Here is a 57,012-nt window from a genome sequence, read left to right as displayed (position 1 = left end):
GATGTCACCGTGTTTCCGATCGACGAGCAACTCCTGCTCGATCGGGTGCACGAGGAAACGGACCGCATGCAGGTGCTTCGGGGCTCCGGCTCGGGGGTGGACTGGCTCTACGGAAACGATCGGTTCAGGCTCGGGGTCGTTGCCTTCGCGCCCCAGAGCGAGACGCGTCGGTACCGGCGCAATCTGGACGCCGACGAGATCCAGTACCAGATCAGCGGTACCAGGACCCTCGTTTCGCAACGTGGGACGGTCGAGCTGGGACCAGGCGATTTCGTGAGAATTCCGCTCGGAATCGCCTACACCACGGTCAGCGCCGGGACGGGGGAGTACATCTGCCTGCTGTCGAGTACCGAACTGCCTCAGATCGCCCCGACCGACCGAACCGCACAACTCGTCAGCGCCGACCAACGGCCAGTGTGAAGGACCACCGATGACCTCTATGCTCGCTGCCCGCGCTCTCGCTGGTGATCGCGGACTCGCCCTCGAACGGATTCCCGTCCCGCAAGCGGGACCCTCCGACGTCGTTGTCGCTGTCGCCGCAGCCGGACTCGCACCCGGAATGATGCACTTGCTGGCGCGGGGGGCGTTCAAACATCTGCCGACCACCTTGGGGCACGAGGCCGCAGGCACTGTCGCCGCGGTGGGATCCGCTGTCACCGCGGTCGCGGTGGGCGACCGAGTACGGGTACACCCCAATCTCAACTGTCGACACTGCGTGTACTGCCGCACCGATCGCGACATGATGTGCGCGCAGCAGGCCATGATCGGCCATGCCGCGTTCGCCGACGTGCCGATGCCGCTCTACGACGAGTACCACAACGGGGGCCTCGCGGAGTTCGTGCGGGTTCCACACTGGCTCGTCGACCCGCTGCCCGACAACGTGAGCTTCGATGTGGGTGCCAAGGTCCATGACCTGGCCAACGCGCTGCGGGCCCTGAAATGCGCTGACCTGCCGATGGGCGCCACTGTGGTAGTCACGGCGGCGACCGGAACCATGGGCACCGCCACGATCAAACTTGCCGAGCACCTGGGCATTTCGCGACTGATCCTCGTCGGTCGCAGCGCGCAACGGGTCAGCGAGGTGCGCGGGCTCGCCGGCGACGTGCCGACCGAAACGGTCGCGCTGGAGGAACTCGACGCGGATTGGGCCGAGACCGGCCAACTGACCCGTCGGCTACGCGAACTCGCACCCCGCGGAGCCGACGCGGTCATCGACTACATTCCCGCCGGACCCGCGACCGGACAGGCCATGCTCGCCATGGCCACCGGCGCCAGTCTGGTGCATATGGGCGCCAATCCCGCCCCGCTGCCGTTGAGCCCAGCCGCGATGATGATCAACTGCTGGAAATTCGTCGGCACCCGTGCCTGCACCCGCAACGACGCACAGCAGGTGCTGTCACTGCTCGCCGCCGGGCGCCTGGCCGCTGACGAGTTGATCACCGACCGATTCGCCCTGTCGGAAACACTCACCGCGATCGAGGCGATGCAACGCCGCAATCACTCGATGTGGATGACCGTCGTCAATCCATGACCAGCCAGCTTGGAGCTCCTGTGAACATCACCCACTACGGCCACGCCTGCGTCCTGATCGAGATCGGCGAGCGCCGCGTCCTCATCGACCCCGGCACCTATTCGAACGGATTCGAAGAACTGCGCGATCTGGACCTGGTCCTGATCACCCACGCGCACCCCGACCACTTCGACATCGCGCGGACCACAGCCCTGCTGGATCGAAATCCGCAGGCGCGCGTCGTTGTCGGCGCGGACGCTGCCGAGGCGCTCGACGGCTACGCGGCTGTTCGCGTGGTCGCCGAACCCGGACAGACCTTGACTGTCGGCGGTGTCGAACTCCAGGTGACCGGTGGCGAGCACGCCTGCATCCACCCGGACCTACCGACTTCACGCAACAACGGCTATCTCATCGCGGGTTCGGTCTTCCATCCCGGCGATGCGTTCGATCTGCCGCCCGCGGCGGTGGACACGTTGTTCGTGCCCGCCGGTGGCCCGTGGATGAAACTGCAAGAAAGTATCGACTTCCTCCGGGCGGTCGCGCCGCGGGTAGCCGTTCCCATCCACCAAGCGGGACTGGCTCTCGCCCACCAGAACATGCACCACCACCTGCTGGCAACGCTGGCCCCGGTCGATACCGAGGTCGTCGTCCTCGAGCCCGCGGCACCCCGCGCCCTGTAGAAACCGTCAGGAGATTTCGTGACCCACCCTCGAACACACGTCGTGCAGGCGAGTCGTGTTCTCGCCGTTGCCGGTCTCGGCGACATGGTCTGGGGGCACGCGTCGATGCGTGACCCCGACGGTCGCGGTGTGTGGATGAAAGCCTCCGGGTGGGGATTCGAGGAAATCGACGAAGAAAAGGTCGTCCTCGTCTCACCCGAGGGCACCGTTCTCGACGGAACAGGCAGACGCCACCTCGAATACCCCATCCACACCGCGATCATGGCGGCCCGACCCGACGTCGGCAGCGTCGTACACACCCACGCACCGGCACTGTCGGCTTTCGCCTCACTGAACTGCGAAATCCGTCCGATCTCCCACGACGGGGTGCTGTTCGCCTACTCGCGGCTGCCGCGTTTCACCGACACCGGTGCCCTGATCGACACTCCCGCCCTTGGCACCGCGTTGGCCACTGCCCTCGGTGACGCTCATGCGGTCCTCATCCCGAACCACGGCGCGGTCACCGTCGGCCCCGACGCGGCAACCGCCGTCATGTATTCCGTCCTGCTCGAACGGGCGTGCCGCACCCAGCTCATGACCCTGTCAGCGGGCGGGCCGAAGACCTGGTCCAGCGAGTCCGAGACCCAATTCAAGCGCGACCAGGTCTGGAACCCCACACAAATCCAGTCCGGCTACGACTATCTGCTCCGCAGCGCCGAACGTGCCTCCGAGACCGGCGCGAGCCCACGATGACCGCCGGCCACCCAGTGCCGCAGTGGATCCCCACGCCGGAGGACATCGCGCAGACCCAGCTCACCGCGTTCACCGACTTCGCCACGAGCCGTACCGGAATCGCCTTCGCCGATTACGCGGCGTTGTGGCGCTGGTCGATAGACGACGTGCCCGAATTCTGGCGCACCGTGTGGGACTGGTTCGAGCTCGGGGAAGTGTCAGGGGCTGTGCTGACCGAGCACCCCATGCCCGACGCACGCTGGTTCCCCGGAACCAGGCTCAATTATGTCGACCAGGTGGTGCGCCACGCTCGCACGGACCGGGCCGCGATCCTGGTGCCCGCCGAAGACGGCTCCCTTCGTGAGATCAGCTGGGACGAACTGCTCACCCGCACCGCCACACTGGCCCGATCATTACGGTCGATCGGTGTCGGACCCGGTGATCGGGTGGTCGGGTACCTGCCGAACATCCCCGAAGCGGTGATCGCGTTCCTGGCTACCGCGAGTCTCGGCGCGACCTGGAGCGCATGCGGACAGGACTACTCGGCGCACGCGGCACTGGACCGACTCGGTCAACTCGAGCCGCTGGTGCTGATCACCTGCGATGGATACCGCTACGGCGGCAAGATCCACGACAAACGCGGCGACATCGCCACGCTGCGCGACGGAATTCCCAGCTTGCGCGCGACGATCTGCGTAACCCACGCGGGGTCCATCGTTGCGGAGTCGCTGAGCTGGGACGACGTCGCCGAATACGAAACCGGCGCCGCCGGGATCGACACGCTCGCAGTCGCTTTCGACCACCCGCTGTGGGTGCTCTACTCCTCGGGCACCACCGGCACCCCGAAGGGAATCGTGCACGGCCACGGCGGTGTGTTGCTCGAACATCTGAAAGCGCTTGCCCTGCAATCCGATATCGGTGCCGACGATACGTTCTTCTGGTTCACCAGTCCGTCCTGGATGATGTGGAACTATCAGGTGGCCGGTCTGCTCGTCGGAGCGACCATTGTCTGCTACGACGGCAGCCCCGGCTATCCGCTACCAGATGCGCTGTGGGACTTGGCCGCCCGGACCAGAACAACAGTGCTGGGGACCAGCCCCGCCTATCTGCTGGCGTGCGCGAAGGCCGGAGTCGAACCGCGTCGAGACCACGACCTGACACCGCTGCGCACAGTAGGTGTCACCGGCGCCGCGCTACCGGCTTCGACATCGCTGTGGATTCGCGACAACGTCGGTCGACAGGTCGCCGTGTCCTCGATCAGCGGCGGCACCGACGTCGTGACGGCCTTCGCCGGCGGTGTGCGCACCGTGCCCGTATGGCCGGGTGAGCTGTCGGCCCCGTATCTGGGTGTCGCACTCGACTCGTGGGACGAGCAGGGACAACCCGTCCGCGGCGGGGTCGGCGAACTGGTCCTCACCCAGCCGATGCCGTCCATGCCGGTGATGTTCTGGAACGATCCCGGCGGTGATCGCTACCGCGAGGCCTATTTCGACACCTACCCCGGCATGTGGCGCCACGGCGACTGGATCACTCTTACCGAGCACGGCAGCGTGATCGTGCACGGCCGATCCGACTCCACCCTCAACCGGCACGGCATTCGGATGGGCAGTGCCGACATCTATCACGCGGTCGACGCCCTGCCGGAAATCGAGGACACCCTGGTCCTGGGCATCGAGCAACCCGACGGCGGATACTGGATGCCGATGTTCGTCGTCCTCACCGCAGGCACCGAACTGACCGAGTCGCTGCGTCGCCGGATCAACCAGACCATCCGCGACAAACTCTCCCCCCGCCATGTTCCCGACGACATCATCGTCGCGCCGGGGATCCCGCACACCAAGACCGGCAAGAAGCTCGAAGTCCCGCTCAAGAGGATTCTTCAGGGCAGCGATCCCAGCGATGTCGTTTCCCGCACCGCAGTCGACGACCCGCAACTGATCGACTGGTTCGCCACCGCGCGCAGCCCACAACAATGACCTCGACCCGTAGCCTCTAGCGATATGGCGGCGAGAACCGAACACTCCATGGCCTCGGTAGGTACGAGGCAGTTGGTGGCGGCGTGCCGAACCGAGATTCCGGTGCTGACGAAGAAGTTGATCGCCGCGATCTTCACCGATATCCCGGAGTGGACGGACTACTCGCCGGTCAGCCGGGATGACCTGTACGACGCGTGTTGCCGCTATCTGACCAGGGTGCTCGATCTTGTCGCAGGCGCGGTGACCGGACCGGATCGCGACGATGTCGCTGCTGCCATCGGCCGCAATCGCGCGGCGCAGGGTGTGCCACTCGAGGTCATGTTGCGGACGTTCCGGCTCGGCGGTCAGATCGTGTGGGAGGCACTGCTGGACAAGGCGGGTGAGCTCGCGCCCGGCGAGTTCCGCAAGATCGGGGCGGCCACCTGGTCGGCGATCGACGGGATGTCGTCTGCGCTGGTCACCTCCTATCGCGGCACCGAGTTGGAACAGGTCCGTCGCGACGAGCGCCGTCGACACGGCACGATCGAGGATCTGCTGGCGGGCAGTGCTCGCGACACGACGTTCGCCGCGCGGGCGGCACGTGAGCTGAACCTGCCTACGCACGGTGGGTACCTGGTGGTCGCGGTGCGCGGCGACCGCCCACACGTCGAGATCGGTACCGAAGCAGCGCTGGCGGCCCTGGGTATCCGGTCGGTCTGGCACGACCGTGTCGAGACCATCGTGGGGCTGGTCTCGCTCGAGCAGCGGGACGGTACCGCTGTGCTGGAGCGGGTACGTGATCGCATCCGGGGTCGGGCAGCGGCGTCACCCGTCGTCCAGGGCTTGGCGCAGATCGGGACCGGCCATGCGCTGGCGATGCTCGCCCTGGAGACCTTGCCCTCGGCAGCTCCGGGTCTGGTGTTGTTGGAAGAGCGCTACCCCGAAGCCCTGCTACTGCGCTCGCCGGACCTGACCGACCTCATGGTCACCCGCACCCTCGGCCCGGTACTGGAATTGCCGACGAAGGAACACGAGATCCTGCTGCGCACGCTGGCGATCTGGCTGGCGGAGAACTGCTCGGCGGCGAACGCCGCGCCGCGCCTGCACTGCCACCGCAACACCGTGATCAACCGGCTCCAGCGCATCTCCGCCCTGTTGGGCAGGCGTCTGGATGGGCAGCGTGCCCATCTGGAACTGTCCCTCGCTTTGGCCGCCCTCGAGATGGGCGTGAACCGGCCCGGGTGACCCGGTGGCGCGCGGCGCGAGATTGGGCGCTGAGCTCATTTTCGAGGCCCGAACTCTGGGCTGCCGGTTGGTTGTTTGTGCATTTGTGGACAGCCAGACTCGACAGACGACCCGAGCCACGACCGTGGAGGGGTTGATCGTTCGAGCTGAGGAGCACCACGAGTGCTGGAATTCGATCTATTGGTGATCGGTGGTGGACCGGGCGGATATGTCGCGGCCATCCGCGCCGCGCAACACGGTCTGCAGGTCTGCATGGTGGAAAAGGAGCGGCCCGGCGGTGTATGCCTGAACTGGGGTTGTATCCCCACCAAGGCGATGCTCCGTTCGGCCGAGGTATTCGAGACTGTCACCAACGCAGCGGAATTCGGAATTCACGCCGACAATGTGCGCTACGACTTCGCCATGGTGCGCCAACGCAAAGACAGCATTGTCACAGAGCTGACCGACGGTGTCGCGGGCCTGCTGAAGGCCAACGGCGTCACCCTGATCGAGGGTCACGCCCGGTTCGTCGAGCCGAGCGTCGTCGAGGTCCACGAGGTCGGCGCCTCACCGATCTTCGACGGCGGCCCCCGCTACGCCGCGGCCGCGGGAACGGCGATTCGCCGGGTGAGCGCGCGCGATGTGATCGTCGCGACCGGTTCGGTGCCCGCGCGGCTGCCGATCCCGGGCGCGGAACTGCCCGGCGTCGTCACCTCCGACGGCGCGTTCGGGTTGACCGAGGTACCGCGACGGCTGGTGGTCATCGGCGGCAGCGCGGTCGGCGCGGAATGGGCCAGCCTGTTCGCGACGTTCGGCAGCCAGGTCACGGTCGTGGAGATGCAGGACCGCCTGGTTCCGTTGGAGGACAACGAGATCGGTGACGCACTCGGCCGATCGTTCCGCAAGCGTGGCATCACCGTCCTGACCGGTGCCAAGGTCACCGCGATCGCCGAGGGTGACGCGCTGCGGGTGTCGGTCGGCGGCCCGGCGGCACAGGAACTCGACGCCGATGTCGTACTCGTCGGTGTCGGGCGAGGGCCCAACACCGCTGAACTCGGCCTAGATGTGGCCGGAATCGCCACGGACGCAGGCGGTTTCATCGAGGTAGACGATCGACTGCGGACCAGTGTCGACCACGTGTACGCCATCGGCGACGTGACCGGCCGGGCCCTGCTCGCCCACGTCGCCTCCCACCAGGGCGTCACCGCGGCCGAGGTGATCGCCGGCCACGACACCCACATCGACTACACGGTCATCCCCGCCGCGACGTTCACCCACCCGGAGATCGCGAGCGTCGGGCTCACCGAAGCAGCCGCCCGCGCTGCCGGGCACGAGGTGATCACCACGAAGTTCCCGTTCGCGGCACTCGGCAGGGCCAAGACCTTCGGCGATACCGAGGGGTTCATCAAAATTGTGGCGGGGCAAGCACATCAGGAAATTCTCGGCGTGCACATCATCGGCCCGTCCGCGAGTGATCTGATCGCCGAGGGCGCGCTGGCGATCTCGCTGGAGGCCACGCTCGACGAGTTGGCCGACACCATCCACGCCCACCCCACTCTCGGCGAAATCGGTATGGAGGCGGCCATGGCCGGCCTCGGACTGCCGGTACACATCGCGCCACGCAAGCGTTGAGGAGCCCGACCATGACCACGACCACCGCGCGAAGCAAGTCCACCCGCAAGCCGGCGAAGTCCGCGCCCGTACCGACAGCGGAAACCTCCATCGAATCCGCTGTCGCGGTGGAGGATCCGGACAGCCTGCGCGATCTCTACCGCGACATGCTGTTCATCCGGCGCTTCGAAGAGCGCACCGCCCAGAGCTACCAGCAGGCCAAGATCGGCGGCTACTGCCATCTCAACCTCGGCGAGGAAGCCACGGTCGTCGGCCTCGGCGCCGCGATGCGCCCCACCGACTACCTGTTCACCAACTATCGCGAACACGGATACGCACTGGCAAAGGGTATCGAACCGGGTCGAGTGATGGCCGAGCTCTACGGCCGCTCCACCGGCACCTCGAAGGGGTGGGGCGGCTCGATGCACATGTACGACACCGCGACCCGTCTGCTGGGCGGTTACGCCATCGTGGGTGGGCAGGTTCCGCTCGCCATCGGCGCCGCGCTGGCCATCGACTACACCGACGGCGACGACGTCGTGGTGTGCCAGATGGGGGAGGGCACCACCAATATCGGCGCCTTCCACGAGTCGCTCAACATCGCGGCACTGTGGCGGCTGCCGGTGGTGTTCCTGGTGATCAACAACCAGACCGGCATGGGCACGACGGTCGAGAAATCCTCGGCCGAACCGGATCTGTGGAAACGCGCCGCCGCCTATCGCATGCGCGGCGAACGGGTGGACGGCACCGACGTGCTGGCCGTGCGCGACCTGGCGAGCGAGCTCATCGAAGGCGCCCGCCGCGACGGCGAACCCGCACTGCTGGAAGCGGTGAGCTACCGGCTCAAGGGCCACTCGGTGGTCGATCCGGCCAAGTACCGCAGCACCGAAACAGTGGCCACGGTCCGCGAGCACGATCCGATCGTGCTGTGGCAGCAGCGTTTGCTCGCCGCCGGGGTGCTGACCGACCAGGCGCTGGCCGAGCTCGACCGCGAGGTGGCCGACGGCGTCGCCGCCGCTGTGGCGTTCGCCGACGCGAGCCCACATCCGGAGCCGTCGAGCCTGTTCGACTACACCTACGCCACCCCCGTGCCGGGCGATTCCCGCCGTCTGCCCGCCGATCCGCTCTTCACCCACTGAGGACTCCCACTGTGCCTGTCATGACCTACCGCGAAGCGCTGCGCGAAACCCTGCGTGAAGAGATGCGACGCGACGACAATGTCTTTCTGATCGGTGAGGAGATCGGCGTCTTCGAAGGCTCCTACAAGATTACCGCCGGGCTGCTCGAGGAGTTCGGCGAGAAGCGGGTGCGCGACACCCCCATCGCCGAGGAGGGTTTCGTCGGCGCGGCGATCGGTGCTGCGATGCTCGGATTGCGCCCGGTCGTGGAGATCATGACGATCAACTTCTCGCTGCTGGCACTGGACCAGATCGTCAACCACGCCGCGAAGATCTACGGCATGTTCGGCGGCCAGACCAGCGTGCCCATGGTGATCCGGACTCCCGGTGGCGGCGGCCAGCAACTCGGGGCGACGCATTCGCAGAACATCGAGTTGTACTACGCCTTCGTGCCCGGTCTGAAGGTCGTGGCACCGAGCACTCCCGCCGATGCGCGGGCCTTGCTCAGGGCGGCGATCGAGGACGACGACCCGGTGTTGTTCTTGGAGAATCTCTCGCTCTACAACACCAAAGGTGAAGTGCCCAAGGATCTTCCGCCCATCCAGATCGGCAAAGCCGCGGTCACCCGCGCGGGTACCGACATCACGCTGATCGGCTACTCCCGCATGGCCACTGTCGCCAGCGAGGTGGCTGAACGCTTTGCAGGCGAAGGTGTTTCGGTCGAGGTGATCGACTTGCGTAGCCTGCGCCCCTTGGATCGCGACACCATCGTGGCCTCCGTCCGCAAGACCGGGTGCGCGGTCATCGGCGAGGACGACTGGCTCACCTACGGCATCGGGGCGGAAATCGCGGCATCGATCTCCGATGGCGCCTTCGACTATCTCGACGCCCCCGTTCGCCGCGTCGCGATGGCGGAGGTTCCGCTGCCGTATGCCAAGCCGCTGGAGAAGCTGGCGTTGCCGTCGGCGGAATCGCTCTACACCGCGGTGAAGGAAACTCTCGCCGCCGTCGGTAAGGAAATCAGCAATGCCTGACATCGTCATGCCCCGGCTCTCCGACACCATGGAAGACGGCGTCGTCTCCGTCTGGCTCAAGAAGGTCGGTGACCAGATCACCCGCGGCGAGATCGTCGCCGAAATCGAGACCGACAAAGCACTGATGGAGCTCGAAGCGTACGAGGACGGGATCCTCGAGTCGATCCTCGCCGAGCCGGGGGTTCGCGTCGCGATCGGTGAACCGATCGCGACGGTTGGTGATGGCACCGGATCGGTTGCGGCACCGGCGGATTCGACGAGTGCTGCGCCGACGCCCACGGTTGTCGCGTCGGCAGTCGTCGTCGCGACTGCCCCGGCCGCTGCGCCACTGCCCGGTTCGCGCACCGGCTTGCGCCGGACCGGGGTGGTCAAGTCCTCGCCACTGGCCCGCAAGATCGCACGCGAATTGCAGGTCGATATCGGCGCTGTCGTCGGTACCGGTCCCGATGGACGGATCACCAAACGCGATGTGGAGGCGGCTCACAGCGCCGAGCCTGCTGTATCCGCCGACATCGCGACGCCGTCACGTGACACGAGTGTGCCTGCTGTGCGCCAGGTCTCGTCATCCGGAGAATACGAGGAAGTCGCGCTGACGAACATCCAGCGCCTCTCGGCAACTCGACTCACCGAGAGCATGCAGCAGGCACCCCACTTCTATGTCACCAGCGCGATCGACGTAACCGATTTGTTCGCCTTCCGGGCACAGATCAACGCGACGCTGGACCTCGGCAAGGTCAGTGTGAACGACCTGCTCGTCAAGGCGGTCGCCGTCGCCTTGCGCAAGGACGGTTCGATCAACGTCAGCTTCGCGGGCGACAAACTGTTGCGGCACAAGCAGACGCGGGCAGCGCGATCGAGTACGGCTTCGTCCGCACCTTCGACTGACCGAGAGGATCAGGAAGCGACCTCATGACACAAGGCACCCAGATCGACCTCGTCGTCTCCGCCCGCGACATCGTGGCGGACGAGGTGGTCGTCTTGTCCCTGACCGACCCGACCGGCCGGCTTCCGGCGTGGGAACCCGGGGCGCATATCAGCCTGTCGCTGTCCAATGGCCTGGTCCGCCAGTATTCCTTGTGCGGCGACCCCGGCGATACGACGACCTGGAAGATCGGCGTACTGCGCCAACCCGACGGACGCGGCGGATCACAGTACGTCCACGAGGCGCTCGTGCCGGGCACACGAGTCACCGCCCACGGACCCAGCAACCACTTCGCCCTCGTCGAAGCGCAGGACTACCTGTTCATCGCGGGTGGCATCGGGATCACTCCGCTGCTGCCGATGATCGCTGCCGCGCACCGCGCGGGCGCGAACTGGCAACTGCACTACGGTGGCCGCAACCGCTCATCCATGGCGTTCGCCGACCAGCTCACCCAGCAGCACGGATCGAACGTACAGCTATATCCGCAAGACGAGCTGGGCCTTCTCGACATCCCCCAACTGCTCGGCACAGCACAGCGCAACACCCAAATCTATTGCTGCGGACCAGAAGCCATGCTTGACGCCATCGCAGAGCACCACGCTCGGCTGGGCGTGGGCACCGTCCACCTCGAACGCTTCACCCCCCTTGCCGGACAGGCAGGTGACGCCGACGGCACCGCCTTCGACGTCATCTGCGCCGCCAGCAACCAGACCCTGCGAATCCCGCCCGATCAATCGATCCTGCAGGTCGCACAAGCCGCCGGCATCGACGTGTTCTACTCGTGCGAAGAGGGCATCTGCGGCACCTGCGAAACAAAGATCCTGGCCGGGCAGGCCGACCACCGCGACGCGATACTCTCCGTGGCCGAACAAGAGCGCAACGAGACGATGATGATCTGCGTCTCGCGCAGTCGCGATCGCTGCACGCTGAGACTGGATTTGTAAGGCTGTCCCAGAGTCGGTCCGATCGCCCGAGTCGGAAAGTCTGGCTGGTCGAACGGTGCCGACGTCTCGGTTATCGCTTTCTGCTCCCACTGCCCGGGCCGAATTCGTCGTCGGTGTGACTCAGCCGCACGGTGGCGGCGTCGCGTCGGCGAATCGGTCGCCGAGGAAGTCGAATGCCGGGGGGAGGTGGGCCAGGTCCGGTAGCCCATGACCCGGGATGGTCAAACGGGCGTAGGTCACCTGGCCGCCTGCCTGGCACCAGGAATGCACGAGGCGGTCGGTGGACTCGATCGGCAGGATGTCGTCGAGGGCCGACTGCCAGTAGTAGGTCGGCGTCCGCGGCGGCATGGACGGTTGCTGGCCGAGGTCTTGCGTTACTGCCTGAACCCTGGGGCTGTGGAAGATATTCGGTACCGCGGTGTAGTCGTTGATATTCGCGAAGGGGTACTTGATCATGAAATCGGTCAAGCAGTAGTTGGCTGTTTCGGCGAGCATGTGTTTGCCGCGATCGTTGAGTAGGGCGGGGATGTCGGCCTCGGGGGCGATGCGATGGATCGCGGCGATTCCGAGTAGGCCGATTCCGGCGTAGACCGTGCCGCTCACGTGATCGAACTCGTCGTTGAGTTGTACCGGCATACCGCCGACCGCGATGCCGGCCAGCTCCAATTCCGGCGCGTAGCGGGGGAGTTCCTGCTCTGCCCACAGCGACACCATGGCGCCACCGGAGTATCCGAGCAAGGCGACCGGTGAATCCGACAGCCCTGCTGGTGCGAACGTCTTGGCGGCGCGTACGCCGTCGAGAATGGCGTGGGCCGCCTGGGTCTTGTCTAGGAACCGTGCCTGCGGACCTTGAACGTCGGGGTAAGCCACAGCCCAGTTGCGTTGCAGCGCCATCACTGCCAGCGCCGACTCGATGGTGCTCGGGTTGAATCCACTGACCAGGTCGCGCTCGAGAGTGTAGGACGGGGCGCAGTGGCTGCCGAGGCTGTCTTCGGCCACTTGCCAACTGACCAAGGGGCGTGCGCCGGGGCCAGTCCACGGGGTGTCGGGTTCGATGATCGTCGTCTTACCGGTGGTTGGCCGATTGTTCCCGTCCTGCGAGGTGAATGACAGCTGCCAGGCCTTGGCGGGCACAGGCAAGCCGAACGGGGTGATCTGGTGCGCGGCGATGATCGTGCCGTCGGCCGGGTTCGGTTGTGCGGCAGTCGATCCCGACGCCGCAGCGGTGAGGGTGAGTGCGGCCAGCGCAACGGCCGATAGTCGGGTACGCCACGTGCGGACGGCAGATGAGGGCAAGGAGAGGGGGTTCTGAGACATGTGACGATCCTCGAGATGGGAGGTTTCGACGGATTCGGTACTCGGTGAAATTATGACCCAACTGGTTCACTTCGAGCCGGTTCGTTCGGGGATTTGTGTCGGCTACCTGACTGATGGCGATTCGGTCGTACCCGATCCCCAGCGTGTCGATGTCAGCCGAAAGTACGTGTGAGCCATGGGCATCCAACGCGCGCAGCCGTGGTTTGCCGCGATCAGCGGGAGCCGGCACCGAACGTTCAGAGCAGCCCGAACCTCCTAAGCTGGGCGCATGGCACGTATCTCCACTTCCGAATCAGCGCGTGCGACTGCCCCTGACTCGGTGGGGGTCGCCGGAATCCAGCGGCCGACAAGGTCGCGGCGTGGCGAAGCTCGACGTCGGGACCTGCTCGAGCGGGTGACCGACGACTTGGTCGCCAACGGTCTGGTGGACTTCTCGCTGCGCCGCGCCGCGCGCGCGGCGGATACCACCCACAAGGTATTGCTCTATCACTTCACCACCGTCGAGAACCTGTTGGAGCAGGCCATGGTTCAGGTGCGGGCCAGGCGAATCGAGATGAGTCTGGCGGCATCGGCTGATGTGAGCGCTACGTTCGCAGATCGAATCATGGCGCTGTGGCCGTCGCTCTGGAGCGCCGAGGCACGAGTACTGCACCAGGCGACCGGCCTGGCCATCTACGACCCGGGCCGCTATGCCCGCTTGACCCGCGACGGCACCCGCGAATATCTGGTCGCCCTGCGCTCACTGTGTCCCGATCACTGGTCCGAGCAGCAACAATCGGATGTCTCGCACATGGTGTTGGCCGCCGTGCGCGGGCTGATCGTGGAGCAGCTGACCAGCAACGGCGACCTGACCGGGGTCGAGGCCGGACTCCGCGGGTTGCGGCGAGCGCTCGAGCGTGAGGAAAGCGATGGCCCTGCCCGTGTGTGTGCGTCGAAAGCGCCGGTCACAGCCACCCGTTGCCCTGAGGCGGAGGGGTAAAACCGCTACTTCAGCGGTGGTTGTAGCGAGTACGGTGTGGCAGCGGGCCGGTGATCGCGTGCCGCGGCGGCAAGCGGACACCGACGCGCGGATACGAAGGAGCCAATAGTGCCAGGTGCTGAACTGCGAGGGGTGACGCTGGACTGTGCCGACCCGCAGGCGCTGGCGGGCTTCTACGGTGCATTGACCGGGATGCGCGAGCTCTTCAGTACGGGCGAGTTCGTCGCTCTGACGGACGGCTCCGGCTGTGATCTGGGATTCCAGCGGGTTGACGGATACCGGGCTCCGCAGTGGCCGGGTCAGGACGTGCCACAACAGTTCCACCTGGATTTTCGCGCTGACGACCTCGATGCGGTGGAACAGTTGGCGCTGGAACTCGGCGCGGCCAAGCCGGACCATCAGCCCGGTGACGGACGCTGGCGGGTACTCCTGGATCCCGCTGGCCACCCCTTCTGCCTGATGTCTTCCTGACATCGCCGGCCGTTGTTTTCTGCCACTGTCACCGCAGGTCGGTGAACTCCTGGGTGCCGACCACGGTGAGCAGGTCCAGTTTGTTCGCGCTGTCGGTGCCGATGGCGGGGGTGAACCAGAGCAGTCGTTGTCGGCCGTCTTCGCTGAACAGGTTGAGGCAGTTGACTTCGATCAGGCCGAGAGTCGGGTGGTTGATCCGTTTGCGGTCGTCTCGGCGGAAGGCCACATCGTGGGCGGCCCAGATCGCCGCGAATTCGGCCGAGCTGCTCAGGAGCTGGGAGATGAGCGATGCTGCGTCGGTATCCGCTGTGGAGCGGCGGCCCGCGGCGGCCCGCAGATCGGCGACGAACGCCCGGGACTGGGTTTCGTGGTCGGCCTCGGGGTAGAGCCGCCGGGCTCGCGGGTCGGTGAACCACCGGTACAGAAAGCTCGCCTCCATGCCCTGCCGACCGGAATGATCGCCGAGCAGCGCGACGGCCAGCGCATTCTGGACCAGTGTGACGTGCAGGTCGGTGATCACCAGTGCGGGCGTCGCGACCAGCCGGGTGAGCAGGTCGAGCATCCCTGGATGGACGTGCGAACTCGCGGTTCCGTCGCGCGGCACCGGGCGATCGGCGAGGTGATAGATGTGGTCACGCTCGTCGGCGGTCAGCCGCAACGCGCGCGCCAGTGCCGCCAGCATCTGCTCCGACGGCTGCGACCCGGCACCGCGCTCGAGCTCGTTGTAGTAGTCGACCGATGCCCCGGCGAGTTGGGCCACCTCGTCGCGCCGGAGTCCGCGCACGCGCCGTCGGGGCCCGGACACGAATCCGACCTCTTCGGGCCGGATACGCTCGCGCCGTGACCGCAGGAATGTGCCCAGTTCGGCGTACTTCGCGACGCTCATGACATCCAGTCTGCCGGACGTCGGTCCCGCGACACAGGGGATGACATCCCCTCGTCCCCGCAGCCCGCGCCGCCGATAGTGGAGTACATGACATCCACCGACACCACATCAGGAAAGTCCGGACGGGTTGCCGTCGTCACGGGAGGTTCACGGGGCATCGGGCGGGCGATCTCGCTCGAGCTCGCAGCCCGTGGAAACACCGTTGTCGTCAACTACACCGACAACGCCGCCGCCGCCGAGGAAACGGTGGCCACCATCGCCGCGGCGGGTGGCACCGCCACCGCGGTCAAGGCCGACGTCGCCGACGAGGACGCCGTTTCCGCGCTGTTCGACCGTGCCGCAGCCGAGTTCGGCGGTGTCGACGTCGTCGTCAACTCCGCGGGCCGCCTCGCCCTGTCCACCATCGCCGACCTCGATCTGACGGTTCTCGACGCGCTCCACCGCGTCAACATCCGCGGCACCTTCGTCGTTGCCAAGCAGGCCGCACGACGGCTGCGTGGCGGTGGCTCGTTCGTGAGCATGTCGACGTCGGTGGTCGGCACCCAGCTCCCTACCTACGGTGCCTATGCCGCCAGCAAAGGTGCCGTGGAGGCGATCACGCTGATCCTGGCCAGGGAACTGCGTGGCCGCGATATCACCGTCAACGCCGTGGCTCCCGGCCCGACCGCCACCGCACTGTTCCTGGACGGCAAGAGCGAGGATCAGATCGCGACGCTGGCCAAGAATCCGCCGCTCGAGCGCCTCGGGACTCCTGAGGACATCGCCCGCGTGGTCGCTTTCCTCACCGGTCCCGAGGGGCACTGGATCAACGGCCAGATCCTGCGCGCGAACGGCGGCATGATCTGACGTCCACCCGACCCTGGCCGCCCAGGCCAGCAGCCCATCGGCACTTCTCGTGGGCTGAGCGGCTGTGACCTGTGGGATTTCAGCTACGGCAGGATCGCGTCGATATATCCGCCGTCGACCCGCAGCGCGCCGCCGGTGGTCGCCGAGGCCTGCGTCGAGCTCAGGTACACCACCATGTTGGCGATCTCCGACGGTTCGATCATGCGCTGGATCAGTGATTGTGGGCGGTGCTCGCGCATGAACTCGCGCTGCGCCTGATCCCATGGCAACGACTTGTCGACCAGTTCGTAGACGAACTCCTCCACCCCGGCCGTGTGGGTCGGACCGGCGATGACCGAATTGACCGTGACGCCCGTTCCGGCGGCGTCCTTGGCGAATCCGCGGGTCACGGCCAGCAGCGCGGTCTTGGACACCCCGTAGTGGATCATTTCCACCGGCGTGACCACGGCGGAGTCGCTGGCGATCTGAATCGCGCGACCCCAGCCCTGATCGATCATGCCGGGCAGGAATGTCCGGATGAGGCGGACCGCCGAGAGCACGTTGACGTCGAAATAGGTGCGCCATTGCGCGTCGGTGATCTCGCGCGCCGATACCGATTCGAAAATGCCCAGATTGTTGACCAGGATGTCCACGGCGGGCAATTCCCGCAGCAGGTGCTCGACGCCCTCTTCGGTGGTGACATCGGTGGCAATGCCGATGACATCACCACCCGCACTGCGCAATTCAGCAACAGCGGCATCCACGCGTTCGACGTTGCGGCCATTGACCACCACCCGCGCCCCACTACCGGCAAGGCCCTGCGCGATCGCCAAACCGATTCCTTGCGTTGAGCCGGTCACCAGCGCTGTTTTTCCGGTCAGATCGATAATCACCAGTCCACTCCTCCATTGCGACATTGCGGCAAATAAGAACGCCTGACCTGCGCCACCTTAGTCGGGAGCGGCTGTCGGCGACCCGACCTGCGGGAGTGAGGAGGGTTGACCCGTAGACCCTATGGACCAGGTTGTCCGGGGTCTGCGGCATTGCGTCTAAATCGCCCACCCTGCGGTTGAATCCGGGCGTTTAAGGCCGGGGCAGTGGGTATGACAGGCTGATACGGCGGCAAGAGCCAACCGGGGAATTCGCGGCATCACCGCCAGGAGAGCTGGGTCGTGCCACGGTTTTCTGTCTTGGGATGAGACTGGCGTCGTATCGCGTCGTTGCGGTGGTATCGATCCAGCCTGGGGAAACAGTATTGGTACACGGGGCTGGCGGGGGTGTCGCGTCAGCGGCGTTCGTGTTGTCCCGGTGGTCGACTGGTCACTGTCGGTATCGCCGCCGGGCAGCCCCCACAGCCTCCGTTGATCTGGCGAGGGTTTTCACGCGGTGTCGTCCTCCGATGCGACGCCGGACAAGCTTGACTATTGACCGGAGCGCGGACGGTCACGCGCGCCCCGATCCGGTAGCGGTGCCAGCCAGAGTTTACAGCGCGATTGCCTGGAGGCTCGGGCTTCGAGGTCGGGCGCCTCAGATCTATCGCTGTGCGTTGCGAGCCCGGTCTTTCGGAATTGTGGCCTCGGACCCGACCGTGTCACGACTGATCTCGACACTGGCCACTGTCGCGCCAAAAGCGTTGAAAGCCATTGCTTCTGCTCGCGTTGATGCTCGTGCGGCTGTAGCTGGTTGATTGCCCACAACGCTGACCCTTGCGGATGGCTGGATCATTCGGTGAAGGTATTTGCCTATAGCATGTAGGTAATTGCATAATGTTAGTAGCTAGATTGGAGAATGCTGATGGTTCGAGTGGGGTTGACCCCTGACCGGCTGACCCTCGCGGGCGCCGAGCTCGCCGACCAGGTGGGTTTCGAGCAGGTGACCGTGTCGGCGCTCGCGCGGCACTTCGGCGTGAAGCCCGCGAGTCTGTACTCGCACGTGAAGAGCACCGAGGACCTGAAGACGCGGGTCGCGTTGTTCGCGCTCACGGAACTCGCCGACCGTGCGGCCAACGCGGTGGCCGGCCGGTCCGGCAAGGACGCGCTCGCCGCGTTCGCCGATGCCTACCGCTACTACGCGCGTGAGCATCCCGGCCGTTTCGACGCCGCCCGATTCCGACTGGATCCCGAGACGGCGGCGGCGAGCGCGGGAGTGCGGCACGCGCAGATGATGCGCGCGATCCTGCGTGGCTACGACCTGACCGAACCAGATCAGACCCACGCGGTTCGCCTGCTGGGCAGCGTCTTCCACGGCTACGTCACCCTCGAGCTGGCCGGTGGGTTCAGTCACACCGACGTCGACTCGCAGCAGTCCTGGGAGTGGGTCGTCGACTCGCTCGACATCCTGCTGCGCACCCGAGCAATCCCTGCCACCGAGAAGTAGGAATGATGAAGACCGACACCATGTGGGTGACCACACCCATCACCCCTGATCTGCTGCGCGGATTCCTGGACCTGGAACCGACCCGACACGGGGTGCTGCCGCATCGTTTGCCTGCGGCGGCGCGCAGGCAGATCCCCGACAGCCAGCTCGCCATGGCCGAGGCACAGCCGTCCGGAGTGCGGCTCGTGTTCCGGACCCGCGCCACCACCGTCGAACTGGACACCCTGCCCACGAAGCGGGCCTACCGCGGTATGCCCGCGGTGCCAGACGGGGTCTACGACCTGCTGGCCGACGGCGAACTCGCCGCGCAGGCGACGGTCGACGGCGGCAACGTCCGCACGATCACCGACCTGCGCACCGGGGCCGCCGAACTGACCGATGGGCCGACGGGCACCGCGCGGTTCACCGATCTGCCCGCCGGTGACAAGCGGATCGAGATCTGGATGCCGCACGCGGAGATCACCGAGCTGATCGGCCTGCGCACAGACGCCCCGATCGAACCGATCACCACCGACGGCCAGCGGGTGTGGCTCCACCACGGCAGTTCCATCAGCCAGGGGTCCAACGCCGCGCACCCGAGCGGCATCTGGCCTGCGCTCGCCGCGCGGCACGCCGGCGGGGTCGAACTGATCAACCTCGGCTTCGGTGGTAGCGCGCTGCTCGACCCGTTCACCGCCCGCGCCATGCGCGACACTCCCGCGGACCTGATCAGCGTCAAGGTCGGCATCAACATCGTCAACACCGACACTATGCGGTTGCGCGCGTTCGGTCCGGCGGTGCACGGATTCCTGGACACCATCCGCGACGGGCATCCGCACACTCCGCTGCTGGTTGTTTCGCCGATCCTGTGCCCGATCCAGGAGGACACCCCCGGCCCGCTGATGCCCGACTTCTCGACCGGCACCATGCGGTTCAAGGCCACCGGCGACCCCGCTGACGTTGCGGCGGGTCGCCTGACGCTCACGGTGATTCGCGACGTGCTGGCCCGGATCGTCGAACAGCGGGCCGTCGACGATCCGAATCTGCACTATCTCGACGGCCGGGACCTGTACGGGGACAACGACTTCGCCGAGTTCCCGTTGCCCGATGCACTGCACCCCGACCCGGACGGCCATCGCCGAATCGGAGAGAACTTCGTACGGCACGTCTTCGGGGCGGGACGCCCGTTTGCGGGCTGAGGTAACCTCGGCGCCGAGGCCGTTCGGGATCAGGATCAGCTCGACGGTGTCGGCGACGATCCGGCTGGTGGTGGCTCGACCCGATCGTCGGCCTCGACCTTGTTGTGCTCGCTCTCCACACCGGCAGCATCGCACGGACGGTCGTTCCCCACCGGTCACACTCGGCCCGACCACTGTCGCCTTCACCGCGGCGTGAGCTGACGTTTCCTTCCGATGGCGTCCTGACACCAGATCGGTTGCACGCCAGGATTAATTGCCCCACGGCCCCCGCCGAGTCGCCGTCACCGACCACATGCGAGACGAACCCGAACCGCGTAACTCGCCCATTCCGTCGCCTGCGCGTCTCACCGTGGTAGCCGGGTCCTATCCGGCCAGACCCCGGAGCAGACCCTCCAGATCGCGCTCGCCCGCGCGAGTCTGGGCACCGTTGGCCATTCCGCCGCGGATCAATCGCTCGGCCGCGGGACGAGCGAACGTGCCCGCCCAGGCGAGGTGCTCGCGCCGCAGGCCCTCGCCGAGGTCCTCGGGGGCGACGGCGCGCTTGGCTGCCGCGATCACCCCGTCGGGTAGGGCCGCGATGTTGCGGGCGAGGCGGTCGACCAGGTCGTCGAGCTCGTCGGCGGGAACTGCCCGGTTGACCCAGCCGTAGGTCTGCGCGGTCTCGGCGTCGAACAGTTCGGCGCCGAGCACCGCCTCCAGCGCGCGGTGCCGCCCGACTCGGGCGGCCAGGTACTGTGTGCCGCCACCACCGGGGACGATGCCCATGAGCGCTTCGACCTGACCGATCCCCGCGCGACCGATCGCCGCGAAGGACATGTCCGCGGCCGCAACGAATTCCGCTCCGCCGCCGCGCGCCATCCCGGCGAGTTTGACGATGGTCACCTGGGGGTGGTGCCGGAGCAATTCACCGAGAGCTTGGAAGACGTTGACGCCGTCCGGCAGGTCGGTCGCGAGTCCTGCGAAAGCGTCGGGTGTGTCGACCAGCGACATGTCGACGTGCGCGATGAAGAACTCCGGGTCGGCGCTGTCGAACACGATCACCCGAATCGAATCGTCGTCGCGGACTGCGGCCAGCAGGTTCCGCAGGTCGCTCATCATGGCGACATTCAGCACGTTGACCGGCGGGTTGTCGAGCGTGACGTAGGCGATGCCTGCGGCACGGCGCACTCGCAGGGTCGTGTAGGCGTCCTGGTTCATGGAGATCTCCCGATTCGTACCCGATAGGCATCTAGGTTCCTGATGCATACTTACCCTGCGGCGACGGGAGACCGGCGTCAATAACGCACTTTCAGCATCGTAAGGATTGCGGAGGATACCGATATGACCAGCTCCGACCCCGGCATCGTCTTCCGATCCGACTGCCCGAGCCGCCCGATCCTCGATCAGATCGCCGACAAGTGGTCGATGATGGTGATGGCGATCCTCGACGAGCCCCGCCGGTTCAACGAGATCAAGCGCCGCCTCGACGGTGTGACCCAGCGGGTCCTGACCCAGACCCTGCGGCGGCTGGAACGTAACGGGATGATCGTTCGCCGCGTGCTGGCGACGTCTCCGGTCGGGGTCGAGTACTCGCGCACCCCGCTCGGCGAATCCCTGCGGGAGCCGTTCGATCGGCTGTACGCCTGGACGGTCGCCAACGCCGATGAAATCCAAGCGCGCCAAATGGATTACGACCGAAGGCAACCCGCGCCGGACCAGTGACAGGAAGTCATCCGAACTCCGAAAGGGTTGGCGCGCGTTACGTTTTGGTCACCGCGACAGCACCGATCTGGTCGAACATACCGCGCGCCCTGCGGCACGAGTGCGGCGCGCACAGGGGCAGGTGCGGGCGCTCAGCGTGTGCTGATCCGGCTCCGGTAAGCCGCGACGCTGGCCCGGTGTGCGCATGTTCGGGTGCAGTACTGCTTCGAGCCGTTGCGCGAGAGATCCACGAAAGTGGCCCGGCAGGACGGCCCGGCACAGACGCCGAGGCGAGCGGGACCGAGCGTGGCGATCACGGAGGCGAGTGCGCTGAGCGTAGTCGTGGCAAGATGCGCCGAGCGGCGGTCGGTGTCGGAGGTCACCTCGGTCCACCAGCGGCCGTCCTCGTGGCGCAGTACCGGGGTCGCGCGGCTGCGGCGCAGGCCGTCGTTGATCAAATCCGCAGCTTCGTCCGCGTCCGTGTTCGCCCGTTCGAGCACCGCGCGCACCGTCTCGCGCAACGCGCGGGCTTCCGTCAGGTCGGCGTGGGTGAGATGCCGCGGACCGGTCCCGTGGTTCGCGGGCGAACTCGGAGGCTCAGCCGTGGGATGGTCGTCGAGGAAGTCCCGGAGCTGCTCGACGGTCTCGAGCGCGTCCTCTCCCTTGATCGGTCTCAAGGTGTTGGCCAGGTCGACGGCCGTCTGGACCGCCGAAGTGGTGTAACACGCATCAAGCATTTGACGTGTCTCCTCATCGCTCCGTAGTGTGACATCCATAGTAGCGTTCACGTGTCACGCAATGTGCCAGGGGAGGAGGCGACGATGTCGCAGACGCTGCCTGCCGTAGGAGCCGCCAGCGGGGGATCGGACCACGCCCCGGACGGGCGTCGGCTGGGGCTGACATTGGGGATGCTGGTGCTGCCGATGTATGTGGCACTGGGAGCGCCGTCGGTGGCACTGCCTGCCATCGGCCGCGCACTCGCGGTGCCGTTCGGGGCCACCGCATGGATTCTCGCCGCGTGGTCGCTGACCTCCGCGCTCGCGATGCCGGTCGCGGGTCGGCTGCTTGTCCGCTGGAGCCCCTTCCGGGTCCTCGTCGCCGGGGTCATCACGCTCGCCGCGGGCTCCGCGCTCGCTGGAGTCGGGCCGACACTGTCGGCGGTGATCGTCGGCCGACTGATCGGCGGTGCCGGGGCGGGCGCGACCGTGATCGCCGTCTTCGCCGCGGCCACTGCACTTCGCGGGCGGCAACGTATCCGCGCCCTGGGAATCATCGCGGCCGCCAGCGCTACGGCGTCGGGGTGCGGGACGCTGTTGGGAGGGGCGGTGACCGAGTGGCTCGGGTGGCGTGCGGTGCTCGCGATCCCGGTCCTCGCGCTACCCCTGCTGCTGGTCGCATTGCCGAGTAGGCGCGCGCTGACGCGTAGCGGTGGCGGCGAGCGAAACGGCTCGACCGGGCGACTCGATATCGTTGGCGCGGCCGTGCTGTCGGTACTCGCCGGCTCGGTGATCACGTTGCTGCAGGCACACTCGGTCGGCCTGACCGCTCCGGTCACGCTCGTCGTGGCAGCCGCCGCAGCGCTCGCCGCCGTGGGACTGTGGTGGCGCGTGCGAAGCACGCCCGACGGGTTCGTGCCTAGACGGGTGATCGCATCCCGCGGCTTCCTGGCGGCCGGTCTCATCGGCGCGACAGTCTTCGCCGGCTACTACGGGGTTCTGTTCCGCGCGCCGTCCCTGATCGAGCAGGCCACAGGCGGTGGCCCTCTGGAAGCCGGCCTGTTCCTGGTCCCGGCCGCCGCCTGCTCGGTGCTGGCCGGGCGACTGGTCGGCACCTTGACCGACCGGTTCACCGGCTGGCAGGTGTCGGCCGGGCTTGCGGCACTCACCGTGGTCGGCGTGCTCGTGGTCGCGATCTTGACCGGGCCGATCCCGATTGTCGTCGGCACTGCGTTGACCGTGTGCGGATTCGCCGGCGCCCAAGCCGTACTGGTGAGCCTCGCGCCGGACCTGGTCGCCGTGGACGACAGCGACACCGCACAGGGCCTGCTCAACTTCATGAACGCCCTGGGTGGCGGGATCGGTCCCGCCGCTGTCGCGGGTCTGTCGGGCATCGTGGCGGTGCCGGTGGCCCTCGCCGTGCTTGCGGCACTCCCCATGATCGGTCTCATCGTCAGCCTGACTCAGCGCCCTACCGCCGACCGCCGCTCGAGCCCCACGCCGACGCATGGGGAGCCCGCGACGACGGGCCCACCTGCATCCGATCCGCCGACCCCGTGACCAGTAAGGAGCCTTCCCATGTCCGCTGAGCCATTCGAGGTCAGCATCACCGAAGCCGAGATCGCGGACCTGCGTGAACGACTGCGACGGACTCGGTGGCCCGAGCGCGAGCCGGTCGACGACTGGTCACAGGGTCTGCCGCTGGCGTACGCGCAGGAGCTGTGCCGCAGCTGGGCCGAGGACTACGACTTCGGGTTCGCCGAGCGGCTGAACGTGTTCCCGCAGTACCGCGACACGGTCGACGGGCTGGGCATCCACTTCCTGCACATCCGCTCGCCGGAGCCGGACGCCTTCCCGCTGGTGCTCACGCATGGGTGGCCGGGTTCGGTGCTCGAGTTCCTGGAGGTACTCGGCCCGCTGACCGACCCGTGCGCGCACGGCGGTGACCCGGCGGACGCGTTCCACGTGGTCGCGCCGTCGTTGCCCGGGTACGGCTGGAGCGACAAGCCGTCGACGACCGGGTGGGGCATCACTCGCACCGCGCGCGCCTGGGACACATTGATGGTCTCGCTGGGTTATCAACGGTACGGCGCGCAGGGCGGTGACTGGGGATCGGCGGTGTCCGGCGCACTGGGCGAGGTGGCGCCCGAGCGGGTCGCCGCCGTGCACCTGAACCTGGGATCGGTGGCGGCGGGCACGTTCGACAACCCGACGCCCGCGGAGCTGGCGAACTTCGAGGCCGAGAAACAGTTCCAGCGCACCGGGCGGGGGTACTCGGCGATCCAGGCGACCCGGCCGCAGACGCTCGGGTACGGCCTCACCGATTCCCCGGCGGGCCAGGCCGCCTGGATCGCCGAGAAATTCTGGGCGTGGACCGACAACGACGGTCATCCCGAGGACGCGGTGTCGCGGCAGCAGATCCTCGATGAGATCTCGGTCTATTGGTTCACCGCGTCGGCCACGTCGTCGGCGCGCCTGTACTGGGAGAGCTTCGCCGACTTCCGAGGCAAGGTCACCGCACCATCCGGGCTGTCGGTCTACCCGCGCGACATCACCCGCCCGTCGCGGCGGGAGGCCGAGCTGCGGTTCACCGACCTGCGCTGGTTCGAGGAGCTGCCGCATGGTGGCCACTTCGCCGCGCTGGAGCAGCCGAAGTCACTGGTCGAGCAGGTGCGCGGGTTCTTCCGGCTGTTCCGCTGACTGTCCGTGCCAATACTGGGTAGCCCGCGCCTCGATCTCCTCGGTCGAGGTGGTGGAACCCAGTTCTGCTGACCCACATAACGCGTCGGGACGTCAGTTTCGCTGGTGGTAGGCGCGTGCGCAGCGATCGATCAGGCGTCCACCGAAAGTGGCCGACAACGGAGCGAGAAGCCAGGCGTACCAGACGTAGGGAGTGAGCCAGGCGAGTGCGGCCGTCGCGAAGAAGACGGCGGCGACGGCGTACGAGGCGTTGGCGCTGGTACGAAGATCGGCGGCAGCGATGTGTTCGGCCAGTGTCGATCCTCGTGCGGCCAGATCCCGCACCACGCCTTCGCAGGCGAACAGCAGCGCCGACGTCACAGCGAAGAGGCAGACGGCGAGCTTGTTGTCTGGAGCGTGCCCGAACACCGCTGTCGAATAGGGCAGGATCGCGACCAAAAGTAGTAGCGGCGCATGCCATGCGAGGGTGCGCCGGTCCAGCAGCGCCACCTCCTCGATCAACATGTGATGGCGGCGCCACACCGCCCACAGCAGGAAGAACGCGAGCAGGAACGCCACAAAAGAAGCCCGTTCGTGCCAGAGGAACGCGGCCAGGGCGCCGGCATCGACCAGATCCTCGTCCTGCGGCCTCTTGATCTCGACGACCAGCAGGGTTGTCGCAATGGCGAGTACAGCGTCGGTGAACGCGCCGATTCGGTGTGGTGACCAGCGTGCACTCTGGCCGGTCGGGTCATGGTGAAGCCGCATGGGAGCCTCCGGGTGTTATGTCGTTCGGGTGGCTGCTCGAGCGGCGGGCGCGAGGGTAGGCCGCCCAGAGTTGGTGAGCTGTTGCGACCGGAGTGCGAGGACGATCATGACCGCGGGGAAGAGCAGGTCGCAGACCAGCACTCCACCGGTGTTGCCAGGAGCGTGGTCGCCGTGGGCGAACCATTGGTAGACGTGGCCGATCGCCGCACCCCACAGGAACATACCGGCGCCGAGGCCGATGGTGATGCGCTCGCGAGCGGTGGCCGAGGCGGCGCGGAATCCCATGACGGCGAGCCCGAGGTTGGCGAAGGCGATCTCGAACTGGAACGGGGTCCGGTCGAAGCCGATCGCGGTGGCCATCACATCCGGGATGGTCAGGAAGGCGATCGTCATCCACAGGCTGCCGCAGCCGAGTGCGGCGACCGCCCACCACCGCTGCCAGGTTTCGAGGGCTGCTGCACGGGAGGGGCTGTGCCGAGTGCGGATCAGTGCGCCGACAACCGCGATCACTATCCAAACCAGGGGGAAAGCCGATTGGGCGAAGTAGGACATCTCGTTCATGACCTTAAGTCTTGCATGGTTAATATTAACCACGCAAGACTCGAGATTCTCGAGAGGGAGGACTCCGAAGCGCCGGATCGAGCTATCGGCGTGGCTCGAGGAGCTTGGCCAGCGCGGCAGTGTCGTGTAGGTAGCGTTCGTACGGGAAGCCCGCTTTCAGCAGCGCGTCGCGCAGTTCGTTCTGGAGCGGTCTGTCGCTGCTGTGGAAGGCGTGGCGGCCGGCTTCGGTGGTGCTGACCAGTCGTCGTCGTCCGTGCTCGGGGTCGGGCTCGACCGCGACGAATCCGGCTGTTTCCAGCGGGCGTAAGGCCCGGCTGACCGCCGGGTCCGATACTGCCAGTGCCTGCGCCAGCTGATGCTGGGTCACCGGCTCGATTTCTTCCAACGTCCCTAGCAGGCGTATCTGGCTGTACGTCAGCGCCGCAGAGTCGTCCGCGCGTCGGCGCGCGGCCTCTCCGAGTAGGTGCACCACGCGATGCAGCAAGTCCCCGAGTCCGTCGTCCACTAGCCGAACGTATCAGAATCTTGCCTTGTTAACATTCATCCTTACGCCGGTCAGGCCGGTCGCGATTGAGCGTAGCCGTCCGGCCCGACTGGGAACATGGGCCCACGACCGGCGCTGAGTCCGCGACGTTGGTGACACCGACGCGGAGGGCATCAACCCCGAGCGGGTGCCCGCCCATGACCGAGTAGCCCGCGTCTTCTTCGGACCTGCGATTGTCGGCGACCTGACACGCCCCGACAGGTCGTCGAACTCGTTGGCTTGGCGACATTCGCGGCCGCGGTCATCAGTAGCCACTGACCTTCGCCCAAGCGCGCGCACACTCGTCGGCTGTCACGAAGTCGACCCCCTGGCCTCGGCCGCGGTGTGCGCCTGGGCGGGAGGGCCGCCGACCGATGAATGTTGATCGACCGGCGGCCCTGTGGATGGATGCGTTATGACTGGCAGCGGTAGCTCGCCTGATCATCAGGGTTCGGCCCGACATAATCGATGCGGCTCGGATACGGGCACAACGGAATGACACGCCCGGCTGCGGGTGCTCCCTCGGGCATGGTTGCACGCAAGGTATCGGGTGCCACGCCGTTCTCAACCCAGGCGACGAGTGCGTTCAGCGGGTCGGTCGGGATGGGACCCTGTCCGCCGCGGCAGTGACCGACTCCCGGCGCGATGAACAACCGTGCGAACTCGTCAACCGTCGACCGCCCGCCCATAGTCGAGTGCACACGATCGAAGTATTGCTCCGTACCGGGCGAGAAGATCTGGTTATCCCCGGTGCCGTGCCACGCGATGAGCTTGCCGCCCGAGTTCTCAAAGGCGGACAGATCCGGGTTGTCGGTATCCATGATGGCCCCGAATTGTGCGATCGAGTAGTGGAAAAGCTGCGTATACTGCTCCGGCGTAAGCGTTTTCCAGTCCCAATTCCTGTCTCTGACAAGGGAATTCGCGAACCATGCTTCGGTGATCGGAAACGGAACACCAACGAGTTGATCATTCTGTTGTTCGGTGTAGCTCACTCCGCTGGGTCCGAAGCCGGGGGAGATCTCGCCGGCGACATCTGTTCCGCGCGGCGGGCCGAACCACAGTTGTCGTCCGTCTTCGCCGCGGGGGCCATCCCAGATGCTCGACATGACATCGGCGTCAGCCTGCGTGATCACGCCGCACTCCGTGGCGGTTCCTACGATTCGACGAGGGTCCCACGTACAGGTTCCCATGATGACTCCGTCGGTGACACCGTCCTCCGGGTCACAGGCGGCCACGGCGGCGACACTGAACGCGTCCTGCTTGCACAGCGGTAGCGGATTGTTCGCCATTTTCATGGCCAGTTGTGCCCACATCTCCGAGGGAACGAACTTGGTCCAGTTCAGGGCGGGCGACTCCGCCAGAATGCCGTCGTAATCGTCGGGGAAGCGTTGTGCTTCACTCATGGCCTGTCGTCCACCTGTGGAGCAGCCGTTGAAGTAGGTATAGCTCGGAGCCTGTTGGTAGTACTTCGCAGTAATTTCTTTACCGTCTCGGGTCATCCAGTGGATCGCGTCGTATGCCCAGTTTCGCATGAGCGTGGTGTTCACGGAGCCGTCGTCGTTCAGGAGGAACGCTGCGTCGCCCGACCCTCCGGCGTTGCCGCAGTTGGTAGTTACGGCGGCGTAGCCCGCCTTCACCGCGGCTTCGAGAGCCGTGTACTTCGGTCCGCAGCTGTAACCACCACCACCCACGCCCTGAAACCGCCCGTTCCATGTCGTGGTCGGTAGCCACAGTGTCTCGGTTACTTTATTGGCGTCGGCATCGGTTCGTACGGCGACAACCTCGCACAGTTCCGGCAATTCGGTCTGGATCGGAATTCCGTTTTCGGATGTCATGGTCCGTGGTCCGGTCGGCACGACCGTCGCGGTCACGACATCGAATTCCGCGAATTCGATGGATTCCAGTGTGCTGCAGTCACTAGCCGTGGGTGCGGCGGACGGGCGCGCCGACGTTGTCGAGTTCGAGGTTTCGCCGTCGGAACACCCGACAGTTGTCGCGCAGACGACCGCGACTAGACCTGCAGCGAGCTGCGTTCTCAGCCGGAAGGGGCGATTGTTGACCATAGGGGATCCACTTTCTGGTTAGTTTCCCGCGGGTCGTCGCAATTCCTGTGACGTTCGACCCATATACCGGTTCGGTTGTGTGACCGGCTACCACGCGTGGCTGGCGCCGCGGTCCTCAGCTGTTTGGCGGATGGCACGTACAACATGGCGGTCGCCTGGTTCGCGTCGACGACCTGCTCGATACTGTTGACGCCGATTCAAAGGTGAAGGGCTGCGACCCACGAACTGCGGCAGACCGTCCCCGCTCGCGGCAACCGAATCCGTCGCGCATCAGAACAACCAGGGCAGTTCGTCGTGGCCGAAGTCGCGGAAGTCACCGAAGCGGCCGGAGTAGAAAACCAGCCCTGCGCCGTCGCGCCAACGCATATCGGTGACCTCGCCGTAGACGACACGATGGTCGCCGATGTCGTGTGCGGCGTGCATCCGACATTCCAACTGCGCGAGCGATTCCTGGATCAACGGCAGGCCGCTGGCACTGGCGTCGTAGGGAACGCCCTCGAATCGGGCGCCGCCGCGGGTGGCGAAGCGACGGGCGAGCGCTTCCTGACGAGCGCCCAGAACCGACACCGCAAATCGGCCACTCGTTTCGACAGCCTCGGTGGTCCGGCTGCCATGGGTCAGCGAGACGAGCAGGATCGGCGGTTCGAGGCTGATCGAGGTCAGCGAACTGATCGTCATCGCACACGCCGCGCCGTCAGCATGTTCGGCACTGACCACGGCGACGCCGGTGGTGAATCGGCCCATGACGCGCCGCATATCGGCGGGCGTCGGACCGTGGAACGCTGGGAGTGTCACGGTGATCCCTACCTGCTGTGGTATCGGACTTCGAAGGTCACCACGCCCTCGTCGGTACGCCACGGCCCGTGCGGCATCCCGGGCGGGCGGCAGGCGTACATGCCCTCGGTGAAGGTTTCACCGAGGGTGATATCGGTGAACGAGCCCTCCAGGATGTACACCTCCTCCCAGAAGTCGTGTTTCTGCACACCCATCGGGGAGGAATCAGCTCCGGGTTCATAGCGCAGGATGCGGGTGGCCACGTTGGCCTCGGGGTCGCGGGCCAGAATGCGTTCGGTGACCGCCGGATTGTCGCCGGGACAGATGGTGAAGTCGATGTCGGTGACGGGAAAGAATTCGAATTCGGGCTTAGCCATGGTTGATCGATCCCTTTCAGGCGATGTCGAGTTTGTAGGAGGCGAGGAACTGTTCGACCTTCGCCAGGGCCTGCTCATAGCCGTAGTTGCGGTAGGTATAGGCGCCCTTCACCACGAACGGCGCTCCGGCGTAGAACAATTCGTACTGCTGGTGCCGACCGGCGAATTCGGAGCCGATGATGTCCCAGGCCAGTTTGAACAGCTTGATGCGTTCCTCCGACGGCACGCCGGGAGACTGCACATAGTGGGCAAGGTCCCCGGAAGTCAGTGGGCTGGTGAGGTCTTCGATGCTGGACGGCAGTTGCAGTACGCCACCGCCGACGAGATCACGCAGGATCGCCAGCACCCTCGGATAGATTTCCGACTGCAGGCCCATCGACCCGTACAGGGCACGCTTACCCGGTATCCATTGACCAGCGGAGTCCGGCTCGGCGGTGTATTCCGCTGCCAGCACCGCTGACTCGACGCTGGAGACCAACGCGGCGAGTTCGCCGAGCTTCTCCTGCACACTGGGGATCTTGTCGACACCGTTGACCTGTGTGACGCGGCGGGCGACGCCGGCGATGAACTCCAGTTTGGTAGCGAACCTGATCTGGGCCTGCCAGTTGCCCAGCGCGTGTGCCCCGGTATCGAAGAACTGGCGGCGCACCCCGGCGGTGTCGCGGTCGACGAACACCCGATCCCAGGGGATCAGCACATCGTCGAAGACGACCAAAGCATCGGGCTCGTCGTATCGGGTTGTCAGCGGATAATCGAACGCACTGGTCGCAGCCGGAGCATATGGGCGGCGGCAATAAAGCTTGAGGCCGTCGGCAGCGGTCGGGACAACGAACGACACCGCGAAGTCCTGGTCATCCGGGCCGAGCGGTTTGATGCAGGACACGAAGATCTCGTCGGCGATGGCCGCGCCGGTCGCCAACATCTGCGAGCCGCGAACAATGATGCCCTCGTCGGTCTCCCGCACGACCCCGACCTGCAGATACTCCCCTTCCCACCCGGAAGCGGTGGTGGCGCGCGAGACCTGGGGCGGGATGATCGCGTAGGAGAGGTAGAGGTTCTCGTTCAGGACCCGCTGGTGGAAGGCCTTCACATTGGCCGAGAAATCGCGCTGACCGTCGGCGAACACTTCGGGGTGCGCCGCGAAGGACGCCAGAAAGGTTCCGACGTGATCTGGGCTTCGCCCGATCCATCCATGGGTGTGATCGGCCCAGGTCTGGATGGCCTCGCGGCGCAGTCGCAGTTCCTCGGCGCTGCGGGGAATGCCGAATACCCGGTTGGCGATCGCACCGGTCTCCGGTGCGAGGTATTGCATGTTGCCACTGGGATCGGCGGCGAGGTCGAACAATTCGGCGATGGTGTGAGCGACCGGCGCGAACGCCGGATGAGTCGAGACGTCCTCGATCTTCGCGCCATCGACCAGGACCACACGGCCATCGTTCAACGACGCCAAGTACTCGGTGCCGGTTCGCATGTCAAACTCCTTCGCAGGTGGTGTCATAGGTATGTGTCAGGCTTCGGCCGTCGGGCAGACCGAGCTCGATTTCCCATCGGGCGCCGGGGGTGAACTCGCCATCGATCAAGGGCAGCGTCCCGGCGAAGCAGATGAGGTCTTGACCCTCGTCGCCCAGCCGATCGGTGATGATGCCCAGGAGGTCGACCGGCGTCCGCAAAGCGGCCAATGTGCCGTCCTGATAAGGCTTTCCATCGACCCAGCTGCGCGCATGGCAGGCGTCCCAATCGAAGCTGTTCCAGTCATCGATCTCGACAACGGTGCTCCCGACAGGCTTGGGGCAGGCACGTTTGGAATCACCGATGTCGACAGTTTCGAGCCTGCGGTCGGTGTGATCGGAACCGACGCCGAGGTAATAGCGCCCCCGGTGACGAAGCAGCACCGGCTCGACTTCACCGGAGGTGTGGCGGCTGCGGATCGGCGTGCTCGCCGCGGTCGTGATGGTCGCGCGATCGACGCGGTAGAGCATCGGTACCTGCGATGGCGGGGCAACGCCGATCGCGGCGAGTTCGTCGATGTGGTGGCGGACCGCTGCTTCGTCGCGGCCGGTGTAACCGGCGACCAACGTTCGGGCGGTACCGAGTCGGACCGTGTCGCCGGTGCCGAGGACGTCGAATTCGATCAGGTCAGAGATAGTTTCGGTCATGATAGGACCTCTCGGCGGTTGAGGAAGCTGTAGTCATCGAGGCGATCTGCCAGCACCGGGAATTCGGCCCTGGTACGCCCGACAACCGAAGGGTCGATCTCGGCGATGGTGATCGATTCGCTGTCATCGGCTTCGGCGATCACTTCCCCCCATGGGTCGACGATGCGACTGTGCCCGGCCAGTTCGACCCCGTTGTGGGTGCCGGTGGCGTTGCAGGCGATGACGAAGACCTGGTTGTCGACCGCGCGGGCCGAGGTCAGCAGCCGCCAGTGAGCCAGCCGCTTGGCCGGCCAGGCCGCCGGCACGATGACCAGTTCCGCGTCGGCGTCGACCAATTCGGTCCACAGACCGGGGAACCGCAAGTCATAGCAGGTGGTCGCGGCGACGGTGCCGAACGGCGTCGGCGCGGTCCGGATCCGGTCGCCAGGCTGGAGCAGTTCCACCTCGCGCGAGGCGTAACCGAAAACATGAATCTTGCTGTAATGATGGATGATCCGGCCATTCGGGCCGATCAGCACCGCGGTGTTGCGCAACTTGTCGCCATCGGCGCGTTCGACGATGCTGCCGAGGTGGACATGGCAGTTGCGTTCGCGGGCGATCGCGGCCATGACCTGCACGGTAGGTCCATCCAGAGTTTCCGCGCCACCGCGGTAGTCGTCGAAGTGGTTGTATCCCACTCGCCAGAGTTCGGGCGCGACGATCAGGTCGACGTCAGTGCTCAGCTCCCGCAACAGCTGGCGCACGCGTTCTAGGCGGTGCGGCGCGGTTTCGTCATCGGGGCTAGCGAGTTGGGCCAGCGCGACTTTCATGAGTTTCCTTTGTTCAGAGGTTTGGCCGCTTCATCGAACGCAGCGTCGTATCGAGGTGTTCGCGCACCGCCCGCACCGCGGCCTCGGTATCCGAAGCCGCGATAGCGTCGACGATCGCGCGGTGTTCGATGAGGACTTGCTCCTTGCGGTGGTCATCGGCCATGACGATGCGCACGCCCATCCGCATCTGCCGATCGCGCAGCGAACGGTAGAACTCGTGCATCAAGTGATTGCCTGCCGCGCGAATGATGGTGGTGTGGAACTCCAGGTCATGGCCGATGAACTCGACCGGATCGGTATCGGATTCCTGGCAGTCGACCAGGGTTCGCAACCGGTTGGGGATCGAGCCAGGATCGGGTGCGACCTCGGCGACCGACCATTCCTCGACGACCCGCCGCGCCTGCATCACGTCCTCGATGTCGCTGTCCGACAGCGCCGGAATGAAGGCGCCCTTGTGCGGCACGCGCCGAACGAAACCTTCGGCTTCCAATCGCAGCAGCGCCTCACGGACCGGGGTCCGGGAGGTTCCCGATGCCGCCGCGACCTGCGCTTCGGACAGAAACATTTCTTTGTCACGGGGCAAAGTCACGATGGTGTTCTTCAACCACTCATAGGCCAGCTCGGGTGCCGAGCCTGCGGTGGTTTTGGGTGTGGTCATGAATCTGCCCCTTCGAGTCGGTTAGCTGGTGACAACAGCCGGAGTATCGGCTGCGCGTATCGGTGTGTCCTGGGTGGGAACCTCGGCGAGGTCCACCGCGCGAGTCTCATCGGCAATCAGGGCCGCGACCAGCGAGATCGCGCCCATGGCCGCCAGATAGACCGCGATCGCGTATCCGGTGCCGAACCGGTTGTACAGAGCGATGGCGATGATCGGCGCCACCGACCCGGCCAGCACCGAGGCGAGGTTATAGGCCAGCGAGACCGCCGAGTAGCGCACCTCGGTCGGGAACAGCTCGGAGAAGAATGCTCCGATTACCGAGCTGTACGCGGCGAAGATCAGCAAACCGACCGCGACGGCGAGGATGATGGCACCGGTTCGCTCGGTATCGAGCAGAGCAAAGAAGGCGAACGACCACACGATCGTCGCGCCGGACGCCGCGATGTAGATGGGACGGCGCCCGATCCGGTCGGCCAGGACCGCGAACGCCGGGATCGCCACCAGCGCGACCACCATGCCGACCATTACCGCCGTCAGCCCGATACCGCGCCGCAGTTCCAGGATCTGGGTGATGTAGGTGATGACGAACAGCGAGAAGATGTAGAAACCCGCGTTCTCGCCGAACCGAGTGAACGCCGCGAGCAAGATCTGCCGCCAGTGGCCCCGAACTGCCTCGCCCAGTGGCGCTTTCGGCGGATGAAGGCTCGATGCCTGCTTGGCCTGTTCGAACAACGGGGTCTCGGTGACATACAACCGCAGCACCAACCCGATCACCACCAGCAGCGCCGACAAACCGAAGGCGATACGCCAACCCCAGGACAGGAACGCATCCTCGGACAGCACCGCACCCAGCAACGCCAACACTCCAGCGGCCATCAGATTCCCCAGCGGCGGACCAAGATTCGGCCACGCAGACCAGAAGGCGCGACGTTTCGAATCACCGTGCTCGGAGACGAGCAACACCGCGCCGCCCCACTCGCCACCGAGCGCGAATCCCTGCACCAATCGCAGCAACACCAGCAAAATCGGCGCGGCGATGCCGATAGCGCCATACGTGGGTAGGAACGCGATCAGGAAGGTCGAGACACCCATCAGCAGCAGGCTGGCGATCAGCGTCGCGCGCCGACCTCTGCGGTCTCCGAAGTGTCCGAAGACCGCCGCCCCCACCGGCCTGGCCACGAATCCGACCGCGTAGGTCGCGAAAGCGAGCATGGTGCCCACCAGCGGGTCGTGGGAGGGAAAGAAGAGCTTGTTGAACACCAGCGCGGCGGCGGTTCCGTAGAGGAAGAAGTCGTACCACTCCACGGCGGTACCGGCCAAGCTCGAGCCCGCGATGACGGGCAGGCTGGTGTGTGATCTGCGGTTGATAGATTTACTGGTGGCGGTTGCCATGTCGACTCCTAGGTCGCATCGTCGATGCCTGACGATCCGCTGCCCCACGTCTACCTCGACGTAGACGCTCTCCAGGGCGCGGTGGTGCTGCCGGGCTCGGTGGTTGTTGACGCAACCACCGAGCCGTCGACTTTCCTGCTCGTTCTCGGCCGTAAAGCCGATCGCGCCAAGTCCGTAGGCCAGTTGTATACCACCGGCCGACAATCCCGCCATAGATTCGACTACTTGTTACATTTCAACCCGTAGCCGACATAGGCTGACACCGAACAGTTCGGAGGCGAACCGTCTATGACCTCCACTCCCTTCACCGACCCCGACACCGTCGCGGGTCTCTACGCCGACGCCGGACGCACCAAGCAACGCGCCAGCGCGCTGCTCACCGCCAAAATCCGCGGCGACAACGCGACCACCACGATCGTCGCCCTCGCTGCACGTCACGCACTTAAACATCCGGCAGTGTGCGAAATCGGCTGTGGCCGAGGAACAGTCACCCTCGTTCTCGCCGAGGCGCTGACACCCTCCCGTCACACCGTCGTCGACATCGCCACGGCATTCCTGGCTACCGTGGCCAACCGCGCCGCCCGACAACGGATTCGCCGTGAACACCGTGCGCGGCGACTTCCACCACCCACCACTGCCGGATGCCAGTTTCAACGTCCTCGTCGCCGCGTTCTGCCTCTACCACTCCACACGGCCCGCCGATGTCGTCGCCGAGATCGCCCACTGCCTCGCACCAGGCGGACGTGCGATTCTGGTCACCAAATCGGTCGACAGCTACCAGGAGGCCACCAATCCACGGCACCTCGCTGCCGAGCTTCGGCGTCGAACTCGTGATCGGCCACTCACGGCCACCTATATATCCGCGAGCGGCCAACCATGAGCGCGACCACCTTCGTCAAGCACTGTGCATCACCGACTCTCGCCGAATCTGCTCGCGCACATCATGATTGGCTGCGCCGACTCGATGCCCCAGTACACGTTCCGCAACTGTACGAGGTCACAGGCACGCGAATGGTTCTCGAACATCTGGAGGGCCGCCAGCCCGGCCCCGAGGATCTGCCGGTGGTCGCCGCCGCCCTTGGAAGTCTCCACACCGCCGCCTATGTCCGACATCTGCACACAGGGCGACTCGACATGCCATTCGCGGCGACTACAGCTCTGACACTCGTCGACTTCGTCTCGCCCCGCGCAATTGCGCTGCCCGCAAGACTTCGCTATCACGGAGCTACCGTGCGCCCTCTACAAAGACAGCAACATCCGCAACTTCGTTCTCATTGACGACGACGTCGCCATCGTCGACTGCCCGTAAGTGCGAATCCTGATACCACTTATCGGTGAATTTCGACGTCACTCGGGGCCGATCCGGGGTGGGTGTATCGGTGAATTTTCACGTCACCCCGGTTGGCATGTCCGGTCGCTGGGCGTGTCAGGAAGGCTCGGTTCTGAACGTTCTGGCTCCCCTTCAAGCATTTGCCATGTTGGCAAGTTCTCTTGCCGAGTGTGCCGGAGGGTGGGCAGTCTGGCGGCATGAATGCATTCGACGTTGTCATTATCGGTGGGGGTGCTGCGGGACTGGCGGCAGCCGTGACGCTGGGCCGTGCCCGGCGGAAGGTGCTGGTCGTCGACGCGGGCTCGCCCCGCAACGCGGCTGCCGGACAGGTTCACAGCTACCTCGGGCGTGAGGGTGTCGACCCACGCGAACTGCTGGCCATTGGACGTTCGGAGGTCGAGCAGTACGGCGGCATCGTCGCCAGCGGAACCGCGGTGGGTGTGGAACGGGTCAGTGAATTCACCCTGCAAGTCACCCTTGCAGACGACACGGCCCTCGACGCCAGGAGAGTACTCGTCGCCACCGGCGTCGTCGACGAACTGCCCGACATCCCACACTTGACCGAACGCTGGGGCCGGGACGTTCTGCACTGCGCGTACTGCCACGGATGGGAGGTGCGGGATAAGACCATCGGCCTCATCGCCGGCGGCGCCGCCTCACTCCACCAGGCGCAGTTGTGGCGCCAGTGGAGCGACAAAATCATCTTGTTCACCAACGAGGCCGTGGAGCTGACCGCGCTCCAGCGTGCCGAACTCGCGGCGCGCCAGATCACCGTGGTGCCCGGTCACGTCACCGGCATCGAGGTCACCAATGACGAGCTCAGCGGCATCCGGGTCGGTGACAGGGTCACCGCCGTGCAGGCTGCGGTGGTCTTCCCGGTGTCCGTGGCGAAGGTGGACGATCTACTCGCCGAGCTGGGACTTCGGGCCGAGGAGAAGGAGATGGACGGTCAGGTCATCGGTGCGACCTTGAACGCCGACCCACAGGTGGGCGCGACCGCCGTTCCTGGAGTGTGGGCGGCAGGGAACGTGCGAGGCCACCGCGCACAGGTGATCGACGCGGCCGCGCAGGGCGGGTTGACGGGGGCGATGATGAACATCGACCTGGTCAACGAAGACGTACGCCGCGCCGTCGCGGCCACGTCCTTCTTCTCCGCGGAAATGGAGCGCGAGGTGGCCGTAAGTGCGAATACGACTTATCGGTGAATTTCGACGTCACCCGGTCGGCATGTCCGGTCCCTGAGGTCCTGAATACACGTCGGCTGCTGAGCGTGCTGGCCGCGGCGATTGTCGCGGCCGAGCTGCGTGGCCGCGGCTATCCTGTTGTCGCGGTGAATAATCCGCTGCGTGGGCCGCGCAACGACGCGGCCGCCCTGCAGCGGGTTCTCGACGGCATCGACGAGCCGGTCGTGCTCGTCGGGCACTCCTCCGGTGGGGCCGTCATCACCAACACCCACAACCCCAAGGTCGTAGCCAACGTCTACATCGCGGCGTTCGCGCCGGCACAGGGCGAATTCGTGCAAGGACTGCTCGGGTGAGGATCGCGTCATTCCCGCTGCCGCCCAACGATTCATGGCCAGTCGTGCCGCCGCGGGCACGACCAGGGAGATCAGTTCGTCGCATGCCTTTCCGGTGTCCCAGCCGGTCAGCGTCGCCGAGACCATCGTCGAGGCGGCGACCTCCGTTCGATAGCGCTTGGCACGATCGCGGGCGCGTTCACACCACCCGCCGTAGCAGCAGTCCCGATGAGGTCCGCACCTGCGCTGCCTTGTGCAAGGCTGCGGACTTCAGGACGGGGCACATTGCGATGGACAGTGCACATTGCGATGGACAGTATCGATGGCTTCTACTGAACCCGATAGCCGTCGGCGGCCGGTGATGGTTGTTGCGTGGCGGCGGTCAGGCCGAGAGACGAGTACCGCGGCGCCAGACGGAACGGGTGTTGAGGGTGTCGGAGATGGACGTGGTCGGGTCGCCGTCGACGAGGAGGAGATCGGCGCGTAGGCCTTCGGCGATCTGTCCGCGGTCGTCGAGTCCGAAGCGGCGTGCGGTGGTGGTGGTCGCGGCGCGTAGTGCCTGGGTGGGGGTGAGACCGGCCTGCACCAGATACTGGAGTTCGTGGTGGATGCTGGCACCGTGGGCGAGTCCGCCCAGAAAGGGCAGCGGCAGTGAGACATCGGTGCCCGCGAGCAGGTCTACGCCGATGTCGCTGAGAATTTTGACGGTGGCCAGGACGTCTTCGATCCGCCCTTGCGGGTAGTGGCCGAAGCTCGAGCGCAGTGCGGTGTCCCAGTCGGAATCCAGGCGTGCGGCGACGCGTGGATCGCCGGCGAGGTCGCTGCCGGTGATGCCCATCATGGACGCATTGAGCACGATGCACGGGGTAACGAACACCCCAGCACTTTTGATCAGATCGATGATCTCGTCGGTGTGCGGTCGGTCCATGAACAGGTGGGCCAAGCCGTCGATTCCTGCTTCGATGGCCATGCGGGTCGCATCGAGCGTCAGTGTGTGGGCGATGGTGAGTTTGCCCCGTCGCTTTGCCTCGGCTACCCCGGCGTTCAAGGTTGGCTGGTCGAGCATGGGCAGGCCGGGGTGTCCTTCGACGCTGCCGTCGTCGATCATGAACTTGATGTAGTCCGAGCCGTGTTCGATGAGTTGGGGGATGAACGCGACAGCTTCGGCTGGGGTGGTGGAGAACGGCATGAGCGGGGGCGTGCCGCCAGGCTTGGCTCCCGGGGGTGGGCCGGGGCGGAAGCCTTCGGGAAACAGTTCGCTGGGGTGCCCGCCCGGCGGGGTGATGCCGAAGCCGGAGGAGCGTACGTCGGCGACTGTGTCGTCGTCGGTGATGGCGGCGCGGTTGTGGCGAGTGTTGGTTCCTTGCATCTCCAGTTCGGTGGTCACCCCGAACCTCAGGGCCAATGCCAACGCGTCTCGGCTCGTGTGCACGTGGGCGTCGATCAGGCCTGGCAGCAGTGTCGCTCCGCTGCCATCGATGACCTCTGCCCCGTCGGGGACATCGCCACCGATGCGGAGAATCTTGCCGGACTCGACGAGGACGGTGACGATGCCCAGTGCCTTCTCGCCGTCGAAGACCTGTGCGTTGGTGATGGCTGTCGTAGACATAGCGTGCCTCGATCCCTGGTGGGTCCTTCGATCAATGTATACTACAAGCTATGGAAATTCTTCTAGGTATGTATATCGATCATCGCGGATTCATGGCATGAGCGGTTCGGCGCCGGAACCAGGGGATGGGAGCACCTTCCTCGACCAGGTCGGGCCGTCGTTGTCGCGACTGCGACGGCGAACCTCGGGTGGTCGTGGTGATCTCACCCGCAACCTCGTGTTGAACATGATCGGAGACGCTGCTGGGGAGGTGACGGTCGGGGGCATCGCGATCGAGATGGGTGTGACCCAGCCTGTCGCGAGCCGTACAATCGCCGGCTGTATCGCTGACGGGCTGATCCGGCGGGCCGCCTCCCAAGTCGATGGTCGTCGCACCGTGGTGGAACTGACCGACGCGGGAGAGGCTGAGCGCAGCCGCTTCGCCGCCGAGCAGCGAGAGGTCTTCGAAAGTATCACCGCGTCCTGGGATCTCGCGGATCGCATCCGGTTTGCCGAGTATCTGATCCGCTACAGCCATGACGCGAGTGCCTGGTCCTCCTTGCGCAAAAGCGGCGGCGGCAGCTCCCACGCGCACGCAGGCGATTAGCCCTTGCTGAATGCGGTCGGTCCGTGACCAGATGTGGGCAGCGTGGGTGATGCCTGGCATTGCGCAGGCTCAGGGGCAGTCTCGTGGGCACGGCACTCCAGCCGTACTGCGGTGGTATTGCCAGCGGGAAGGAGAAGTGATTCGTGCGATACATCATTATCGGAGCGGGCGCTGTCGGCGGCTCCATCGGCGGGCGGCTCGTCGAGGGTGGCCATCAGGTGGTTCTCGTCGCCAGGGGCGCACATTACTCAGCACTACGCGATCAAGGACTGCGCCTGAGTACTCCTGACGGAACCCGCACGGTGGCCGTCGCGGTGGCCTCGGGCCCGCACGAGGTCGAGTCGCGCCCAGACGATGTCCTTGTCATGGCGGTGAAGACCCAACATGCCGTCGCCGCGCTCGACGAGTGGTCGACCGAACACGGCGACAGCCCGGTGCTGTGCGCACAGAACGGCGTGGTCGGCGAGGTGATGGCGGCTCGCCGGTTTCGTGAGGTGTACGGGATGTGTGTCTGGCTGCCGTCGACGCACCTTCGACCGGGCCACGTGGTCGCGAACTGCGCACCGCTGACCGGCATCTTGCACCTGGGCCGCTACCCTCGCGGCACCGGAGAACTCGCGCACCGCATCGCCGCGGACCTCGAGAAGTCGTACTTCGCCGCGCCCGTGGTCGAGGACGTGATGCGCTGGAAGTACGCCAAACTCCTGAGCAATCTCGGCAACGCCGTCGACGCTGTCCTCGGACCAGACGCGCCCGACTCCGCTGACCTGCTACGACAGGTGCGCGCCGAAGGTCGAGTTGTCCTCGATGCCGCCGGGATCGACTATGTGAGCGAGGCGGAACAGGCGGCGGTTCGCGGTGATCGAATGCGCGCGCGGTCTGTCGACGGCATTGTCCACAGTGGATCGTCCTCATGGCAGAGCCTCATGCGCGGTACCGGCTCGATCGAGGCGGACTACCTGAACGGTGAAATCGTCTTGCTCGCCCGCAAGTACGGGATCCCCGCACCGCTCAACGAATTGCTACAGCGCACCGCCAATACCTTCGCGCGCGAGAGCCGCGCCCCCGGCTCGATCAGCGCGCAACAGCTACTCGCTCGGCTCGACTAGCTATTGCCTCATCGTGCCGTCGGGTGTCGGTCCGGCCATTGATCAGGCCCGCGCGACGGTTTCGGTGGTGATACGGCATCGTTCGCTGGGCTACAGCCCTGCCGCGGCGAGCATGAATACGCGCCGTGCCCGGACGGCATCGCCGCCAGCGGCAAAGGAAACAGCGTTGGTGAGAGTGAGTAGGTCGTCGAGGTCGACCGCGTTGCGTAACGTGCCTGCTGCGGTGGCGGCGTCGAGCAGGCGGTCGGCGACGTCGCGGATGAGTCCGTGACAGCCGCCGAGTGGCGGTTCCTCGGTCGTGCGGTTGGCCGCGAGAGCTTCGGCAACGCCACGGGTTTCGGCGGCGTAGGCGGCCAGATCCGCCAACCAGTCGACCAACGCCGCACGGCTGTCGAGACCGGTGGTGGCGTGTTCGGCGCGAGTGCACAATTCGGCGATCCCGTTGTGAAAGACCTCGTCCAACAGGGCATATCGGGAGGGGAAGTGACGATGCAGCGTCGCCGAACCGATACCGGCCCGGCGGGCGATCTCTTCCAGTGATGCTTCGGCGCCGTCGCGCAGGACTATCTCGCGGGCCGCCCTCAGCAACAATTCGTGGTTGCGTTTCCAGTCCGCGCGGGGGGCCCGAGGAGGGCTTGCTGTCACTTGCCTGCTCCGATCTCGACAAATGGGGTGAGGCCCCATATTATCGCGGCAATAAGTGGGGTGTCGCCCCAGTTTTTGCCCGGGAGGTCGAGACAGTGATCGAAACGAGAGAATCCGTCCTGGTCACAGGCGCGACCGGCCGTCAAGGAGGGGCCGTCGTGACCGCGTTGCTGGCAGCGCATCGTCCGGTCAGGGCGCTGGTACGCGACCCCGAATCCGAGCGGGCGCGGAGGCTGGCCGAGTGAGGCGCGCTTGTTGTCCAAGGCGATCTGAACGAGCCGGACTCGCTACGAGCGGCGATGAACGGAGTCGGTGCCGTGTTCTCGATTCAGACCCCTGACCTCACAGATCCCCTGGGCGATTCGGAGGACATGCATAATCGCGCGCTGGTCGAGGCAGCCCGTGCCACGGGGGTGGGACAATTCGTGCACACCTCGGTATCGGGCACGGGTCAGCCGCAGCGCGACGACGTGGATGCACAGCGGTGGGGCGATCACATGCGTCATTACTGGCGGAGCAAGATCGCAGGGGAGCGGCGTGTCCGAGAGGCCGGCTTCGCCCACTGGACGATTCTGCGTCCGGCGATCTTCATGGAGAACTTCGCGCGCCCGTCGTTCTACTTCGCCGACGGGGTGTCGAATCGGCTGCTGGTCGCGTTCGATCTGGATGTGCGGCTTGCTTTTGTCGCGTTGGCCGACATCGGCGCCGCTGCCGCCCGTGCGTTCGAGAACCCGGCGCGGTTCCTTGGTGTGGAGCTGGACCTCGCGGGGGATTTTCTGAACTTCCGGGAGGCCGCGCGGATTCTCGCGCAGGTGACCGGCACGGAGATCGAACTGCCCGTCAGTCCCGAAGCTGCCATCGAGGAGGGGCTGATGCCGGTGTTCGCGCTGTCGCAACGATTCACCAGTGCCCACCCCGCCCCTGCCAGACCCGCGTCGGCGCACGAACTCGGGCTGCCCACAACATCACGTCACGACGTGGGCACGAGAGACGCTGGGCCGATGACGCCTTCGACGTCGTGTTGATCCGGTCGACAACGTAGCCGGCTGGATCAACAGGTTCACTCAGTCGAAGACGTGCAGGGTGTCGGTTCTGCGGGCGTGACGGTAGGGCAGTTGGTCGGCGGTGGTTTCGGCGTCCGCGAGGCCAAGTCAGCGCGGTCGCAGCTGCGCCCATGGGTTGGGTCGATCCAGCCCTGGGGTGGGTTTCGGGCTTTCGGCTGGCCCGGGATCGTTGGCGGTACACCGGAAATGGTGTCGGAGAGGGTCGATCGAGGGTGTCGATCCCACAGCTCGAGATCAGGGGCAACACGATGTTCGTAAAGCGAATTGCATTGCGTGTCAACGCGGTAGCGGTTTGTCTGGCTCTCACGGTTCTCGGTGCCGCAGTCGCAGGCTGTGACCCGGCAACCGAGCCACGCGGCGCCGACGTCACCACGACCCGCGCCGCCGAAGCCGATATCAGCGCGGACGATGCGTCCTTCCTCGAGGAGATCAGGATCAACGATGCGGTCCTGCCGGGGAAGTCGGCGAAGGAGATGGTCGCCGCGGGCCGGGCGACCTGTGAACACTTGCGGGGCGGCGTGTCCGTACTGGACGAGACTTCCGCAGTTGAGCAGACCTATCAGTTCGATCAGGGGCCGCTGTTCGTCAGCGCCGCGACCACGAATCTGTGCCCGGACTTCGTTTCATGACCGGCGACACCGACGCGCGGTAGTGCGATTTCGCGCCCATGATGTCAAGCACCGCCTTCCCGTGCAGCCATCGATCGAGCAGGGCCATGGCCGCCTCGTCGTAGCGGGCCAACGGGCCATGCCAGCCGATTCCGGGATCTGAGGTGGGTTGGCCAGCCGATTCGACTGCACTGGACCTGGTTCGCACCTTCGTCGACATAGAAGTTCGCGCCGACCACGTAGCTGCTCTGTTCCGAGGCCAGGAAGGCTACGGCGATGCGCGATTCTGCTATGGCCGGGGCCCGCACAGGTACGATGCTCTATCGGCGGGCATCGATTAAGCGGTGATCGGCTACTGGGCGAAGCTGCCTGTGCCACTGGAGATTGCATGGCGCGGCTTCGATGTTCGAGTCGCTGAAGGGCCTCGGGTGTGAATCTTGCGCCGCTACGTGGGGGTGCTGGGGAACCGCCTCTACCGTCAGCCACCGATCTGTCGCTGGTTCGAAACCAGCTGGTGCAATTGAAAAGCTGCTGGTCAGGCATGGTTTTAAAATCCTCCAGTCCTGTCGTGCGGAATGCGTGCAGAAGCGTCATATGTATATTTATTTGATGGCGCGGCTGAGTCGAGATAGAAAGTGGATCAATGCTAGTAGTGTCAGCGCCCATCCCGGTTCGGGACTTGAATCCTCATATTCTAAAGCGGCTCTAACCATCGCTATGATGGGTCAGGGGCGTCCTTAGCAATTTTCGAGATGTTCGCCGCTACGGTCCGCGCTCGTCCCGTGGCGATCTTCTGGTATCGCATGGCGGCCTGGGGAGTCTTGTGGCGGAGTCTGTCCATGATCTCGGGCAGGGTGCCGCCGGCTTGTGCTGCTAGCGTGCCGCCGGTATGTCGCTGTTCGCCGGGCCGAAAGTCGAGGCGGCCGATCTTGACGCACGCTTGGGTGAACTTTCGGCGGTAGATCCACTCGCGCATGGTCTCACCGGTTTCAGGGTCAGGAAACAGCAATGAATCCGGCTCCTGGCCGACGTGCATGTCGAGGTGTTGGCGGACGGTAGAGCGGATGTGATCGGGAAGCCAGACGTCTCCTGTCGATCCATCTTTTGGACGATCGATCACGACCTTGCCTTTGCGATAGGTCGCTGCGAAGGCCACGGTCAGGATGGAGCAGTCGGCATTGAGATTTCGGCGGCGTAGCTCGAACACCTCGGAGGGGCGAAGCGCACACCAAGCGGCGAGCAGCACGGACGCGGAGAGCTCTGCAGGCATCGCAGCTGCGAGCGCACCGATCTCCCTGGGGAGCAGAATCGTGGTGTCGTGCGCAGGTTGGACAGCGGTGGCGCCTGCGATTCGGCGTGGATTCTGGTCGATGTGGCCGTCATCGATCGCGACGTTGAGCACCATCCGAAGCACTTCATAGGCGCGTGCGCGTGTAGTGGGCACGGCGTCGTCGTCGGCGGCGTCGGCGGACTTTGCTCCTCGGGCACGAATGCGCGTGATATTGCTGTACCAGGCGCGAACCATCTCGGGTGTGATTCGTGTGACCGGCGTTTCCTCGAACGTCGGGTTTATGTGTTCGCGCAGCAAGTAGTTGTAGGAGTCGACGGTTCGTCTCGCGAGTGGTCTTCCCCGTCGGGAAACACGCGTCGCGATGACTCGCTCGGCGTACTGCCCGAACAGGACGGCTGGTTCGGGTCCGGTGACGTCGCGAGTGGCCGGGGGAGTCCATACATTGAGATCGATGAGCTCGAGCTCCGATGAGATCCAGCCCTCCGCTCGCCCCTTGGTGTCGAACGTTGCGGGGGCTTTGTGGACGGCCTGGTCCGGGCCGGTGTAGTTGGCCTGCCAGCGCCCTGACGGAAGTTTGCGGATTCCGCCGAACGCGCGACGGGTGCGTGAGCGGTTTTGCCTCTGTGTAGACATAGTTCTCCAATCGGATATGGGAGTTCTATTGGCGTGCAAGGGGATTGAGAGTTGCGTCCGACGCGGCGAGATCGCTGGGGTGCGCCACGGCTTGGCCGGCAGGTACGGACGTCGTGTGGGTGTACCACCCGCACACTGCGAGCAGTGTGGGCAGCATCGGCGCCCGAGTCACATGCTGCAGGAGGCGCAAGCGAGCGGCGTCGTTGGAGGTTGTGGCCTCATCTGGGCGCTGCGTCGGTCGGTCCGACGGGCTGGGATGGGCGTAAGGAGGCACGATATTCACCTGGGCTTTCGCGTGCCCTGGTCAGTGGCTCCGTGCTCAAGTGTAGCCGAGGCGCGGCGTGTGGGTGTAACGGTCGAAATGCGGATCGTCTCAGCGGATCACCGGCTGCTCAGCGTGCGCACGGGCGCGGGGGTTCGGCGCGACCGTGCGCACGCAGGTCAAGCAGCGCGGGTGGGTTGGATCATGCGAATTACCTGGCGCTCGAGCGGAAGTTCAGGTTTCATGGAGGCGGAGGAGTCACTGACAGGCGTTAGGAGCCTGTCGTGTCGTATTCCGGTCAATCCGCTTCGCCGAATCCGGCTGACCGCCCGGACGAGGGCGAGGATGGTGCCGACTCTGACGCGGTGCGCGTCGTCGGCCCTCTAGACCCACCCGTTCTCAATGCCGCTGCAGCGGCTGCACTTTTGCGTCTCCTGCAGAGAATCCCGCGCCCAGCGCCAGACAACGACAGTTCGGAGGGGTCATGACCCAGATCAGGTTCGCGTTCGCCGGACGCGTCTCGACCGAGGATCAACAAGATCCAGAAGCGTCCCGCAACTGGCAACTGGGGCGTGCCAACGCGTTGATCGAACGCCACGGCCAGGTCGTTGCCGAGTTCTTCGATGTCGGCCAGTCTCGCTCCATCCCGTGGAAGCGGCGGCCAGAGGCCAACAGGCTTCTCGAGCTCCTCAGAGACCCCGACCGCGGCTTCGACGCGGTCGTGATCGGAGAACCTCAACGCGCGTTCTACGGCAACCAGTTCGGCCTGACCTTTCCCGTCTTCGTCCACTACGGTGTCCAGCTCTGGGTACCAGAAGTCGGCGGACAGATCGACCCGGACTCCGAAGCGCACGACATGATCATGTCGGTCTTCGGTGGAATGTCGAAGGGCGAACGTAATCGGATCAAGATCCGCGTTCGCGCCGCCATGTCAGCACAGGCCCAGGTCGAAGGCCGCTACCTCGGCGGTCGACCGCCATACGGCTGCCAACTCGCCGACGCGGGCGCACACCCGCATCCCGGCAAGGCGGCCGACGGCAAGCGGTTGCATCGACTCGAACCCGATCCCATTGCCGCACCCGTGGTGCAACGAATCTTCCGCGAATATCTATCCGGCGTAGGAGTATTCGCGCTCGCTCAGCTGCTCACCGCGGCTGGAATCGCCTGTCCCTCAGCGCACGACCGTGCTCGCAACAGTCACCGGGAAGGAGCCGCGTGGTCGAAAAGCGCTATCCGCGCGATTCTCACCAACCCGCGCTACACGGGGTACGCCGTCTGGAACCGGCAACGCAAGCAGGAGTCGCTCATCGACGTCGAGGACGTCGCTCTGGGCCACGAGACGCGGCTTGCATGGAATCCTAAGTCGCAGTGGGTATTTTCCGATCAGCTCGCGCATGAACCGCTGGTCGATCGGTCCGTGTTCGACCAAGTGCAGCTCCGGTTGGCCTCACGCGGACCGCAATCCACGGGTCGAGCGACACAGCGTCGCAAGCACCTTTACGCCTACAAGGGCCTGATGTCGCATGAAACCTGTGGTCGCTTGATGCAGGGCACGTGGAACCACGACAAGGCGCACTATCGTTGCCGGTACCCGTCCGAGTACGCCATCGCCAACCAGATCGACCACCAACCATCGGTCTACCTCCGCGAGGACCAGTTGACCGAACAGCTCGACCACTGGCTGGCTCAGATCTTCGGGCCAGCGCAGATCGAGGAGTCGCTGGCAGCTCTCGAGAGCGCCCAGCCTGACCGGCTGCCCGAACTCGAGACGACGCGACGGTTGGTCAGCGACTTCGATCGCAAGCTGGCCCGATACCGGGACGCACTCGACGCGGGCGCCGATCCTGTCACTGTCGCCGGCTGGACCAGACAGACGCAGGCCGAGCGTCAAGTCGCTGCGAGCCGACTCGCGACCTTGGAACAATCGGTCGGCCAGAAATTGCGGCTGACCCGCCAAGATGTTCGGGACCTGGTTGAAACCCTCGGCGACCTGGTCATAGCCCTCGGTCGCGCTGATCCGGAGGACAAGAATGCTGTCTACCGCAAGATCGGGCTCAAACTCACCTATAGAGACAAAACACGGGTGGTGATCGCCGAAGCGACCCCACCCGTGGGCGTACTGGTTGTGTCCGGAGGGGGACTTGAACCCCCACGCCCTAATACGGGCACTAGCACCTCAAGCTAGCGCGTCTGCCATTCCGCCACCCGGACTTGCTGGTGTGCCAAAAGATTATCCGACGCGCTGTCGGAAACCAAATCGCCTAGCTGACCTGCGGTTTATGAGGGTTCGTGGCTTGCCGGTCGACGGCGCCGATCTCCGGCGATCCGTCGGGGTTTGGTTGGGTGTCCATGGTGTCGAGGTCTGCGCGTCGGCGAGCTTCGTTCAGAAGTAGGCGGAGCAGTGCTCTTGCGGCAGCAGGTGTCAGAATGGGCGGTTCTGCGGGGACCTGAACCACGAGCGATTTTGGTTTGGCCCTGGAGGATCCGGGCTCCGCCGTGGGGTCTGACGGACTGGGTGTGTCGGCACAGGACATGACATGGACCTCCGGTCCCGGTCGGTGGCTGTTCCAAACATCAATGAAACCGGAATTTTCGCCGCGGCGCGACATCGAGAGGGAGGCGCGCAGCCCTGGCAGCCTCGGTACTTGGCGAGTCCGGTGTTCCAGGACTGGCCTTCAAACGGCCGCACCTGACAACCCAGGGGCGGTGTGTGAGGATGCTGCCGTGCCGGACTGGACTTATCACCCGCTGCGGCCGGTGGCGAACGCCCTGGCCGGGGAGCGGCGTGCCCAGCGCTGGGCGCTGCGACTCCTTGGCACGCTGTCGGCGCTACCGGGTGGGGCCGCGACCATCCGGACAGTTTTCGATCATCCGAAGCCGCCCGCGGACTGGGCGGATCGGTTCGGAGCCACCGTGCCGGTGTCGACCGCCAGGGACGCGATCCGGGCCCTACCGCCGCAGGGCGCCGGATTCGTGGAAATCGGCCCAGTCGATGCCACGACAGTGGCGACGGTGCGGGAGGCCGCGCGCGGTCGCCGCTGCCGGGTCCTCGCCCGAGTCACGGACGAGAGCGTGGCGGCCGACCTGGCCGACGCCGTGGACGAGGTGCTCATCGGCGAAACAGCAAGCGACAGAAGATATCTCACCGATCCCGACATCGCCGAAGCGGTACGAGCACTGGCAGACCCGGGGACCACTGTGGTCGCGACGCCCGCCGTGCTGATAGCGGCCGGTCCCGGCTGGTTCCAACGGGTGATCGAGGCAGCTGCCCCGCCGACCGCGCCCGCACCGACCCTGCGCGAGGTCCCGCTCGACCCACGCCGGTGGCCCAGCTGGTTCTGGAGCCTGCTGGTCGGCGTCGGCATGATCGTGGCCGGCCTCGGCGCGGCCGCTGTCACGCTCGGCCCGGTGCTGCTGTGGTACGACCGCGACTATCTCGGTACCGACGTCGAGGGCCTGCACCGGATCAATCACCACCTGGTGCATTTCCTGCAGCACGATCGAATCACCATGGCGGGCAACATGATCGCGATCGGCTCGCTCTACATCGGGCTCGCTTGGGGTGGTATCCGCCGCGGGTGGGCGTGGGCCCGCACGGCACTGCTGCTGTCGGGGCTGGTGGGGTTTCCGACACTGTTCTACTTCCTGTTCATCGGGTTCGTCGAACCGCTGCACGTCGCGGTGACGGTGGTGCTGTTCCCGATGTTCCTGCTCGGCGTCCGACACACACCCGGACCTGTGTGCCGCCGGTTACCTCCCCCGTGCCCGGAGCGGGTGCGCCGACGCGCGCTGACCGGGCAGTTGCTGATGGTCGGAACCGGCATAGGCGTCGTCATCGGCGGCATCGTCATCTCGACGGTCGGGCTGAGTGTCGTGTTCGTGCCGACCGATCTGGACTTCCTGCACACCGACGCGGACACGCTACGGGCCGCCAACGCGAATCTGCTGCCGTTCATCGCCCACGACCGGGCAGGGTTCGGCGGGGCACTGGTGGCAACCGGTGTGGGCATCGCGCTGATCGGGATGTGGGGCTGGCGGCAAGGAGAGGCCTGGGTTTGGTGGTCGCTGCTCGGGGCGGCGACCGCGGGCTCGGTCAGCGCGCTGGCCGTGCATTTCCTGATCCACTACACCGCGTTCATCCATTTGCTGCCGGTCTATATCGGCACCACCCTGCTCATTGTTGCGCTCGCACGCTCCCGGGCCTTTCTGGTGGAGCCGCGACCGGAATCGATCGAATTCCGGTCCGGTTTTTGACGGTGGTCTCAATGGATAACGCGACACTAGAAGGTTTAGTCGCGGCGGCAATTCCTCGAGGAGTCACGAGCTCGGATCTACTTGTTAGAGTGCGTGAGGCATCTGCAATCAGTGCACGCCCTGTGGCGAGGCTGGGTCTGCTCAGCGTATATAAAAGGAGGCTGAGGCACACCGGCGGGGATGTCACGCTCTCGAGGCTGACCGAGGAGCTTGTAGATTTCCTCGCGGAGTATGGGCACGATGAATTGGTCATGATCGGAGTCTCTGGCCCTGACCGTTATTGCACATTCCTTCTTGCCGATCGTGGATCGTCTGAAATTCTTCACTGGATGCGAATGTTCGGTGCTCGGAAAGCGGCAACGGAAAAAGAATAGCCACGCCGGCGGACCCCGTCCGCTGACGACGGAGCCCGCTCCACGATTCTTTGGCACAGGTGTCGTAGACGAAGAAGGGATCGAGGTCTCCAGCTTGATCTGCCTCAGTCCGCGACCACGCGGGCCGCGAGCGTGGGTGAGATTCGTTGCATACCAAGCAATATGCCGACTTTCCCTACTCGGATCCGGCGCACGTGCGGCTTGTTCAGGCCGGCCAGGACGGCGGCTGCTGCCGCGTCCGGGCTGATCTTGCCTCGTCCACGTCCGGCGGTCATCGCAGTGTCGACCAGCGGCAGCATCGCGTCGACGATGCGGACAGTTGGTGCGTCTGTGGCGAGTTGGTATCGCAGTGAGGTGGTCGCGGCGATCAGGCCTGCCTTGGCCGCGCAGTACACCGGCGCTGATCGCTTGGGCACCAGCCCGAGTGCCGAGGTGATGTTGACGATGGTCGCGGACGGGGCCAGCGCGAGTGTGGGAACCAGGCGGGCGGTCAGGCGCAGGGGTGCGATCAGGTTTGTCGCCAGTTCCTCGGTCAGATCGTCGAGCAGTTCGTCGGCATCCGATGTCGCCCATTGCCGGTCGAATTGGACTCCGGCGTTGTTGATGACCAGGTCCAGTCCGGGCAAGGCGGCCGCGGTCGAGGCAACGCGATCGACGTCGGCGGGAACTGCGAGATCGGCACGCATGGTCTGCAGGCCGGGGATGCGGGCGGCCGCGTTCGCCAGGCGGTCGGGGTCGCGGCCACAGATCAGCACGTGACGGCCGGTGGCGGCGAGCTGCTGGGCCAATGCGAAGCCGACTCCGCTGCCACCTCCGGTGACCAGCGCCGCGCGGGGCCCGATCTGCTCGTTCATTCGGCGGCCCTGTGCCCGTCTTCCACGGACAGAATCAGGTCATCGAGTCGAAAGTAGGGCGTGGTGAACAGCGTCGAGTCACGTAGTTGCTCGACCGCCAGGTAGTACTCGCCGAGGTCGGTGGTGGCGAAAACGGCGATGTCGCTGCACCGGGCGGTGAAGGCCTCGGCGTCGTAGAACCGCATCGTGGTTTTCGTCCGGGCCGCGAGGGCGGTGCCAAGGGCGGCGTCGGCGATGTTTCGACGTTCCGGTCGGCTCAGCGCCAGCCATGCGGGTAGCGCGGTCAGCATCATGAAGGCCGTGTATTCGGTGGGCTCGACACCCGGCGATGAAGCATTTGTTACATCCATGTCGGAGACCCTAGATGTAACAACTGTTACAGTCAAGGGGTGGCTGACCGAACACCTCCGAATCCCACCCGACGCGAAGAATTGCTCCACTCCGCGCTCGACGACTTCGCACGTCACGGTCTCGTCGACTTCACCTTGCGTGGCCTGGCGGATCGCATCGGGACCAGTGCGCGCATGCTCGTGCACTACTTCGGCAGCCGCGAGCAACTGCTCGCCGCGGCGTTCGCCGAACATCGACAGCAGACGCAGCGCCAACTCGCCGGTGCCGCCGAGCAGTGTCCCGCCGACGCGGCGGCAGCGGCGTGGGCGGCGATGACCGCCGACCAACAGCGCACGCACTTCACGGTCATGTACCACTTGCTCGCCGCCGGGCTCACCGCTGACGCCGCCGAGCGCCCCGCCGCACGTGACGCGATAGTGGCGTGGGTGGATTACGCGGCCGAGTTGCTCACTCGCGCAGGACGCGATTCCGCGCGCGCCCGTGTCGATGCCACGGTGCTGGCCTCGGGTCTCAAGGGAATCCTGCTCGACCGACTCGTCACCGGCGACACGCAACGCTGCGATGCCGCTGCGCACCGCCTCATCGATGCTCTGCTCGCCTGAGGGCGGTCCGCGGATCTGAGATTCTGCAAGTCGGACAGGCCCGCCCGCAGGGGTGGAAGGGCGATCCGTTCTGCGGGCGAGTCTGTTCGCGGTGTTGGAACCGGCTGCCTCGATAGGCCGCACCTATGACGATAGGAAGGGCGGTGTGTCGCCAGGGCGGCCTGGTCCATATGTTGCGAGGGTTCACAGGAAGTCACGCTGGGCTTTGTCGCTGAATCGAATCCGGTCCCGAACATGATCCGCTGTGATCTGACCCCGATGGATCCGCCGTCGTACCGCCCGCGCTCGGTAGTGCGTATCGCACATATACGTAGTTCTGCCGATGCCGCCTGACCAGCGCTTCCAGCAGGCTGGACGCAGAGGGGGTGTGAGGAGTGACAATGATTCGGCAAGAATTCGACCGACCCGTCCCTGCCCGGCCGAACCTGGCTCCTGCACGACAGTTGGGCGCCGACATCGCCCGCGACGCGCATCTCGACAAACGGATCGTTCTGGTTCGAGCCGAACAACTCGCCATTTCCTACGCACATGCGAACGTGCCGATCGAAGCGGTCCTCGACGCTGTGCGCAGGGGGTTCGCGCAGGGTGCGGACACACCGGCCGTGGCCGTGGCGGCGAGGGCCACCGAGCGCCGCGACAGCACCGTTCGTGCGATCTCGTGCCGCTACGTCGCTGCCTTGCAGAGCCGGGAAGCGCAGGTGTCGCCCGATCTGATGGCTGAACTGCTCGGTGGCGAAGGCGTCATACGGGCAGCCCGGCAGACTGGATTACCCGTCGCGCACGGTTATACCGTGCTGACACTGGCTTTCGGGCCCGGCGGCAGCGGGGATCCGGCCTCGCCCGAAAGCAGGATCGCCGCTTGGAATGCCAGACGCAGCGCCCTCGGCGAGCTCGGTCGGCCGTGCTGGGATGGGGTGATTCATCGACTCGGCCGTGACGGTGGCCTCGTTCTGATTCCCGAAGACCACGGTATCGATGATCCTGTCGGACTCGTCGACGCGCTCGCTCGAGCGACCTCGGTGCCTGTGACAGCGGTCCGGGTGGACACCACCACCGCCGAGATCGTCGCCGCCGTCGAGCGTGCACACGAGTTGCTGGGTCTCATGTTTCGGCTGGGCTGTCGACCGGGCCTGTATCGGTTCCGGGAGCACGCAATGGAGTACCAGCTGTCGCGGCCTGCGAGGGCGGTGCGATCGAGATCCGGCGAGGCGGTCAGCACCGAGTCGGCTCACCCGCCCGAGCATCGGACATCGGGTCGGCGGCAGCCGAGTGTGCGATGTCGACCAAGCGACGAAGACTCAGATCCAGCGCGAACTGGATCGCGCTGTGCAGGACGATGAAATCGGCGCCGAGTAGTGAAGGCCCGGAGAGGCTGTTGTGGAGCGTGGTCTTCGAATAATCCCGCACCTGTTCGAGTCTCACCGAAAAGCTGGCGACGATGCCGGACCCGGCGTCGCATGTCATAGTCCACGAGCGGGTGGGGCGATATTCGGTGACGAGCAGTTCGACCTCGTGGAGCATGTTGAACAACTGCAGTTGCGCGGTCAATGCGCGGCCGACATTCAACTGATCCGACGTCTGGCTCGTGCAGGTGTGGAGTTCGGTCATCCAGGAGACCATCGCGGCGGGGCGTGACAGGATTTCCCACATCGATTCCGGTGCGGTGATCAGTGAGACTGTGCCGCTCGCCCGCACCTGGTTCGGGTAGTGAGTGGCAGTGCGTTGGGTCATCGTTCCCCACTTCATCGAGGCACGGCACTCAGCGACGTTGGTAGATACCGAATGGACTGCGCAACGGTGGGTGCGGGGGTCGTCGGCCGGTGCCACGCTGCAAAAGCCGGTTCTCCCGGCCAGCCGCTCCTGCGTCCCTTCGCGTTCTCCGTGAGGGAAAGGCTAGCCGACGGGCTCGAAATGTCTATTGCGCCAGCATATCTCGCAACAAGCACCAGGCAGGCCGCGCGTCTTTCATGCGTGATCACAACGTGAGGCGCGTGGACGCCGATGGGGGAGTGGGGCTTCCGGGGGCGGCGGCCCGGAAGCCCCCGATCCTCAAAGGCGATCTACCGCGAACTGCGCGGCGCGCCCGGCATCCTGCCCATAGTTGGTGTGCTGGTTGACATTGTTGCCGTTGGGATCACACACCGGGTCGCCGTCGTGGCAGATGTCGAGGGTGCGGGCGGCGTAGGTGCCGGTGACCCTGCCGCCGTTGGCGCCGATCGGATTGCCGAACAGCAACACCGCCTTGATCTTCGGTTCGACCCAGCCGGGAATGATCTTGGAACCCCAGCTCGTGTAGGTCGGGACGCCTAGTGAATTCTCCACTACGAAGGCGCCCTGCGAATAGCCGACCAGAACGAAACTCTGGTTGGGGCAGGACGTTGCCTGCTCGATGATGTGATTGACCAGGTCGGTATTACCGAGTGAAATGGAATTGAGCTGTGTGGCACTGGCCGGGTAGTCCACCCGGTAGGGGGAGGAACTTGCGGTGAGCTTCTTGTTGATCGCGTTGTACACCGGATTGCCGACGACAGTCCCCAACTGCGGGGCGAAGCCGAGCGGTTCACCGGTCCCGCGCGCGGAAATTACCTGTACAGCGGTGCATCCGTCTGCCTGGGCCTGGCCCGTGCCGATCGTTGTCGCCAGACCGGCTAATGCGGTGATGCTGAGGGCCGCCGAAAGCGCTGCCCGAATATTCTTGCCGTTCACGCGCTGTTTCCCTTTCCTTGGATTTTACTGCGACTGTGCGGCGCAGACACGCTGAACGTTAGCGATGGAAAATATACTCACCGAGTGCGGAAAACCTTTTTTGGTAAAGCTCATATCAGTTTTTGTACACCGTCACAGCTCGTCCAGGTCAGGGCTGCGCCGTGGTCGAGCAAGAACGTTCCCGAACCGGCCCGATCACCCGAGTCGGCAAGTCCGACTGGGCGATCGGGCGGTTGGTCAGCTCTGCGTGGCGGGCTCCGGCTTGCGGCGAGCGCGAATTGCCACTGCGATGAGCGTCACGCCGCACAGTGCGGGAAGCATGATGCGCATCAGCGATGGCAGTCCGTCCCATTCGCCGAGTGGGAACTGGGTGGCGGTGCCCGCTGTCAGTGCCCAGGAGATGAGCAAGGCCGCCGCGAACGCACCGGGGTAGATGCTGCCGGTCCACCGGTACAGCGCCACGCACAGCAGCCCGGCGATCGCGACGAGCGGCACGATTTGATACGCGATGATGATGTGCAGCGGGAAGTTGTAGAACAACAACCCGCCACCGAGCAGCATCGGCACATAATCGATGACGATCAGCAGTAGCACTCCCAGTGCGGGAGTGAGAGCTGCTGCGGCATAAGCCTTTACGGGCTTCCCGGTGACTCGCTGTTGGGTGTTGAGCAGAGCCGACAGTGCCAGGAAGAAGACGATCAACGGGATCAGATAGACCACCATGGCCGACAGTTGCAGTGCCGTCGGTGCACGGAATCCGAGGATCCAGAACCGGAAGTCGGTCTTGAACACCAGATCGCTGAAGACGACGAGTCCGATCATCACCGACACAGCGGCGAATCCCAGTGCGGCCGAACGTCCGATCGTCGAAAGTCCGTGCGCGGGAGCAACACCGAGCTCACGCAGCGTGGTGGTCCGGCGTCGCCGCAGATACCACAGGCTCAGCAGCACCACGGTGAGGAGCGCATTGGCCAGCGCCCAGGCGACGATCCAGTTCGACACCGCCTGCGGGAAAAACCGGGTTGGCGGCAGTGCCTTGCCCGCGTACTTCATGATCGGCAGGAAGGTGAGCGCCGGAATCGCGGTCGCCAAGGCGGCGCCGACAAACCAGCTGGGGCCGGTGGCATTGTGGGCAGTGCCAGGATCGGCGCGGAGGACGGCGAAGAAGCGGGTTTCCAGCAGCAACCGGGCGGCGGCGAAAACAGCGAGCAGGCCACCGATCATCGCGACCAAGGTGGCCAGTTCCTTGATCCACCAGATCTGACCACGCGCCGGGGTGGCGCCGTCGAGGGTCTGATCGAACCAATCGACGGTCTGCGCGATGACGCGCGGGTCGTGGGTCAATCCGGGGTGGGTGTTGAGCGGTCGGTGCAGGACGCGGGCCGTGCCCGCCTCGATCGAGCCGTAGAGCTGGTCTTGCTGCACGGTCTCGGTCGTGCCGAAGAGCTTCTTCATCTGATCGGTGCCCATCACGTCCCGGGGGTTACCGGTGAACCACATGGTGCGCGAGAATTCTTCCCACACCCCGTAGATCAAGGCCATATTGCGGGGAAAGCCCGGGGTGCCCTCGGGTGTGCGAGGGGCGGCCGCGGTGGAGGGTTTCGCCGGGGCGGTCGCCGAACCCGCGATGACCATCGACCGGTAGCCGTCCGGGAAAGCTTCGGCGGCCTGCAGAATCGTCCAGCCGCCCATCGAGTGCCCGGCCAGGCCGATATTGTCACGATCGACGATGTCGAGCGAACGCAGATATTCCAGTGCGGCCGGGCCGCCGTATCCTTGCGCGAAGGCGGGCGCATCGGAGGCGCCGTGGCCGGTCTGGTCCAAGGCCAGCACGACATATCCGTGGCGGGCCAGCTCGATGGCGGTGGGCGCCTGGGTTTCTCGGGAATTGATGTAGCCGTGCACGAGCAAGACGCCGGGTGCCGGATCGGCGGCGCTGGCGTGGTCGGGAACGTAGATCAGGCCGGACAGCATCGCGCCGTCCGCACCGATGAATCGGGTGTCTCGAATGCTGACGTTGCCGCCGTCGGTCTGGACGAACGCGGCGGTCGCACCGCCGAGCAGAACCAGACCGAGAGCGACAGCGAGAAGTTGCCACGCCCGGCGGACGCCCGAATGCGCACGGGGTTCAGTGGTGATCGACATTGATCTCCTCGGGTATGCCCGCGGTACTTCCAACGGGACGTGACGAAGCTAACTCCCGATAATTAGCTCCCACAACAAACACCGTTCGACAATGTCGAACGGTGTTGCCGTCTCGGTTATCGCTTTCTGCTACCACTGCGTGGGCTGACCCGGAGAAGGGGGGGGCGCGTGGGGGT

51 protein-coding genes, 1 tRNA gene and 4 pseudogenes (1 of these 56 running past the window's edge) are annotated in these 57,012 nt (G+C 65.5%); 31 read left to right on the top strand and 25 right to left on the bottom strand.

Features of this window, described 5'->3' with window-relative positions; all coding sequences use genetic code 11:
- The 11 genes from ACFW6D_RS01865 to ACFW6D_RS01815 all read left to right on the top strand — a co-directional run.
- Nucleotides 1–420, top strand: the end of a protein-coding gene (locus tag ACFW6D_RS01865; protein WP_379323756.1) for a hypothetical protein. Its footprint begins 552 nt before the window's first position; 420 of the gene's 972 nt are visible here — the last part of the coding sequence; the start codon falls outside the window, past its left edge; the stop codon is at nucleotides 418–420.
- A 10-nt stretch (nucleotides 421–430) separates the two neighbouring features.
- Nucleotides 431–1,531: an alcohol dehydrogenase catalytic domain-containing protein gene (locus ACFW6D_RS01860; RefSeq protein WP_379323754.1), complete on the top strand. Its 1,101-nt coding sequence runs from the start codon at nucleotides 431–433 to the stop codon at nucleotides 1,529–1,531.
- Between the two features lie 20 nt (nucleotides 1,532–1,551).
- On the top strand, nucleotides 1,552–2,190 hold the full coding sequence (locus ACFW6D_RS01855; RefSeq protein WP_379323752.1) for an MBL fold metallo-hydrolase: 639 nt from the start codon (nucleotides 1,552–1,554) through the stop codon (nucleotides 2,188–2,190).
- An 18-nt stretch (nucleotides 2,191–2,208) separates the two neighbouring features.
- Nucleotides 2,209–2,922 (top strand): class II aldolase/adducin family protein, encoded by a 714-nt coding sequence (locus tag ACFW6D_RS01850; RefSeq protein ID WP_379323750.1) that lies wholly within the window; start codon nucleotides 2,209–2,211, stop codon nucleotides 2,920–2,922.
- Nucleotides 2,919–4,877: an acetoacetate--CoA ligase gene (locus ACFW6D_RS01845; RefSeq protein ID WP_379323748.1), complete on the top strand. Its 1,959-nt coding sequence runs from the start codon at nucleotides 2,919–2,921 to the stop codon at nucleotides 4,875–4,877. The genes ACFW6D_RS01850 and ACFW6D_RS01845 overlap by 4 nt, the downstream gene beginning before the upstream one ends.
- Before the next feature lie 24 nt (nucleotides 4,878–4,901).
- Entirely contained in the window at nucleotides 4,902–6,101 is a 1,200-nt protein-coding gene (locus ACFW6D_RS01840; protein WP_379323746.1) for a PucR family transcriptional regulator, read from the top strand.
- A 162-nt stretch (nucleotides 6,102–6,263) separates the two neighbouring features.
- On the top strand, nucleotides 6,264–7,712 hold the full coding sequence (lpdA, locus tag ACFW6D_RS01835) for a dihydrolipoyl dehydrogenase (RefSeq protein ID WP_379323744.1): 1,449 nt from the start codon (nucleotides 6,264–6,266) through the stop codon (nucleotides 7,710–7,712).
- 11 nt (nucleotides 7,713–7,723) lie between these two features.
- Nucleotides 7,724–8,830: a pyruvate dehydrogenase (acetyl-transferring) E1 component subunit alpha gene (pdhA, locus tag ACFW6D_RS01830; protein WP_379323742.1), complete on the top strand. Its 1,107-nt coding sequence runs from the start codon at nucleotides 7,724–7,726 to the stop codon at nucleotides 8,828–8,830.
- Between the two features lie 20 nt (nucleotides 8,831–8,850).
- Entirely contained in the window at nucleotides 8,851–9,843 is a 993-nt protein-coding gene (locus ACFW6D_RS01825; protein WP_379323740.1) for an alpha-ketoacid dehydrogenase subunit beta, read from the top strand.
- Nucleotides 9,836–10,756, top strand: a complete 921-nt coding sequence (locus ACFW6D_RS01820; RefSeq protein ID WP_379323738.1) for a 2-oxo acid dehydrogenase subunit E2 — start codon at nucleotides 9,836–9,838, stop codon at nucleotides 10,754–10,756. The genes ACFW6D_RS01825 and ACFW6D_RS01820 overlap by 8 nt, the downstream gene beginning before the upstream one ends.
- A 56-nt stretch (nucleotides 10,757–10,812) precedes the next feature.
- On the top strand, nucleotides 10,813–11,709 hold the full coding sequence (locus ACFW6D_RS01815; protein WP_379324223.1) for a PDR/VanB family oxidoreductase: 897 nt from the start codon (nucleotides 10,813–10,815) through the stop codon (nucleotides 11,707–11,709).
- A 120-nt stretch (nucleotides 11,710–11,829) separates the two neighbouring features.
- Here the strand turns inward: ACFW6D_RS01815 and ACFW6D_RS01810 are convergent, their stop codons facing one another.
- Nucleotides 11,830–13,026, bottom strand: coding sequence for a lipase family protein (locus ACFW6D_RS01810; RefSeq protein ID WP_379323736.1), 1,197 nt, complete (start codon nucleotides 13,024–13,026; stop codon nucleotides 11,830–11,832).
- Between the two features lie 268 nt (nucleotides 13,027–13,294).
- Here ACFW6D_RS01810 and ACFW6D_RS01805 point away from each other — a divergent pair, with 268 nt between their 5' ends.
- Both ACFW6D_RS01805 and ACFW6D_RS01800 read left to right on the top strand, forming a co-directional pair.
- A complete protein-coding gene (locus tag ACFW6D_RS01805; protein ID WP_379323734.1) occupies nucleotides 13,295–14,005 on the top strand; it encodes a TetR/AcrR family transcriptional regulator in 711 nt (236 codons plus the stop codon).
- A gap of 105 nt (nucleotides 14,006–14,110) precedes the next feature.
- The gene (locus ACFW6D_RS01800; protein WP_379324221.1) at nucleotides 14,111–14,476 is read left to right on the top strand and encodes a VOC family protein; all 366 of its coding nucleotides are present in this window, start codon (nucleotides 14,111–14,113) and stop codon (nucleotides 14,474–14,476) included.
- Between the two features lie 28 nt (nucleotides 14,477–14,504).
- On the opposite strand, the gene ACFW6D_RS01795 is transcribed toward ACFW6D_RS01800, so the two are convergent.
- Nucleotides 14,505–15,362 (bottom strand): helix-turn-helix domain-containing protein, encoded by an 858-nt coding sequence (locus ACFW6D_RS01795; RefSeq protein WP_379323732.1) that lies wholly within the window; start codon nucleotides 15,360–15,362, stop codon nucleotides 14,505–14,507.
- Between the two features lie 87 nt (nucleotides 15,363–15,449).
- Here ACFW6D_RS01795 and ACFW6D_RS01790 point away from each other — a divergent pair, with 87 nt between their 5' ends.
- Nucleotides 15,450–16,208: an SDR family oxidoreductase gene (locus ACFW6D_RS01790; protein WP_379323730.1), complete on the top strand. Its 759-nt coding sequence runs from the start codon at nucleotides 15,450–15,452 to the stop codon at nucleotides 16,206–16,208.
- Nucleotides 16,209–16,291: 83 nt separating this feature from the next.
- On the opposite strand, the gene ACFW6D_RS01785 is transcribed toward ACFW6D_RS01790, so the two are convergent.
- Nucleotides 16,292–17,080 (bottom strand): SDR family NAD(P)-dependent oxidoreductase, encoded by a 789-nt coding sequence (locus tag ACFW6D_RS01785; RefSeq protein ID WP_379323728.1) that lies wholly within the window; start codon nucleotides 17,078–17,080, stop codon nucleotides 16,292–16,294.
- A 901-nt stretch (nucleotides 17,081–17,981) separates the two neighbouring features.
- On the opposite strand from ACFW6D_RS01785, the gene ACFW6D_RS01780 reads away from it, so the two are divergent.
- Both ACFW6D_RS01780 and ACFW6D_RS01775 read left to right on the top strand, forming a co-directional pair.
- The gene (locus ACFW6D_RS01780; protein WP_379323726.1) at nucleotides 17,982–18,563 is read left to right on the top strand and encodes a TetR/AcrR family transcriptional regulator; all 582 of its coding nucleotides are present in this window, start codon (nucleotides 17,982–17,984) and stop codon (nucleotides 18,561–18,563) included.
- A gap of 5 nt (nucleotides 18,564–18,568) precedes the next feature.
- Complete coding sequence (locus ACFW6D_RS01775) at nucleotides 18,569–19,741, top strand: GDSL-type esterase/lipase family protein (protein ID WP_379324219.1); 1,173 nt, start codon at nucleotides 18,569–18,571, stop codon at nucleotides 19,739–19,741.
- 363 nt (nucleotides 19,742–20,104) lie between these two features.
- Here the strand turns inward: ACFW6D_RS01775 and ACFW6D_RS01770 are convergent, their stop codons facing one another.
- Complete coding sequence (locus tag ACFW6D_RS01770; protein WP_379323724.1) at nucleotides 20,105–20,938, bottom strand: enoyl-CoA hydratase/isomerase family protein; 834 nt, start codon at nucleotides 20,936–20,938, stop codon at nucleotides 20,105–20,107.
- A 123-nt stretch (nucleotides 20,939–21,061) separates the two neighbouring features.
- Between ACFW6D_RS01770 and ACFW6D_RS01765 the strand changes: the two genes are divergently transcribed.
- Nucleotides 21,062–21,442 (top strand): winged helix-turn-helix transcriptional regulator, encoded by a 381-nt coding sequence (locus ACFW6D_RS01765; RefSeq protein ID WP_379323722.1) that lies wholly within the window; start codon nucleotides 21,062–21,064, stop codon nucleotides 21,440–21,442.
- A 131-nt stretch (nucleotides 21,443–21,573) separates the two neighbouring features.
- Here the strand turns inward: ACFW6D_RS01765 and ACFW6D_RS01760 are convergent, their stop codons facing one another.
- The gene (locus tag ACFW6D_RS01760; protein ID WP_379323720.1) at nucleotides 21,574–22,158 is read right to left on the bottom strand and encodes a CGNR zinc finger domain-containing protein; all 585 of its coding nucleotides are present in this window, start codon (nucleotides 22,156–22,158) and stop codon (nucleotides 21,574–21,576) included.
- Nucleotides 22,159–22,242: 84 nt separating this feature from the next.
- Here ACFW6D_RS01760 and ACFW6D_RS01755 point away from each other — a divergent pair, with 84 nt between their 5' ends.
- Nucleotides 22,243–23,697 (top strand): MFS transporter, encoded by a 1,455-nt coding sequence (locus ACFW6D_RS01755; protein ID WP_379323718.1) that lies wholly within the window; start codon nucleotides 22,243–22,245, stop codon nucleotides 23,695–23,697.
- A gap of 18 nt (nucleotides 23,698–23,715) precedes the next feature.
- Complete coding sequence (locus ACFW6D_RS01750; protein ID WP_379323716.1) at nucleotides 23,716–24,837, top strand: epoxide hydrolase family protein; 1,122 nt, start codon at nucleotides 23,716–23,718, stop codon at nucleotides 24,835–24,837.
- A 93-nt stretch (nucleotides 24,838–24,930) separates the two neighbouring features.
- Here ACFW6D_RS01750 and ACFW6D_RS01745 read toward each other — a convergent pair whose 3' ends face one another.
- From ACFW6D_RS01745 to ACFW6D_RS01695, 11 genes are all read right to left on the bottom strand, one after another.
- A complete protein-coding gene (locus tag ACFW6D_RS01745; RefSeq protein ID WP_379323714.1) occupies nucleotides 24,931–25,584 on the bottom strand; it encodes a TMEM175 family protein in 654 nt (217 codons plus the stop codon).
- A 15-nt stretch (nucleotides 25,585–25,599) separates the two neighbouring features.
- Nucleotides 25,600–26,145 (bottom strand): DUF6790 family protein, encoded by a 546-nt coding sequence (locus tag ACFW6D_RS01740; protein ID WP_379323712.1) that lies wholly within the window; start codon nucleotides 26,143–26,145, stop codon nucleotides 25,600–25,602.
- Between the two features lie 82 nt (nucleotides 26,146–26,227).
- Nucleotides 26,228–26,650: a MarR family winged helix-turn-helix transcriptional regulator gene (locus ACFW6D_RS01735; protein WP_379323710.1), complete on the bottom strand. Its 423-nt coding sequence runs from the start codon at nucleotides 26,648–26,650 to the stop codon at nucleotides 26,228–26,230.
- A gap of 431 nt (nucleotides 26,651–27,081) precedes the next feature.
- Nucleotides 27,082–28,731 carry a tannase/feruloyl esterase family alpha/beta hydrolase gene (locus tag ACFW6D_RS01730; protein WP_379323708.1) on the bottom strand — a complete coding sequence of 550 codons (1,650 nt, stop codon included), beginning with the start codon at nucleotides 28,729–28,731 and terminating at the stop codon, nucleotides 27,082–27,084.
- A 270-nt stretch (nucleotides 28,732–29,001) separates the two neighbouring features.
- On the bottom strand, nucleotides 29,002–29,526 hold the full coding sequence (locus ACFW6D_RS01725) for a flavin reductase family protein (protein WP_379323706.1): 525 nt from the start codon (nucleotides 29,524–29,526) through the stop codon (nucleotides 29,002–29,004).
- 8 nt (nucleotides 29,527–29,534) lie between these two features.
- Complete coding sequence (locus tag ACFW6D_RS01720; RefSeq protein WP_379323704.1) at nucleotides 29,535–29,882, bottom strand: cupin domain-containing protein; 348 nt, start codon at nucleotides 29,880–29,882, stop codon at nucleotides 29,535–29,537.
- 16 nt (nucleotides 29,883–29,898) lie between these two features.
- The gene (locus ACFW6D_RS01715) at nucleotides 29,899–31,353 is read right to left on the bottom strand and encodes a 4-hydroxyphenylacetate 3-hydroxylase family protein (protein WP_379323702.1); all 1,455 of its coding nucleotides are present in this window, start codon (nucleotides 31,351–31,353) and stop codon (nucleotides 29,899–29,901) included.
- A gap of 1 nt (nucleotide 31,354) precedes the next feature.
- Nucleotides 31,355–32,038 (bottom strand): DUF2848 family protein, encoded by a 684-nt coding sequence (locus ACFW6D_RS01710; protein ID WP_379323700.1) that lies wholly within the window; start codon nucleotides 32,036–32,038, stop codon nucleotides 31,355–31,357.
- The gene (locus ACFW6D_RS01705) at nucleotides 32,035–32,847 is read right to left on the bottom strand and encodes a carbon-nitrogen family hydrolase (RefSeq protein ID WP_379323699.1); all 813 of its coding nucleotides are present in this window, start codon (nucleotides 32,845–32,847) and stop codon (nucleotides 32,035–32,037) included. Before ACFW6D_RS01705 ends, ACFW6D_RS01710 begins: the two co-directional genes overlap by 4 nt.
- Nucleotides 32,848–32,860: 13 nt before the next feature.
- Nucleotides 32,861–33,505, bottom strand: coding sequence for a GntR family transcriptional regulator (locus tag ACFW6D_RS01700; protein WP_379230136.1), 645 nt, complete (start codon nucleotides 33,503–33,505; stop codon nucleotides 32,861–32,863).
- Nucleotides 33,506–33,526: 21 nt separating this feature from the next.
- A complete protein-coding gene (locus ACFW6D_RS01695; protein ID WP_379323697.1) occupies nucleotides 33,527–34,897 on the bottom strand; it encodes an MFS transporter in 1,371 nt (456 codons plus the stop codon).
- A 24-nt stretch (nucleotides 34,898–34,921) separates the two neighbouring features.
- On the opposite strand from ACFW6D_RS01695, the gene ACFW6D_RS01690 reads away from it, so the two are divergent.
- From ACFW6D_RS01690 to ACFW6D_RS01675, 4 genes and pseudogenes are all read left to right on the top strand, one after another.
- On the top strand, nucleotides 34,922–35,143 hold the full coding sequence (locus ACFW6D_RS01690) for a hypothetical protein (protein WP_379323695.1): 222 nt from the start codon (nucleotides 34,922–34,924) through the stop codon (nucleotides 35,141–35,143).
- 352 nt (nucleotides 35,144–35,495) lie between these two features.
- Nucleotides 35,496–35,777 (top strand): class I SAM-dependent methyltransferase, encoded by a 282-nt coding sequence (locus tag ACFW6D_RS01685; protein WP_379323693.1) that lies wholly within the window; start codon nucleotides 35,496–35,498, stop codon nucleotides 35,775–35,777.
- Nucleotides 35,778–36,424: 647 nt separating this feature from the next.
- Entirely contained in the window at nucleotides 36,425–37,432 is a 1,008-nt protein-coding gene (locus tag ACFW6D_RS01680) for an NAD(P)/FAD-dependent oxidoreductase (protein WP_379323691.1), read from the top strand.
- A gap of 83 nt (nucleotides 37,433–37,515) precedes the next feature.
- Nucleotides 37,516–37,918: pseudogene (locus ACFW6D_RS01675) on the top strand (alpha/beta fold hydrolase); the annotation flags it as partial.
- 207 nt (nucleotides 37,919–38,125) lie between these two features.
- Here ACFW6D_RS01675 and ACFW6D_RS01670 read toward each other — a convergent pair.
- Complete coding sequence (locus tag ACFW6D_RS01670) at nucleotides 38,126–39,352, bottom strand: amidohydrolase family protein (protein WP_379323689.1); 1,227 nt, start codon at nucleotides 39,350–39,352, stop codon at nucleotides 38,126–38,128.
- A 226-nt stretch (nucleotides 39,353–39,578) separates the two neighbouring features.
- Between ACFW6D_RS01670 and ACFW6D_RS01665 the strand changes: the two genes are divergently transcribed.
- Nucleotides 39,579–39,938 (top strand): MarR family winged helix-turn-helix transcriptional regulator, encoded by a 360-nt coding sequence (locus ACFW6D_RS01665; protein WP_379324217.1) that lies wholly within the window; start codon nucleotides 39,579–39,581, stop codon nucleotides 39,936–39,938.
- 143 nt (nucleotides 39,939–40,081) lie between these two features.
- Nucleotides 40,082–41,047, top strand: coding sequence for a ketopantoate reductase family protein (locus tag ACFW6D_RS01660; RefSeq protein ID WP_379323687.1), 966 nt, complete (start codon nucleotides 40,082–40,084; stop codon nucleotides 41,045–41,047).
- 90 nt (nucleotides 41,048–41,137) lie between these two features.
- Here ACFW6D_RS01660 and ACFW6D_RS01655 read toward each other — a convergent pair whose 3' ends face one another.
- Complete coding sequence (locus ACFW6D_RS01655) at nucleotides 41,138–41,692, bottom strand: TetR/AcrR family transcriptional regulator (RefSeq protein WP_379323686.1); 555 nt, start codon at nucleotides 41,690–41,692, stop codon at nucleotides 41,138–41,140.
- Here ACFW6D_RS01655 and ACFW6D_RS01650 point away from each other — a divergent pair.
- Nucleotides 41,587–42,717, top strand: a pseudogene (locus tag ACFW6D_RS01650) (NmrA family NAD(P)-binding protein). The gene ACFW6D_RS01655 and the pseudogene ACFW6D_RS01650 sit on opposite strands and share 106 nt — an antisense overlap.
- Before the next feature lie 287 nt (nucleotides 42,718–43,004).
- On the top strand, nucleotides 43,005–43,385 hold the full coding sequence (locus tag ACFW6D_RS01645) for a DUF732 domain-containing protein (protein WP_379323684.1): 381 nt from the start codon (nucleotides 43,005–43,007) through the stop codon (nucleotides 43,383–43,385).
- A gap of 694 nt (nucleotides 43,386–44,079) precedes the next feature.
- On the opposite strand, the gene xerC is transcribed toward ACFW6D_RS01645, so the two are convergent.
- Nucleotides 44,080–44,952: a tyrosine recombinase XerC gene (gene xerC / locus ACFW6D_RS01640; protein WP_379323682.1), complete on the bottom strand. Its 873-nt coding sequence runs from the start codon at nucleotides 44,950–44,952 to the stop codon at nucleotides 44,080–44,082.
- A 1,082-nt stretch (nucleotides 44,953–46,034) separates the two neighbouring features.
- Between xerC and ACFW6D_RS01635 the strand changes: the two are divergent.
- Nucleotides 46,035–46,436 (top strand): annotated as a pseudogene (locus ACFW6D_RS01635) (recombinase family protein); the annotation flags it as partial.
- A 195-nt stretch (nucleotides 46,437–46,631) separates the two neighbouring features.
- A pseudogene (locus tag ACFW6D_RS01630) lies at nucleotides 46,632–46,991 on the top strand (recombinase family protein); the annotation flags it as partial.
- A gap of 685 nt (nucleotides 46,992–47,676) precedes the next feature.
- Here ACFW6D_RS01630 and ACFW6D_RS01625 read toward each other — a convergent pair.
- Nucleotides 47,677–47,761, bottom strand: a tRNA-Leu gene (locus ACFW6D_RS01625).
- Nucleotides 47,762–48,274: 513 nt separating this feature from the next.
- Here ACFW6D_RS01625 and ACFW6D_RS01620 point away from each other — a divergent pair.
- Nucleotides 48,275–49,804, top strand: a complete 1,530-nt coding sequence (locus ACFW6D_RS01620) for a hypothetical protein (protein ID WP_379323680.1) — start codon at nucleotides 48,275–48,277, stop codon at nucleotides 49,802–49,804.
- A gap of 478 nt (nucleotides 49,805–50,282) precedes the next feature.
- Here the strand turns inward: ACFW6D_RS01620 and ACFW6D_RS01615 are convergent, their stop codons facing one another.
- A complete protein-coding gene (locus ACFW6D_RS01615; protein WP_379323678.1) occupies nucleotides 50,283–51,032 on the bottom strand; it encodes an SDR family NAD(P)-dependent oxidoreductase in 750 nt (249 codons plus the stop codon).
- Nucleotides 51,029–51,382, bottom strand: coding sequence for a darcynin family protein (locus tag ACFW6D_RS01610; RefSeq protein WP_379323676.1), 354 nt, complete (start codon nucleotides 51,380–51,382; stop codon nucleotides 51,029–51,031). The genes ACFW6D_RS01615 and ACFW6D_RS01610 overlap by 4 nt, the downstream gene beginning before the upstream one ends.
- A gap of 39 nt (nucleotides 51,383–51,421) precedes the next feature.
- Between ACFW6D_RS01610 and ACFW6D_RS01605 the strand changes: the two genes are divergently transcribed.
- Entirely contained in the window at nucleotides 51,422–51,985 is a 564-nt protein-coding gene (locus tag ACFW6D_RS01605; protein ID WP_379323674.1) for a TetR family transcriptional regulator, read from the top strand.
- A gap of 1,212 nt (nucleotides 51,986–53,197) precedes the next feature.
- Here ACFW6D_RS01605 and ACFW6D_RS01600 read toward each other — a convergent pair.
- The 3 genes from ACFW6D_RS01600 to ACFW6D_RS01590 form a co-directional block, all read right to left on the bottom strand.
- Nucleotides 53,198–53,716, bottom strand: a complete 519-nt coding sequence (locus ACFW6D_RS01600; RefSeq protein ID WP_379323673.1) for an SRPBCC family protein — start codon at nucleotides 53,714–53,716, stop codon at nucleotides 53,198–53,200.
- Between the two features lie 318 nt (nucleotides 53,717–54,034).
- The gene (locus ACFW6D_RS01595; protein WP_379323671.1) at nucleotides 54,035–54,691 is read right to left on the bottom strand and encodes a cutinase family protein; all 657 of its coding nucleotides are present in this window, start codon (nucleotides 54,689–54,691) and stop codon (nucleotides 54,035–54,037) included.
- Nucleotides 54,692–54,928: 237 nt separating this feature from the next.
- Complete coding sequence (locus ACFW6D_RS01590) at nucleotides 54,929–56,836, bottom strand: alpha/beta hydrolase family protein (protein ID WP_379323669.1); 1,908 nt, start codon at nucleotides 56,834–56,836, stop codon at nucleotides 54,929–54,931.
- Nucleotides 56,837–57,012: the final 176 nt, after the last annotated feature.

Origin of the sequence: Nocardia sp. NPDC058705, assembly GCF_042749305.1 — a bacterium.
Classification (GTDB): domain Bacteria; phylum Actinomycetota; class Actinomycetes; order Mycobacteriales; family Mycobacteriaceae; genus Nocardia.
The sequence above is the reverse complement of the archived record's forward strand: the minus strand, read 5'-3'. Positions and strand labels throughout refer to the sequence as shown.

Coding starts and splice junctions, on each gene's coding strand:
- ACFW6D_RS01700 (WP_379230136.1), bottom strand. CDS start 33,505: ATGACCACACCCAAAACCACCGCAGGCTCGGCACCCGAGCTGGCCTAT.
- ACFW6D_RS01665 (WP_379324217.1), top strand. CDS start 39,579: ATGATCGGAGACGCTGCTGGGGAGGTGACGGTCGGGGGCATCGCGATC.
- ACFW6D_RS01760 (WP_379323720.1), bottom strand. CDS start 22,158: ATGCTTGATGCGTGTTACACCACTTCGGCGGTCCAGACGGCCGTCGAC.
- ACFW6D_RS01860 (WP_379323754.1), top strand. CDS start 431: ATGACCTCTATGCTCGCTGCCCGCGCTCTCGCTGGTGATCGCGGACTC.
- ACFW6D_RS01710 (WP_379323700.1), bottom strand. CDS start 32,038: ATGACCGAAACTATCTCTGACCTGATCGAATTCGACGTCCTCGGCACC.
- ACFW6D_RS01615 (WP_379323678.1), bottom strand. CDS start 51,032: ATGAACGAGCAGATCGGGCCCCGCGCGGCGCTGGTCACCGGAGGTGGC.
- ACFW6D_RS01750 (WP_379323716.1), top strand. CDS start 23,716: ATGTCCGCTGAGCCATTCGAGGTCAGCATCACCGAAGCCGAGATCGCG.
- ACFW6D_RS01740 (WP_379323712.1), bottom strand. CDS start 26,145: ATGAACGAGATGTCCTACTTCGCCCAATCGGCTTTCCCCCTGGTTTGG.
- ACFW6D_RS01820 (WP_379323738.1), top strand. CDS start 9,836: ATGCCTGACATCGTCATGCCCCGGCTCTCCGACACCATGGAAGACGGC.
- ACFW6D_RS01755 (WP_379323718.1), top strand. CDS start 22,243: ATGTCGCAGACGCTGCCTGCCGTAGGAGCCGCCAGCGGGGGATCGGAC.
- ACFW6D_RS01770 (WP_379323724.1), bottom strand. CDS start 20,938: ATGAACCAGGACGCCTACACGACCCTGCGAGTGCGCCGTGCCGCAGGC.
- ACFW6D_RS01690 (WP_379323695.1), top strand. CDS start 34,922: ATGCCTGACGATCCGCTGCCCCACGTCTACCTCGACGTAGACGCTCTC.
- ACFW6D_RS01600 (WP_379323673.1), bottom strand. CDS start 53,716: ATGACCCAACGCACTGCCACTCACTACCCGAACCAGGTGCGGGCGAGC.
- ACFW6D_RS01730 (WP_379323708.1), bottom strand. CDS start 28,731: ATGGTCAACAATCGCCCCTTCCGGCTGAGAACGCAGCTCGCTGCAGGT.
- ACFW6D_RS01790 (WP_379323730.1), top strand. CDS start 15,450: ATGACATCCACCGACACCACATCAGGAAAGTCCGGACGGGTTGCCGTC.
- ACFW6D_RS01715 (WP_379323702.1), bottom strand. CDS start 31,353: ATGCGAACCGGCACCGAGTACTTGGCGTCGTTGAACGATGGCCGTGTG.
- pdhA (WP_379323742.1), top strand. CDS start 7,724: ATGACCACGACCACCGCGCGAAGCAAGTCCACCCGCAAGCCGGCGAAG.
- ACFW6D_RS01695 (WP_379323697.1), bottom strand. CDS start 34,897: ATGGCAACCGCCACCAGTAAATCTATCAACCGCAGATCACACACCAGC.
- ACFW6D_RS01720 (WP_379323704.1), bottom strand. CDS start 29,882: ATGGCTAAGCCCGAATTCGAATTCTTTCCCGTCACCGACATCGACTTC.
- ACFW6D_RS01670 (WP_379323689.1), bottom strand. CDS start 39,352: ATGTCTACGACAGCCATCACCAACGCACAGGTCTTCGACGGCGAGAAG.
- ACFW6D_RS01810 (WP_379323736.1), bottom strand. CDS start 13,026: ATGTCTCAGAACCCCCTCTCCTTGCCCTCATCTGCCGTCCGCACGTGG.
- ACFW6D_RS01590 (WP_379323669.1), bottom strand. CDS start 56,836: ATGTCGATCACCACTGAACCCCGTGCGCATTCGGGCGTCCGCCGGGCG.
- ACFW6D_RS01680 (WP_379323691.1), top strand. CDS start 36,425: ATGAATGCATTCGACGTTGTCATTATCGGTGGGGGTGCTGCGGGACTG.
- ACFW6D_RS01705 (WP_379323699.1), bottom strand. CDS start 32,847: ATGAAAGTCGCGCTGGCCCAACTCGCTAGCCCCGATGACGAAACCGCG.
- ACFW6D_RS01845 (WP_379323748.1), top strand. CDS start 2,919: ATGACCGCCGGCCACCCAGTGCCGCAGTGGATCCCCACGCCGGAGGAC.
- ACFW6D_RS01795 (WP_379323732.1), bottom strand. CDS start 15,362: ATGAGCGTCGCGAAGTACGCCGAACTGGGCACATTCCTGCGGTCACGG.
- ACFW6D_RS01780 (WP_379323726.1), top strand. CDS start 17,982: ATGGTTCGAGTGGGGTTGACCCCTGACCGGCTGACCCTCGCGGGCGCC.
- ACFW6D_RS01825 (WP_379323740.1), top strand. CDS start 8,851: ATGACCTACCGCGAAGCGCTGCGCGAAACCCTGCGTGAAGAGATGCGA.
- ACFW6D_RS01745 (WP_379323714.1), bottom strand. CDS start 25,584: ATGCGGCTTCACCATGACCCGACCGGCCAGAGTGCACGCTGGTCACCA.
- ACFW6D_RS01610 (WP_379323676.1), bottom strand. CDS start 51,382: ATGGATGTAACAAATGCTTCATCGCCGGGTGTCGAGCCCACCGAATAC.
- ACFW6D_RS01840 (WP_379323746.1), top strand. CDS start 4,902: ATGGCGGCGAGAACCGAACACTCCATGGCCTCGGTAGGTACGAGGCAG.
- ACFW6D_RS01645 (WP_379323684.1), top strand. CDS start 43,005: ATGTTCGTAAAGCGAATTGCATTGCGTGTCAACGCGGTAGCGGTTTGT.
- ACFW6D_RS01765 (WP_379323722.1), top strand. CDS start 21,062: ATGACCAGCTCCGACCCCGGCATCGTCTTCCGATCCGACTGCCCGAGC.
- ACFW6D_RS01805 (WP_379323734.1), top strand. CDS start 13,295: ATGGCACGTATCTCCACTTCCGAATCAGCGCGTGCGACTGCCCCTGAC.
- ACFW6D_RS01775 (WP_379324219.1), top strand. CDS start 18,569: ATGAAGACCGACACCATGTGGGTGACCACACCCATCACCCCTGATCTG.